Annotated in this window: 53 protein-coding genes (1 of these 53 running past the window's edge); 29 read left to right on the forward strand and 24 right to left on the reverse strand. The window is 69.0% G+C overall.

From position 1 onward, the window contains the following. Positions 1–314 precede the first annotated feature (314 nt). Both ACLJRL_RS25035 and ACLJRL_RS25040 read left to right on the forward strand, forming a co-directional pair. On the forward strand, positions 315–1,118 hold the full coding sequence (locus ACLJRL_RS25035; protein WP_410658711.1) for an alpha/beta fold hydrolase: 804 nt from the start codon (positions 315–317) through the stop codon (positions 1,116–1,118). Between the two features lie 8 nt (positions 1,119–1,126). After that, on the forward strand, positions 1,127–1,885 hold the full coding sequence (locus tag ACLJRL_RS25040) for an SDR family oxidoreductase (RefSeq protein WP_410658712.1): 759 nt from the start codon (positions 1,127–1,129) through the stop codon (positions 1,883–1,885). Here ACLJRL_RS25040 and ACLJRL_RS25045 read toward each other — a convergent pair. Beyond that, positions 1,824–3,458, reverse strand: a complete 1,635-nt coding sequence (locus tag ACLJRL_RS25045; RefSeq protein WP_410658713.1) for a transposase — start codon at positions 3,456–3,458, stop codon at positions 1,824–1,826. The genes ACLJRL_RS25040 and ACLJRL_RS25045 overlap by 62 nt on opposite strands. A 185-nt stretch (positions 3,459–3,643) precedes the next feature. On the opposite strand from ACLJRL_RS25045, the gene ACLJRL_RS25050 reads away from it, so the two are divergent. The 5 genes from ACLJRL_RS25050 to ACLJRL_RS25070 all read left to right on the forward strand — a co-directional run bounded on the left by ACLJRL_RS25050 (position 3,644) and on the right by ACLJRL_RS25070 (position 10,413). Further along, complete coding sequence (locus ACLJRL_RS25050; RefSeq protein WP_410659045.1) at positions 3,644–6,199, forward strand: bifunctional FO biosynthesis protein CofGH; 2,556 nt, start codon at positions 3,644–3,646, stop codon at positions 6,197–6,199. Between the two features lie 160 nt (positions 6,200–6,359). Beyond that, positions 6,360–7,211, forward strand: coding sequence for an arpA protein (locus ACLJRL_RS25055; RefSeq protein WP_410658714.1), 852 nt, complete (start codon positions 6,360–6,362; stop codon positions 7,209–7,211). A 16-nt stretch (positions 7,212–7,227) separates the two neighbouring features. Beyond that, positions 7,228–8,076, forward strand: a complete 849-nt coding sequence (locus ACLJRL_RS25060) for a class I SAM-dependent methyltransferase (protein ID WP_410658715.1) — start codon at positions 7,228–7,230, stop codon at positions 8,074–8,076. Beyond that, positions 8,073–9,851: a choline/carnitine O-acyltransferase gene (locus ACLJRL_RS25065; protein ID WP_410658716.1), complete on the forward strand. Its 1,779-nt coding sequence runs from the start codon at positions 8,073–8,075 to the stop codon at positions 9,849–9,851. Before ACLJRL_RS25060 ends, ACLJRL_RS25065 begins: the two co-directional genes overlap by 4 nt. A gap of 16 nt (positions 9,852–9,867) precedes the next feature. After that, positions 9,868–10,413 carry a DUF4232 domain-containing protein gene (locus tag ACLJRL_RS25070; RefSeq protein ID WP_410658717.1) on the forward strand — a complete coding sequence of 182 codons (546 nt, stop codon included), beginning with the start codon at positions 9,868–9,870 and terminating at the stop codon, positions 10,411–10,413. Between the two features lie 28 nt (positions 10,414–10,441). On the opposite strand, the gene ACLJRL_RS25075 is transcribed toward ACLJRL_RS25070, so the two are convergent. Then, positions 10,442–10,885 (reverse strand): hypothetical protein, encoded by a 444-nt coding sequence (locus ACLJRL_RS25075; protein WP_410658718.1) that lies wholly within the window; start codon positions 10,883–10,885, stop codon positions 10,442–10,444. 14 nt (positions 10,886–10,899) lie between these two features. Next, positions 10,900–12,237: an LVIVD repeat-containing protein gene (locus ACLJRL_RS25080; protein ID WP_410659046.1), complete on the reverse strand. Its 1,338-nt coding sequence runs from the start codon at positions 12,235–12,237 to the stop codon at positions 10,900–10,902. 101 nt (positions 12,238–12,338) lie between these two features. On the opposite strand from ACLJRL_RS25080, the gene ACLJRL_RS25085 reads away from it, so the two are divergent. Next, a complete protein-coding gene (locus ACLJRL_RS25085) occupies positions 12,339–13,784 on the forward strand; it encodes an ABC transporter substrate-binding protein (protein WP_410658719.1) in 1,446 nt (481 codons plus the stop codon). On the opposite strand, the gene ACLJRL_RS25090 is transcribed toward ACLJRL_RS25085, so the two are convergent. Continuing rightward, positions 13,764–14,663 carry a LysR family transcriptional regulator gene (locus ACLJRL_RS25090; protein ID WP_410658720.1) on the reverse strand — a complete coding sequence of 300 codons (900 nt, stop codon included), beginning with the start codon at positions 14,661–14,663 and terminating at the stop codon, positions 13,764–13,766. The two genes, ACLJRL_RS25085 and ACLJRL_RS25090, sit on opposite strands and share 21 nt — an antisense overlap. Before the next feature lie 71 nt (positions 14,664–14,734). Between ACLJRL_RS25090 and ACLJRL_RS25095 the strand changes: the two genes are divergently transcribed. Continuing rightward, positions 14,735–15,772, forward strand: coding sequence for an SDR family oxidoreductase (locus ACLJRL_RS25095; RefSeq protein ID WP_410658721.1), 1,038 nt, complete (start codon positions 14,735–14,737; stop codon positions 15,770–15,772). 97 nt (positions 15,773–15,869) lie between these two features. Here ACLJRL_RS25095 and ACLJRL_RS25100 read toward each other — a convergent pair whose 3' ends face one another. Then, positions 15,870–16,607, reverse strand: a complete 738-nt coding sequence (locus ACLJRL_RS25100) for an SDR family oxidoreductase (RefSeq protein ID WP_410658722.1) — start codon at positions 16,605–16,607, stop codon at positions 15,870–15,872. A gap of 171 nt (positions 16,608–16,778) precedes the next feature. On the opposite strand from ACLJRL_RS25100, the gene ACLJRL_RS25105 reads away from it, so the two are divergent. Then, on the forward strand, positions 16,779–17,204 hold the full coding sequence (locus ACLJRL_RS25105; RefSeq protein WP_410658723.1) for a DUF1508 domain-containing protein: 426 nt from the start codon (positions 16,779–16,781) through the stop codon (positions 17,202–17,204). A gap of 158 nt (positions 17,205–17,362) precedes the next feature. After that, positions 17,363–18,463, forward strand: a complete 1,101-nt coding sequence (locus ACLJRL_RS25110; RefSeq protein ID WP_410658724.1) for a substrate-binding domain-containing protein — start codon at positions 17,363–17,365, stop codon at positions 18,461–18,463. Between the two features lie 71 nt (positions 18,464–18,534). On the opposite strand, the gene ACLJRL_RS25115 is transcribed toward ACLJRL_RS25110, so the two are convergent. The 3 genes from ACLJRL_RS25115 to ACLJRL_RS25125 all read right to left on the reverse strand — a co-directional run bounded on the left by ACLJRL_RS25115 (position 18,535) and on the right by ACLJRL_RS25125 (position 23,844). Continuing rightward, positions 18,535–20,430 carry a S8 family peptidase gene (locus ACLJRL_RS25115; protein WP_410658725.1) on the reverse strand — a complete coding sequence of 632 codons (1,896 nt, stop codon included), beginning with the start codon at positions 20,428–20,430 and terminating at the stop codon, positions 18,535–18,537. 244 nt (positions 20,431–20,674) lie between these two features. Continuing rightward, on the reverse strand, positions 20,675–21,523 hold the full coding sequence (locus ACLJRL_RS25120; RefSeq protein WP_410658726.1) for a sortase: 849 nt from the start codon (positions 21,521–21,523) through the stop codon (positions 20,675–20,677). Positions 21,524–21,543: 20 nt separating this feature from the next. Further along, positions 21,544–23,844, reverse strand: a complete 2,301-nt coding sequence (locus ACLJRL_RS25125) for a hypothetical protein (protein WP_410658727.1) — start codon at positions 23,842–23,844, stop codon at positions 21,544–21,546. Positions 23,845–24,004: 160 nt separating this feature from the next. Here ACLJRL_RS25125 and pstC point away from each other — a divergent pair, with 160 nt between their 5' ends. The 4 genes from pstC to ACLJRL_RS25145 are packed head-to-tail and all read left to right on the forward strand — an operon-like array spanning position 24,005 to position 28,471. Further along, positions 24,005–24,961 (forward strand): phosphate ABC transporter permease subunit PstC, encoded by a 957-nt coding sequence (gene pstC, locus ACLJRL_RS25130; RefSeq protein WP_410658728.1) that lies wholly within the window; start codon positions 24,005–24,007, stop codon positions 24,959–24,961. Continuing rightward, positions 24,961–26,091, forward strand: coding sequence for a phosphate ABC transporter permease PstA (gene pstA / locus ACLJRL_RS25135; RefSeq protein WP_410658729.1), 1,131 nt, complete (start codon positions 24,961–24,963; stop codon positions 26,089–26,091). Before pstC ends, pstA begins: the two co-directional genes overlap by 1 nt. A gap of 20 nt (positions 26,092–26,111) precedes the next feature. Next, the gene (locus tag ACLJRL_RS25140) at positions 26,112–26,924 is read left to right on the forward strand and encodes a phosphate ABC transporter ATP-binding protein (protein ID WP_410659047.1); all 813 of its coding nucleotides are present in this window, start codon (positions 26,112–26,114) and stop codon (positions 26,922–26,924) included. Next, on the forward strand, positions 26,921–28,471 hold the full coding sequence (locus tag ACLJRL_RS25145) for a substrate-binding domain-containing protein (RefSeq protein WP_410658730.1): 1,551 nt from the start codon (positions 26,921–26,923) through the stop codon (positions 28,469–28,471). Before ACLJRL_RS25140 ends, ACLJRL_RS25145 begins: the two co-directional genes overlap by 4 nt. A 24-nt stretch (positions 28,472–28,495) precedes the next feature. Here ACLJRL_RS25145 and ACLJRL_RS25150 read toward each other — a convergent pair whose 3' ends face one another. Continuing rightward, a complete protein-coding gene (locus ACLJRL_RS25150; protein ID WP_410658731.1) occupies positions 28,496–28,864 on the reverse strand; it encodes a VOC family protein in 369 nt (122 codons plus the stop codon). Between the two features lie 63 nt (positions 28,865–28,927). On the opposite strand from ACLJRL_RS25150, the gene ACLJRL_RS25155 reads away from it, so the two are divergent. Then, a complete protein-coding gene (locus ACLJRL_RS25155) occupies positions 28,928–29,386 on the forward strand; it encodes a MarR family winged helix-turn-helix transcriptional regulator (protein ID WP_410658732.1) in 459 nt (152 codons plus the stop codon). A gap of 73 nt (positions 29,387–29,459) precedes the next feature. Here the strand turns inward: ACLJRL_RS25155 and ACLJRL_RS25160 are convergent, their stop codons facing one another. Together ACLJRL_RS25160 and ACLJRL_RS25165 are read right to left on the reverse strand one after the other, a co-directional pair. After that, positions 29,460–30,710 (reverse strand): DUF222 domain-containing protein, encoded by a 1,251-nt coding sequence (locus ACLJRL_RS25160; RefSeq protein WP_410658733.1) that lies wholly within the window; start codon positions 30,708–30,710, stop codon positions 29,460–29,462. A 242-nt stretch (positions 30,711–30,952) separates the two neighbouring features. Then, positions 30,953–31,864: an NADP-dependent oxidoreductase gene (locus ACLJRL_RS25165; protein WP_410658734.1), complete on the reverse strand. Its 912-nt coding sequence runs from the start codon at positions 31,862–31,864 to the stop codon at positions 30,953–30,955. A 159-nt stretch (positions 31,865–32,023) separates the two neighbouring features. On the opposite strand from ACLJRL_RS25165, the gene ACLJRL_RS25170 reads away from it, so the two are divergent. Continuing rightward, positions 32,024–32,413 (forward strand): GNAT family N-acetyltransferase, encoded by a 390-nt coding sequence (locus tag ACLJRL_RS25170; RefSeq protein ID WP_410659048.1) that lies wholly within the window; start codon positions 32,024–32,026, stop codon positions 32,411–32,413. Here ACLJRL_RS25170 and ACLJRL_RS25175 read toward each other — a convergent pair. Continuing rightward, complete coding sequence (locus tag ACLJRL_RS25175; protein ID WP_410658735.1) at positions 32,403–33,356, reverse strand: helix-turn-helix transcriptional regulator; 954 nt, start codon at positions 33,354–33,356, stop codon at positions 32,403–32,405. The two genes, ACLJRL_RS25170 and ACLJRL_RS25175, sit on opposite strands and share 11 nt — an antisense overlap. Positions 33,357–33,419: 63 nt before the next feature. On the opposite strand from ACLJRL_RS25175, the gene ACLJRL_RS25180 reads away from it, so the two are divergent. Next, the gene (locus ACLJRL_RS25180) at positions 33,420–34,553 is read left to right on the forward strand and encodes an epoxide hydrolase family protein (protein WP_410658736.1); all 1,134 of its coding nucleotides are present in this window, start codon (positions 33,420–33,422) and stop codon (positions 34,551–34,553) included. Between the two features lie 29 nt (positions 34,554–34,582). Next, entirely contained in the window at positions 34,583–34,750 is a 168-nt protein-coding gene (locus ACLJRL_RS25185; RefSeq protein ID WP_410658737.1) for a hypothetical protein, read from the forward strand. An 18-nt stretch (positions 34,751–34,768) separates the two neighbouring features. On the opposite strand, the gene ACLJRL_RS25190 is transcribed toward ACLJRL_RS25185, so the two are convergent. After that, positions 34,769–35,539, reverse strand: coding sequence for an FHA domain-containing protein (locus tag ACLJRL_RS25190; protein ID WP_410658738.1), 771 nt, complete (start codon positions 35,537–35,539; stop codon positions 34,769–34,771). Positions 35,540–35,645: 106 nt separating this feature from the next. On the opposite strand from ACLJRL_RS25190, the gene ACLJRL_RS25195 reads away from it, so the two are divergent. Together ACLJRL_RS25195 and ACLJRL_RS25200 are read left to right on the forward strand one after the other, a co-directional pair. After that, positions 35,646–36,026, forward strand: coding sequence for a VOC family protein (locus ACLJRL_RS25195; protein ID WP_410658739.1), 381 nt, complete (start codon positions 35,646–35,648; stop codon positions 36,024–36,026). A 38-nt stretch (positions 36,027–36,064) separates the two neighbouring features. Then, positions 36,065–36,436 (forward strand): PH domain-containing protein, encoded by a 372-nt coding sequence (locus ACLJRL_RS25200; protein ID WP_410658740.1) that lies wholly within the window; start codon positions 36,065–36,067, stop codon positions 36,434–36,436. A gap of 323 nt (positions 36,437–36,759) precedes the next feature. Here the strand turns inward: ACLJRL_RS25200 and lpdA are convergent, their stop codons facing one another. The 3 genes from lpdA to pip form a co-directional block, all read right to left on the reverse strand. Then, positions 36,760–38,145, reverse strand: coding sequence for a dihydrolipoyl dehydrogenase (gene lpdA, locus ACLJRL_RS25205; protein WP_410658741.1), 1,386 nt, complete (start codon positions 38,143–38,145; stop codon positions 36,760–36,762). Between the two features lie 51 nt (positions 38,146–38,196). Further along, positions 38,197–38,976 carry a lysophospholipid acyltransferase family protein gene (locus ACLJRL_RS25210; RefSeq protein ID WP_410658742.1) on the reverse strand — a complete coding sequence of 260 codons (780 nt, stop codon included), beginning with the start codon at positions 38,974–38,976 and terminating at the stop codon, positions 38,197–38,199. A gap of 63 nt (positions 38,977–39,039) precedes the next feature. Continuing rightward, positions 39,040–40,452, reverse strand: coding sequence for a prolyl aminopeptidase (gene pip, locus ACLJRL_RS25215; protein ID WP_410658743.1), 1,413 nt, complete (start codon positions 40,450–40,452; stop codon positions 39,040–39,042). A 38-nt stretch (positions 40,453–40,490) separates the two neighbouring features. Between pip and ACLJRL_RS25220 the strand changes: the two genes are divergently transcribed. The 5 genes from ACLJRL_RS25220 to ACLJRL_RS25240 all read left to right on the forward strand — a co-directional run bounded on the left by ACLJRL_RS25220 (position 40,491) and on the right by ACLJRL_RS25240 (position 45,912). After that, complete coding sequence (locus ACLJRL_RS25220) at positions 40,491–41,531, forward strand: LacI family DNA-binding transcriptional regulator (protein ID WP_410658744.1); 1,041 nt, start codon at positions 40,491–40,493, stop codon at positions 41,529–41,531. A gap of 79 nt (positions 41,532–41,610) precedes the next feature. Beyond that, positions 41,611–42,762, forward strand: a complete 1,152-nt coding sequence (locus ACLJRL_RS25225) for a dihydrodipicolinate synthase family protein (protein ID WP_410658745.1) — start codon at positions 41,611–41,613, stop codon at positions 42,760–42,762. Further along, positions 42,762–43,568, forward strand: a complete 807-nt coding sequence (locus tag ACLJRL_RS25230) for a sugar phosphate isomerase/epimerase family protein (RefSeq protein ID WP_410658746.1) — start codon at positions 42,762–42,764, stop codon at positions 43,566–43,568. The genes ACLJRL_RS25225 and ACLJRL_RS25230 overlap by 1 nt, the downstream gene beginning before the upstream one ends. A 117-nt stretch (positions 43,569–43,685) precedes the next feature. Continuing rightward, a complete protein-coding gene (locus ACLJRL_RS25235) occupies positions 43,686–45,134 on the forward strand; it encodes an apolipoprotein N-acyltransferase (protein ID WP_410659049.1) in 1,449 nt (482 codons plus the stop codon). A gap of 76 nt (positions 45,135–45,210) precedes the next feature. Continuing rightward, positions 45,211–45,912, forward strand: coding sequence for a response regulator transcription factor (locus ACLJRL_RS25240; protein ID WP_410658747.1), 702 nt, complete (start codon positions 45,211–45,213; stop codon positions 45,910–45,912). Positions 45,913–46,066: 154 nt separating this feature from the next. Here ACLJRL_RS25240 and ACLJRL_RS25245 read toward each other — a convergent pair whose 3' ends face one another. From ACLJRL_RS25245 to ACLJRL_RS25255, 3 genes are read right to left on the reverse strand one after another with little or no spacing between them, the layout of a single operon-like run. After that, positions 46,067–47,182: an FtsX-like permease family protein gene (locus tag ACLJRL_RS25245; RefSeq protein ID WP_410658748.1), complete on the reverse strand. Its 1,116-nt coding sequence runs from the start codon at positions 47,180–47,182 to the stop codon at positions 46,067–46,069. Continuing rightward, the gene (locus ACLJRL_RS25250; protein ID WP_410658749.1) at positions 47,179–47,838 is read right to left on the reverse strand and encodes an ATP-binding cassette domain-containing protein; all 660 of its coding nucleotides are present in this window, start codon (positions 47,836–47,838) and stop codon (positions 47,179–47,181) included. The genes ACLJRL_RS25245 and ACLJRL_RS25250 overlap by 4 nt, the downstream gene beginning before the upstream one ends. Then, a complete protein-coding gene (locus ACLJRL_RS25255; protein WP_410658750.1) occupies positions 47,835–48,350 on the reverse strand; it encodes an ATP-binding cassette domain-containing protein in 516 nt (171 codons plus the stop codon). The genes ACLJRL_RS25250 and ACLJRL_RS25255 overlap by 4 nt, the downstream gene beginning before the upstream one ends. A 77-nt stretch (positions 48,351–48,427) precedes the next feature. On the opposite strand from ACLJRL_RS25255, the gene ACLJRL_RS25260 reads away from it, so the two are divergent. Beyond that, a complete protein-coding gene (locus ACLJRL_RS25260) occupies positions 48,428–49,798 on the forward strand; it encodes a sensor histidine kinase (protein WP_410658751.1) in 1,371 nt (456 codons plus the stop codon). A 171-nt stretch (positions 49,799–49,969) separates the two neighbouring features. Here ACLJRL_RS25260 and ACLJRL_RS25265 read toward each other — a convergent pair whose 3' ends face one another. Both ACLJRL_RS25265 and ACLJRL_RS25270 read right to left on the reverse strand, forming a co-directional pair. Then, positions 49,970–50,146 carry a hypothetical protein gene (locus tag ACLJRL_RS25265; protein ID WP_410658752.1) on the reverse strand — a complete coding sequence of 59 codons (177 nt, stop codon included), beginning with the start codon at positions 50,144–50,146 and terminating at the stop codon, positions 49,970–49,972. A 78-nt stretch (positions 50,147–50,224) separates the two neighbouring features. After that, the gene (locus ACLJRL_RS25270) at positions 50,225–50,389 is read right to left on the reverse strand and encodes a hypothetical protein (RefSeq protein ID WP_410658753.1); all 165 of its coding nucleotides are present in this window, start codon (positions 50,387–50,389) and stop codon (positions 50,225–50,227) included. 147 nt (positions 50,390–50,536) lie between these two features. Between ACLJRL_RS25270 and ACLJRL_RS25275 the strand changes: the two genes are divergently transcribed. After that, positions 50,537–51,160 carry a TetR/AcrR family transcriptional regulator gene (locus ACLJRL_RS25275; RefSeq protein WP_410658754.1) on the forward strand — a complete coding sequence of 208 codons (624 nt, stop codon included), beginning with the start codon at positions 50,537–50,539 and terminating at the stop codon, positions 51,158–51,160. A gap of 134 nt (positions 51,161–51,294) precedes the next feature. Here the strand turns inward: ACLJRL_RS25275 and ACLJRL_RS25280 are convergent, their stop codons facing one another. After that, a complete protein-coding gene (locus tag ACLJRL_RS25280; protein ID WP_410658755.1) occupies positions 51,295–52,032 on the reverse strand; it encodes a TetR/AcrR family transcriptional regulator in 738 nt (245 codons plus the stop codon). A 64-nt stretch (positions 52,033–52,096) separates the two neighbouring features. Between ACLJRL_RS25280 and ACLJRL_RS25285 the strand changes: the two genes are divergently transcribed. After that, positions 52,097–52,966 carry an alpha/beta fold hydrolase gene (locus ACLJRL_RS25285; RefSeq protein ID WP_410658756.1) on the forward strand — a complete coding sequence of 290 codons (870 nt, stop codon included), beginning with the start codon at positions 52,097–52,099 and terminating at the stop codon, positions 52,964–52,966. Positions 52,967–52,980: 14 nt separating this feature from the next. Here the strand turns inward: ACLJRL_RS25285 and ACLJRL_RS25290 are convergent, their stop codons facing one another. Both ACLJRL_RS25290 and ACLJRL_RS25295 read right to left on the reverse strand, forming a co-directional pair. Continuing rightward, positions 52,981–54,204, reverse strand: coding sequence for an acetyl-CoA acetyltransferase (locus ACLJRL_RS25290; protein WP_410658757.1), 1,224 nt, complete (start codon positions 54,202–54,204; stop codon positions 52,981–52,983). Between the two features lie 131 nt (positions 54,205–54,335). Continuing rightward, positions 54,336–55,697 carry the 3' portion of a carotenoid oxygenase family protein gene (locus tag ACLJRL_RS25295; RefSeq protein WP_410658758.1) on the reverse strand. Its footprint extends 111 nt past the window's final position, so 1,362 of the gene's 1,473 nt are visible here — the last part of the coding sequence; the start codon falls outside the window, past its right edge — the gene reads right to left on this strand; it ends in the stop codon at positions 54,336–54,338.

Here is a 55,697-nt window from a genome sequence, read left to right on the forward strand (position 1 = left end):
TCCGAAGCAGTCATTCCTAGCAGTTTTTGGTGGGACACCCACTCAATCACCTTGAGGCGAGAGCTTGGTTCGTGTCCCGGTCGGCCACCCGGTTTCCCTGGCGACTTGGAGAACTTTACATGGCCGGAAACCCCCTGAAACAGGGGGGTACCTTAACGACATTTCCGCAGGTCAACGCCCGGAAACGGGCCCGCCCCGGGCGATCACCGGGTGATCGCCTGGGAGACACCTGCGGAAACCCCTGGACAAGAACATTGCTCCGAGTACATTGCACCGTATTGATCTCGCGGATTGCTCCGATTAGCGTCGGCTTCATGAGCACTGCGGAACTCGACGGCATCTCCGTCGCCTACGACGACCTCGGCACCGGTGTGCCCGTCGTCCTCGTCCACGGCCACCCCTTCAACCGATCGATGTGGCGCCCCCAGGCCGAGCGTTTCAGCCTGGAGGGCTACCGGGTCATCACCGCGGACCTCCGCGGGTACGGCGAGACGACCGAACCGGCGCAAAGCCAGAAGACCGGGCTCGACGTCTTCGCCGCCGACATCGCCCGCCTCGCCGATCACCTGGGCATCGAGCGGTTCGTTCTCGGCGGTCTCTCCATGGGCGGGCAGATCGTCATGGAGTTCCACCGCACCTACCCCGAGCGCGTCGCCGGCCTCCTGCTCGCCGACACCTCCCCACAGGAGGAGACAGAGGAGGGCAAGCGGGTCCGCAACGAGACCGCGGACCGAGTCCTCGCCGAGGGCATCGGCTGGTACGCCGACGAGGTGCTGACGAAGATGGTCTCGCCCGAGAACGTCCGTACTCAGCCGGACGTGGCGGCGCACGTTCTACAGATGATGCGCACCACCTCCCCCGAAGGAGCGGCGGCGGCACTCAGAGGACGGGCCGAGCGCCCGGACTACCGGGACAGCCTCACCCGCGTGGGTGTCCCGGCCCTGATCGTCGTCGGGACGGAGGACGAGTTCACGCCCGTCTCGGACGCCGAGCTGATGCACGAACTCATCCCGGGCTCCACCCTGGCGGTGATCGAGGGTGCCGCGCACATGCCTAACCTGGAGCGCGAGGCCGAGTTCGACGCCGTGTTCGCACGGTTCTTGAAAGAAATTGGGTGATCGTCTCCATGTCCCAGAAGACCGTTTTCGTGACCGGCGCCAGTGCCGGGTTCGGCGTCGAGATCGTCCGCCGGTTCGCCGCGGACGGCGCCAAGGTCGTCGCGGCCGCGCGCAGCAAGGACAAGCTCGCGAAGCTGGCCGACGAGCTCGGCGAGAACGTGCTGCCGTTCGAACTCGACGTCCGTGACGCCGACGCGGTGGCGGCCCTTCCCGGCACGCTGCCCGCCGAGTTCTCCGAGGTCGACCTGCTGGTCAACAACGCCGGCCTCGCGAAGGGCCTCGAGCCCGCCCACCGGGCGAAGCTCGACGACTGGGACCAGATGATCGACACGAACATCAAGGGGCTCGCGCACCTCTCCCGCGCGCTGCTGCCCGGCATGGTCGAGCGCGGCCGCGGGCACGTGATCAACATCGGTTCGATCGCGGGCACCTACCCCTACCCCGGCGGCAACGCGTACGGCGCGACCAAGGCGTTCGTGCACCAGTTCAGCCTGAACCTGCGGGCCGACCTGCACGGCACCGGCGTCCGGGTGACCAACGTCGAACCCGGCATGGTCGGCGGGACGGAGTTCTCGGTCGTCCGCTTCGAGGGCGACCAGGGCAAGGCCGACAACGTCTACAAGGGGACGACGCCCTTGACCGCCGCCGACGTCGCCGAGTCCGTCTTCTGGGCGGCTTCGCAGCCGGAGCACGTCAACATCAACGTCATCGAGCTGATGCCGGTGGTGCAGAGCTTCTCCCCGCTGCAGATCCACCGAGAGAGCTGAGCTCGAAGAGGTCGAAGAGCGCCTGCTGTTCCGGGCTCCGCTCGGTCAGCAGGCGTCGCGTCCGGGGGCGGCCGCCGGTGGACGGGTAGCGCAGCACCGTCTCCCCGATCCCGGCCAGGCTGTCCATCAGTTCGCGGACCGAGAGGTTCATCCCGGCGCGGTCGGCCTCGCGCCGCATGAGGTGCGTGACCGTCGAGGCCAGCACCGTGACCAGCGTGTGCACGGCGATCCGGTGCGGCGTCCAGTCCCAGCGTGGAGTGGGCCCTGCGACGGCGGCGCCGGCGAGCCAGCGGAACGTCGAGTCGAGGTGGGTCCGGGCGCGATAGGCGGTGACGACCTCGGACACCGGCCAGTCGTCGTGGTCGGTGACCAGGACCTGTTTGCCGAAGAACTCGTCGTGCAGCCGGGACACGGCGGCGTCGTCGATCTTCCAGGTCAGCCGGATCTCTCCCGGTCTGGTGCCGGCCAACGATGGCGAGAGCACCCTCTCCACCCGGCGTCCGCGCGTGATCCGGGCGATTTCGGCGTTCACCTGGGTCCGGTCGCCTCGGTAGGTGCCCACGGCCAGTGCCGCGTCGAGGCCGGCGAGTTCGCGGGCCGCGGTACCGAGTTCGTCGCCGAACGCCCTGGCCTGCGCGTTGTGCAGGGTCTCCGAATGGGTCAGGATCACCCGCCGCCGCACCCCGGCGACCACCGCCCTGGTGTCCAGCGCGGTCAGCCCGGCGAACCGCTCCGGGTCGACGGGCTTGCGCGCGGACGGCGGTTTGGCCAGCAGGTCCGGGTGGTCCGAGAGCGGGAGCGCGCCGACGAAATGCCGTCCGCCGCCGAGGTCCAGCTGGGGCGCTTGGCCCGCGTTGAACACCAGCGTGACGTCGTGAGCGGTGTGCCGGGTGCGGAGGTCTTCGGCGAGCGCGGCGAACGGCGGCGCCCCTTCCCTCGGATACGCGTGGGACGCCAGCGGGATGGCGCCGTCCTTGGTCACCACCAGGCCGAGCCCGGTGAGTTCGCAGCGGCAGGGATCGGCCGTGGTGAAGACGGCGAACTGCGGGACGTCGACGGCGAGCGCCGCGTTCCCCGTGCCCAGCTGCGCCAAGACGACCTCCGCGATCAACGCCTCGATCCGCGCGATCCGGTCCGGGCCGATCCGTTGCAGTGCCCGCCAGTGATTCGCCAGGTCCGCCTTCAGGAACTCCCGCGCGACCAGGAACTCCCGAGCGACACTGTCGTTCCACCACTCCGCCAGGTCGGTGCCCGGGGCGGTCGCCCGGTGCAGGACGGCGAGCGCGAGATGCGTGCCCAGGGTCGTCGCGGCGCGCTGGGCGCCGACCGCCTCGTCGACCCGCCGGATGAAGTCGAGCCGCTCCAGGGTCGCCCATACCGCCGCGACGTCGCCGAAGGTCCGGTGCCGCGCTTCGCCCGGCGCGGAGACGTCGCCGTCCATCGCGCGCCCGATCTCCTCGGCCGTGCCGAGGTAGCGCTGGGACACGACGCGGGGCTCACCGTCGACCCGCGCGGAGGTGACGAGGTAGTAGTAGGTCCGCCCGCCGACCTTCTTGCCGATCACCGAAGCCACACTTTAGGTAATACACGCGGACCCCCTGATCGGCAACCACGCCCGGCCTCTGACCAGCGCGAACTCCTGCCCGACCCACTCGGGTGACGCGGTGGCCGGATGCGCGCTGGCCGCTGGAGCAAGTCCGGCCATAGCGTGCGGGAATGGCATTTCCTGCTGACGCGAACGCCCCCACCACCTCGGCGATGCGTCGCTCGCTCGCCCGGGCGCGCGACGGGAAGACCCTCGACCTCACCGAGGCCTCGATCCTGCTCCAGGCCCGTGGCGACGACCTCAAGACGCTGTCCGAACATGCCTCCCGCGTCCGCGACGCGGGTCTCGTCGCGGCCGGCCGGCCGGGCGTGGTCACCTACAGCCGTTCGGTGTTCATCCCGCTGACCCGGCTGTGCCGGGACCGGTGTGGTTACTGCACCTTCGCGACCGTTCCGGGTCGTGTCGAAGCGCCGTTCCTCTCCCCTGACGAGGTCCTCGACATCGCCCGCAAGGGTGCCGCGATGGGCGTCAAGGAAGCGCTGTTCACCCTCGGCGACCGTCCCGAAGACCGCTGGAAGGCGGCGAAGGACTGGCTCGACGCGCACGGCTACGACGACACGCTCTCCTATGTCCGCGCGATGGCGATCCGGGTGCTGGAGGAGACCGGCGTCCTGCCGCACCTCAACCCCGGCGTGCTGACCTGGCAGGACTTCCAGCGGCTCAAGCCGGTTTCGGCGTCGATGGGCATGATGCTGGAGACGACCGCGACGCGGCTCTACACCGAGAAGGGCGGCCCGCACTACGGCTCGCCCGACAAGGATCCCGCCGTCCGCCTGCGGGTGCTGGAGGACGCCGGGCGGAGTTCGGTGCCGTTCACCACGGGCATCCTGATCGGTATCGGCGAGAACTTCGAAGAGCGGGCCGACTCGCTGTTCGCCATCCGCAAGGTGGCCAAGACCTACGGGAACGTCCAGGAAGTCATCGTCCAGAACTTCCGCGCGAAACCGGACACGAAGATGCGCGCGACCCCGGACGCCGATCTCGAAGAACTCGCCGCGACGATCGCCGTCGCGCGGCTGGTGCTCGGGCCGAACATGCGCATCCAGGCGCCGCCGAACCTGATCGGCCAGCAGTACGAACTGATGCTGAACGCGGGCACCGACGACTGGGGCGGCGTCTCCCCGCTGACCCCCGACCACGTGAACCCCGAGCGGGCGTGGCCGCAGATCGACGAACTCAAGCGGCGCACCGAGGCGCTCGGGTTCACCCTGCGCGAGCGGCTGCCGGTCTACCCGGAGTACGTCAAGGCGGGCGAGCCGTGGCTGGACCCGCGGATGAACGCGCACCTCGCGCCGCTCACCGAGACAGCGACCGGGCTGGCGATCGAAGAGGCCATCCCGGTGGGCATCCCGTGGCAGGAGCCGGACGGCGGCTGGAAGGAGGCCGGGCGTACCGATCTGCACGTCGAGATCGACACCACCGGCCGGACCGAGGACCGGCGCAGCGACTTCGACTCGGTCTACGGCGACTGGGCCGAGATCAAGGGCAATATCAAGACCGCGCCGCAGCGGTTCGACACCGACATTCGGGATGCCTTGCGCAGCGCGGAAAAGAACCCGGCCGGGCTGTCGGACGACGAGGCTTTGGCGCTGCTGCACGCCGACGGACCGGAACTCGACGCGTTCGCCGGGATCGCCGACGACCTGCGGCGCGAGGTGAACGGCGACGACGTCACCTTCGTCGTCACGCGGAACATCAACTTCACCAACGTCTGTTACACCGGCTGCCGGTTCTGCGCGTTCGCCCAGCGGCGCACCGACGCCGACGCGTACACGCTTTCGCTGGAGCAGGTCGGCGACCGGGTCGACGAGGCGTGGGCCGCCGGCGCGACCGAGATCTGCATGCAGGGCGGTATCCACCCGGATCTGCCGGGCACCGCGTACTTCGACCTCGCGGCCGAGGTGAAACGCCGCCAGCCGGACATCCACCTGCACTCGTACAGCCCGATGGAGGTCGTCAACGGCGCTTCGCGGACGAACCTCTCGATCGAGGACTGGCTGGCCCAGGCGAAGGCGTCCGGTGTCGACTCGCTGCCGGGGACGGCCGCGGAGATCCTCGACGACGACGTGCGCTGGGTGCTGACGAAGGGCAAGCTCCCGACGTCGGAGTGGATCAACGTCGTCACCACCGCGCACAAGCTCGGCATCACGACGACGTCGACGATGATGTACGGCCACGTCGACACCCCGTCGCACTGGGTCGGGCACCTGAAGCTGCTGGCGAAACTGCAGCGGGAAGGCCTGGAGCGCAACGGACGGCGCGGGTTCAGCGAGTTCGTGCTGCTGCCGTTCATCCACCAGAGTTCGCCGATCTACCTCGCCGGGCTCGCCAGGGCCGGGACGACGTTGCGGGAGAACCGCGCGGTGCACGCGCTGTCCAGGCTGCTGCTGCACGGGACGATCGACAACATCCAGAGTTCCTGGGTCAAGCTCGGCGAAGAAGGCAGTCGCGCGGTGCTGCAGGGCGGCGTCAACGACATCGGCGGGACGCTGATGGAGGAGACGATCAGCCGGATGGCGGGCGCGGCCAACGGGTCGTACAAGACGATCAGCGACATGCGCTCGATGGTCGAGCCGCTGGGCCGTCCGCTGCGGCAGCGGACCACCGAATACGGCACCCCGACGGCGGAGCGGATCGCGGCTTCCGAGGCGTCGGACGGTGTCGCCACCGCGGTGCGGCGGCCGCTGCTGCCGCTTGTCACCACCTGACGAAAACCGCGTGAAGGCCCTCTCATCCCCGTTCAGTACGGGGTGAGGGGGCCTTCACTTTGCGTGTGTCACCGCTCACAAGGCGCGGGGACTCCGGGCGTTTTCTGTGCTAAACCCGAGAATCGCTTCAACTTCCGGGGCAGCCGTCGAGAGGACGTCGATGACCGCGAGCGCAGTCCAGGTGGCCGATACCGTCCGCTATCCGTTGTCCGAACCGGGAAGCCAGGCCTGGCGCGAAATCGTTTACCGTACCCGCGCCGAACTGCGGGAAACGGGCTGCAGCGTCCTCACCGACTTCATCCGCCCGGAGTTGCGTGACGTCCTTCGCCGCGAAGGCGCGGAGATCGCCCCGGAGGCGTACGAGAAGGTCGAACGCGTCAACGCCTACAACATCGCCGTCGACACTCCGCTTCCGGAAGGCCATCCCGGCCGCACCATCATGGAACGCGGCAACGCTTTCGTGGCCCGCGACCAGATCCCGGTCACCGCGGTGATCCAGCAGCTGTACTCGAGCCCGGAATTCCTGCGGTTCGTCGCCGGCTGCTTCGAGCTTCCCGCGCTGTACGAACTCGCCGATCCGCTGGCCGGTCTCGTGCTCAACGTGATCGAGCCGGGCCGCTCCCACCCCTGGCATTTCGACACCAACGAGTTCACCGTCAGCATGCTCACGCAGGAGGCCGAGGACGGCGGTGTCTTCGAATATTGTCCGAACATCCGCTCGGAGAAAGCGGAGAATTTCAGTGACGTCCGGGGGGTCCTGGCGGGCCAAGGTGATCACCTGATCCGACGACTCACTCTGCGTCCTGGCGATCTTCAGCTGTTTCGCGGACGCTTCGCGCTGCACCGCGTGGGTAGGGTTCACGGGGAGACAGCCCGCCATTCCGCGATCTTCGCCTACAGCGAGCGTCCCGGGGTCATCGGCAGTCCGGAACGGACGAGACAGCTGTTCGGCCGGGTCCTGCCGGAACACGTCGCCTCGGCGGCCGTCCGGGGCGATCAGCTGCTCGACTAAGTCAGGAGCCTGGCCAGTGCCTTTCGACTCGACCGGCAAAATCTCCTTCGACGACATCTACACCGAGCCCGACCCTCGTGCCTTCTACGGCACGCTCCGCCAGTTGGACTACGACATCCCCCAGCAGGCGAAGGCCTACTTCGCGAAACTGATCGACGAGTACCGCGCCGAACGGGACGTCAAGATCCCGACGGTGCTGGACCTCGGCTGTTCGTACGGCGTCAACGCGGCGCTGCACCGGTGTGACATCTCGATGGAACAGCTCTACGACCACTACACGGACACCGACGCGCTGAGCCGGGACGAGTTGCTCGCGCACGACCGGCGGCTGGTCGACAGGCTTTCCGTCGGTGACGGGGTCCGCTTCATCGGCCTCGACTCCTCGGCGCCCGCGCTGGACTACGCGCTCGCCGCGGGCTTCATCGACGAGGCGATCCACGCGGATCTGGAGAACGAGGAGCCGACCGAGGACCAGCGCGCGCTGCTGGCGGACGTCGACCTCGTCATCTCGACCGGCTGCGTCGGCTACGTCACGGAGAAGACCCTCACCCGGATCGCCCAGGAGAACCGGCCGTGGATGGCGCATTTCGTGCTGCGGATGTTCTCCTACGAGCCGGTGGCCTCGAGCCTCGCCGGACTGGAGTACGAGACCGCCGAGATCGACGGCGTCTTCCGGCAACGGAGATTCGCCTCAGAAGCCGAGCAGGCGCAGATCCTGGACACCCTTTCCGTCGCGGGCGTCGACCCGCGGGGGCTGGAATCGGACGGCCGGCTGTACGCGCGGCTGTTCGTCTCCCGCCCGAACGGCGCGGGCGGCGAACTCGCCTCCGCGCTGAACGCCCTGCCCCTCCTAGATCAAGGATGATCGTGAGCAGTCCGGAACTGTCCACCCGCACCTTCGGCAACGAGGACGTCCTGCCGCGGGTCCCCGTCCCCTCGTTGGAGGACACCTGCCGCCGGTTCCTCGAATGGTGCTCGCCACTGCTCACCCCCGGCGAACTCGCGGAAACCGAAGGCGCGGTCACGGAGTTCCTCGCGGAGAAAAGCCCGGCACACGAACTCCAGAGCGCACTCGAGGCCTACGAGAGCGGCGAAGGCGTCCACAGCTGGCTCGACACCTTCTGGCCGTACCGCTACCTCGGCCGTCGCGACCGGATCGCGCTCAACGCGAACTTCTTCTTCCTGTTCACCGAATCCCCGCTCGGACAGCTGGAGCGGGCGGCCGAACTGGCCGCGTCGGCGGTGGACTACAAGCTGAAGCTCGACGAAGAACTGGTACCGCCGATCGTGCTGCGCGGGCAGCCGCAATCGATGGTGCAGAACAAGTTCCTGTTCTCGGCGACGCGGATCCCGGGCGCCGTGCAGGACACCGCGCGCACGCCGTACCGCGAGGACTGGCCGGGGCCGTCGAGGGCGCGGCACATCGTGGTCTTCCACCGCGATACCCCGTTCCGGATGGACGTCATCGCGCCGGACGGGCGGCCGTACTCCCCCGAACAGCTGTTCGCGGGGCTGCAGGCGATCGTCAAGTCGGAGAACTTCATCGCCGACCCGGCGACCGCCGTCGGGCACTTCACCACCCAGGCCAGGGCGGAGTGGGCGGCGACGCGGGAGGCGTTGCTCGCCGCCGGGAACGCGGCCGCGCTGGACGACATCGAGACGGCGTTGTTCTGCCTGTGCCTGGAGAACTTCACTCCGGCGGACACGCAGGAGGCGTGCGACAAGCTGCTGCACGGCGACAGTGGCAACCGCTGGTTCGACAAGGCGCTCTCGCTGATCGTGTTCGAGGACGGCACGGCCGGGATCAACGTCGAACACTGTGAACTCGACGGGACCACGATCCTCGGGTTCACCGACGCGCTGCTGAGCGGTTCGCGGCTCGAACGGCCGCCGGCCGACGGCGTCCCGGCGTCCGAGGTCGTCGAGTTCGTCCTCGGTGACGCGCTCCGGGAAGACGCGCGGGCCGCGGCCGCGGCGTTCACCGCGTACGCCGACGCGACGGCCACGAAGACGGTGTCCTACACCGACTTCGGCGCGAAGCGGGCGAAGGAACTCGGGATGTCCCCCGACGGCTTCGCACAGATGGCGTACCAGCTGGCGCACAAGCGGGCGAAGGGCATCACCGGCGCGACGTACGAGTCGATCGCGACGCGGCAGTACCGCAACGGGCGCACCGAAGCGATGCGTGTGGTGACGCCCGAGGTGCTGTGGTTCGTCCGGGTGATGGACGACCCGGAGGCCGACCGGCAGACCCGCAATGCGGCCTTCCGCGCGGCGGCCGCGAAGCATGTCACGCGGGCGAAGGAATGCCAGGCGGGCGACGCGCCGGAGCAGCACCTGTGGGAGCTGCAGCTGATCCAGAAGCGGCGCGGTGCCGAAGACGCGCCGTCGCTGTACTCGTCGCCGGGCTGGCTGAAGATGCGCGACGACTACCTGAGCACCAGTTCGGCACCGTCGGTGAACATCCGGTACTTCGGGTTCGGCTCCACCAGCCCGCAGTGCATCGGCATCGCGTACGTGCTGCTGCCGGACTCGCTGAATCTGTACCTGTGCACGCCGAAGCACGTCGAGCACGAGATGACGCTGTTCGCGGCGGAACTCACCACCGCCATCCAGGAACTGCAGGAGTTGCTCACCTAGGGCGTACGGTTCACCCGTGCTGGGGAAAGTGGTTTTCGTAGTAGCCGGAGCGGTGCTGGTGGCGGCGGGGTGCAGTACGCCCCCGCCGCCTCCGCCCGTCCCGCCGACCGTGGACACGCCGGTGCCGGGGACCGTCGAACCGGCGGGTTGCCTCGACACCGGCGTCACGGTGAGTTCGGGACCCGTCGAGGCCGCGCTCGGCCACCGGGCGATCGTGGTCACCCTCACCAACTGCGGGGCGGCGCCGCGCACGCTCACCGGCTATCCCGAAGTCCGTTTGCTGGACAAGGAAAAGCAGCCGATGGCCGTCCAGGTCGAACACGGATCGTCCTATATGGCCATCGATCCCGGCGTGGCTCCGCAGACGGTCCAGCCCGGCGGCACCCTGCTGTCGGTCGTCTCGTGGTCGAACACCGTCACCGTGGGTTCGCCGGAAGCCGGCGCGTACGTGACCGTCTCGGCGGCGAAGGGCGAGCCGGAACAGCGGATCGTGGTCGACACCGATCTCGGCACCACGGGCAAGCTCACGCTGACGGCTTGGAACTCCGAGCTCAAGCACTGAGCCTTGTGTGACGAGACCGCACCGCCTGTCACATCGTCTTGGACGTCAGGAAGGCCCGCTCGGAACCCGGAGACACGAACGCGGTCCGCATCTCGCCGTTCATGGGCAGTTCGCAGGAGAGCCACGCCACGCCGGAGGGCACGAGCGCCTTCAAAGACTCCGGAGGCGTGGGGGAACCGGCCTTGCACTTAGCGCCGCTAATCACCTTCGAGACGGCTTCGATCCGCAGCTTCACCAGCGCGGACAACCTGAGGTCGGTCGGACCGGGCGCCTCGATCCGACCCTCGGAGGTGCCCACTCGCTCTTCGACCCAGGACGCCTCGACGATCTCGCCGACTTCCGGGAACGTCTCGGCGACCGGCGCCGGGTCCGTGTGGACAACCGGTTCTTTTGGCGCCGGAGGCGGTGCCGGAGTGCAGGCCGCGGTCAGGACGACCGCGGCCACGAGCCACATCTTCCCCATGGTGCGCATGAGGACATCTTGACTCAGACGGTGAGCTTCAGGATGTCGATTCCGCGAGTGTTGTCGGCGACGTAGACGTAACCCTTGTGCCAGTAGGGCGCCCACGAGGCGGCGTCCGCCGGGCGGAAGTAGGCGATCTGCTTCGGGTCGGTCGGGTCGCTGACGTCGAGGAACCGCGTGCCCTGGGTGTAGAACGACTGCACGAGGACCTTGCCGCGGACGTCGAAGTAGTGCGCGGAGCAATCGCCCGTCGTCGGGTCGCTGCCTTCCTGACCGGCGACGCTCCAGGTGCCGACGGACTTGAGCCGGAACGGATTCTCCGGCGTCGAGCGCCAGCCTTCGCCACCGTACGAGCCCGCCAGCGAGGAGATCGTCAGCACGCCGTCACCGGCACAGCCGTCGAGGAAGATCTCTTCGGTGGCGTACACCAGGTCGCGGCCGTGCCAGCGGTTCGAGTCCGCGCCGTCGCCCGACCGGCGCCCGGCCGGGTGGAAGCTGTTGTGCATGAACTTCGACGGCGCCGCCGTCTCCTCGATCCCGCCGCCGGCATAGGGGACCGGGTCGAACGCGGTCGCGCGGCGGACCTTGCCCTGCACCGGATCGCGGTGCCGGCCGCTGGTCCAGTAGCCCCGGACGCCACCGCGACCGGACACCCACGCCACGCCCTCGTCGTCCACCTGGACGTCGTGCACGTAGTCGGTCTTGCCGTCGTTGCGGGCGAGTTCGATCGGGTTCGGGAAGGTCTTGGGGTTGCGCGGGTCGCGGATGTCGGTCACCCAGATCGGGCGGCCACCCCACTCGGCGGGCTGGTTCGCGGCCTTCGAGGGGCCACCTGTCCACAGGTACCGGCAGTTGTCCACACAGCTGGTCGTGTGCCCCGCGGGCACCTGGGTGTAGCTCAGAATGGCCGGCTTTTCCGGATTCTTCAGATCGATGATGTAGATACCGGACTCGCCGGTCTGCGTGGTGCCGCCGAAGGCACGCGGGTCCCGCGCGAGGAACACGAGCTTGCGCTCGACGTCGACCTCGGTGTCCTCGGTCTCCCACAGGCCGGGCAGGCTGACCTCGCCGATCAGCTTCGGCGCGGCGGGATTCTTCGTGAGGTCGTAGACCTTCAGGCCGAATTCGCCGGAGACCGCCATGACGTCGCGGTGGCCGTACTGCAGGAATCCCATCGCGATGGCGCCCGCCGCGTCGGGCACGTTGCCGACGGCCTTGACGTTCTTCACCGCGCCGGGAGCACCCGCGACCCGGACCTTCTCACTCGCCGGCTTGTCCTCTTCGCCGCAAGCGGCGGCGGGCAGGCCGGTGGCGATCAGGGTCGCGGTGACCGTCGTGATGGCCAAGCATGAACGGAGCAACCAGTTGCCGCGCACGGAAACCTCCCAGGCTGGTCCCCGCACCCTAGGGCCCCCGCTTTGCCCGGCACAACCGCCGATGGTCGGTGTGGACTGCTATAGACATGACCATGCGCTTGTGTCTTCTGGCTCCGCTCGTGGTCGCCGTCCTGGTCACGGCGGGCTGCACCGAATCCGGCGAATCGCCCGCACCGGACGTACTTCGCGTGGGCATGTCCGCGCCGATGTCGACGAACCCCGCGGACGTCCGTGATCAGGCGGGCAGGCTCGCCACGGGCGCGCTGTGGACTCCGCTGGCCGACTACGACCCCGCGACCGGGAAGCCGACCGCCCGCGCGGCCGAGTCGATCAGCAGTACCGACCGGACGACCTGGACGGTCAAGCTGAAGGAGGGCGGCAAGTTCCACGACGGCACGCCGGTCACCGCCCAGTCCTATGTGGACACCTGGAAGGTCGTCTCCCAGGAGAGCTGGGCTGGCTCGCGGGTGCTCAAGGATCTGGTGCGGGCCAAGGAGATCACCGCGCCGGACCCGCTGACGATCCGGCTCGTCCTCGACCGGCCGTCCGGGCAGATCCCGGCACTGCTCTCGTCTCCCGCGCTCGTCCCATTGCCCGCGTCGGCGCTGACGTCGCGCGACTGGATCCGGTTCTTTTCGTCGCCGATCGGCAACGGACCGTTCCGGATGGACGGCGGATGGCAGCCCACGGGTGCCAAGCTGGTCCGGGTCGCGGACGCACCGGGCAAGGCACGCGTGCTCGAACTGAAGATCGGCGACCCGGCGGCCCTGTACGACGACGTCAAATCCGGGAAGCTCGATCTCTCCACCGTCGTCCCGGGCGACAGGCACGAAGCGATGCACACCGATTTCGCGCAGCGGCACGTGATGTGGGCCCTGCCGAGCGTCTCCTACCTCGGTTTCCCTTTGACGGCCGGCTATTTCTCCGACGCCACCATCCGGCACGGCTTCGCGCTCGGCATCGACCGGGCCGCGTTGGAAGCCGGCGTCCTGGCCAAGCAGGTGGACCCGGCGAAGTCATTGCTGCCGCCCGCCGTCGCCCCCGGGGAACGCAGCAGCACCTGCCGTCCCTGCACCTTCGACGCCGAAGCCGGGAAATCCCTGCTGGCCCAGGCGGAGTTCCCGGCGGGCTCCGCCGTCCCTTTCGGACAGTCCCAGGCGAACTGGCTGCGGCCGCTGGCCGAACAGGCGAGCACCGCGGTCGGCGTCCGGCTCGCCGCGGACCCCGGCAAGGGTCCGTTCGCGCTCGACCTGAACCTCTCGACGCCGAGCCCGCAGGAGGTGCTGGCCAAGATCGTCGAGGCCACCGGCTACCAGAGCGACGGGTTCGCCGACCTGCTGAAGTCGGCCGAAGAGACCGAGTCGACCGACAGCGGCGAGGTATACCGCTTGGTGGAGAACCAGTTGCTGCGCGATCTCCCGGTCGCGCCGCTGTGGTCCGGGCACGGGCACGCCGTCTGGGCGGAACGGGCCGGCGACGTGAAGGCGACGTCGTTCGGGAGTGTGGACCTCTCAGCGGTGTCCGTGCGGTAGCCCGAGCGTGCACTCCCCGGCGACCACGTCGATGAAGGCCGCGGTCAGCGGATCGGGTGTACTCCGGCAGTAGGCTGCGAGCGTGCGCCGGATCGCCGGTTCGGGCCGCAGGACGCGGCCGGGGAATCCCTCGGGCAGCACGTTGGCCGGGACCAGCGCCGGGCCGAGACCGGCCGCCGCGAGCACCGGGGCCGCGGCGGTCTGTTCGGTCCGGACCGCCGCACGGGGCTGGAAACCCGCCGCGGCACAGGCCTGATCGACGAGGTCGGCCAGGCCGTTGCCGGGGGCGTAGTGCACCCACGCGCAGCCGGCGAGCGTCGCGAGGTCGACGGTTCCCGTGCCGTCGTCCTCTCGCGGCCCGTCGATCGGCAGGACGACGACGAACTCCTCGGCGCCGAGTTCGCGCACCGGGCCTTCCCAGCCCGGCGGGACCGGGCCGACCGCGACGTCCGCCTCACCCGCCGCCATCGCGTCCCGCAGTTCGTCCGCGTGCCGGAACTCCACCAGGCGGACGTCGACGTCCGGCCGCTCCCGCCGCCACACGCGCAGCGCGGCGGGCAGGACGCCGAGGCCGACCGAGTAGACCGTGGCGATCTGCAGTTCGCCCGCCTCCAGCCCGGACGCCTGCCTGGCCGCGCACCGCGCGCGTTCGGCGTCGGCGAGCGTGGCCCTGGCGTGCGGCAGCATGGCGCGCCCCATCGGCGTGAGCCGCACGCTGCGCGGCAGGCGCTCCAGCAGCGGGCCGCCGACGCCCTTCTCCAACGCGCGCACCTGATGGGACAGCGCGGGCTGCGTCACGTGCAGCATCTCGGCGGCCCGGGTGAAGGAACCGGTGTCGACGACGGTCACCAGGTACTCGAGCTGGCGCAAGCTGGTCATGACTTCAGTTTATAGGTGTGGTGATATCTATGCCTTGGACTTATCGCCAGCGCGGGTCCAAGCTCGGAGACATGAACGAAGAACGCAAGGTCGCCCTGGTCGCCGGGGCCAACGGGGTCATCGGCAAGAACCTGATCGAGCACCTGGAAAGCCGTCCCGGGTGGCGCGTCATCGGCCTTTCGCGGCGTGGCGGCCCGGGGCAGATCGCCGTCGACCTCCTCGACGCGGACGACACCCGCGCGAAGCTGAGCGGCCTGGACGACGTCACTCACGTCTTCTACGCGGCCTATGTCGACAAACCGACTTGGGCGGAGCTGGTCCCGCCGAACCTGGCGATGCTGACCAACCTCGTCGACGCGATCGAGCCCGCCGCCCCCGGCCTGCGCCACGTCAGCCTCATGCAGGGCTACAAGGTCTACGGCGCTCACCTCGGCCCGTTCAAGACCCCGGCCCGCGAATCCGACGCCGGGCATATGCCGCCGGAGTTCAATGTGGACCAGCAGGACTTCCTGGAACGGCGTCAGGCGGGGAAATCCTGGACGTGGTCGGCGATCCGGCCCTCGGTGGTCGGCGGGACGGCGCTGGGCAACCCGATGAACCTCGCGCTGGCCATCGCCGTCTACGCGTCGATCTCGAAGGAACTCGGCCTGCCGCTGCGGTTCCCGGGGAAGCCCGGCGCGTACGACAGCCTCCTGGAGATGACCGACGCCGGGCTGCTGGCGAAGGCCACGACCTGGGCGGCCACCAGCTCGATGAACGAGGCGTACAACATCGCGAACGGCGACCTGTTCCGGTGGAGCGAACTCTGGCCGCAGATCGCGAAGTACTTCGAGCTGGAGGTGGCGCCGCCGCTGCCGATGTCGCTGGACGTCGTCATGGCGGACAAGGAAGAACTGTGGAACACCCTCGCCGCGAAATACGGCCTGGAAGTGCCCTATAGCGCCGTTTCGTCGTCGTGGGGCTTCGCCGACTTCGTGTTCGGCTGGGACTACGACATGTTCGCGGACGGCTCCAAGGCCCGGCGGGCGGGCTTCCACGAATACGCCGAGACTTCGGCGATGCTGTTCCGCCTGTTCGACGAGTTCCGCAAGGCCAAAGTGATCCCTTGACCGCGCAGGCCCCAGCGTTCCGTGAAGGACTCCTTGAGGGACTCTGATTCCCTCAAGGAGTCCTTCACGGACTTTGCCGCGCCACATCGGGGGTGGGCTAACCCCGGCCGACGTAAGGCATCGTGGTCGCCGTGAGGGTCAGGAACTGGACGTTCGCGTCCAGCGGCAGCCCGGCCATGTAGAGCACGGCGTCCGCGACGTGCCGGGCGTCGAAGGTGGGTTCGGCCTTGATACTGCCGTCGGCCTGGGGGATGCCGTCCGCCATGCGCAGCGTCATCTCGGTGGCGGCGTTGCCGATGTCGATCTGTCCACAAGCGACGTTCCAGGCCCGGCCGTCGAGGGAGATCGACTTCGTCAGCCCGGTGACCGCGTGTTTCGTCGCGGTGTAGGCGATGCTCGCCGGCCGCGGGGCGTACGCGGAGATCGAGCCGTTGTTGACGATCCGGCCGCCCTGGGGATCTTGCGTCTTCATCAGCCGCACCGCCTGCTGCGCGCACAGGAACATCCCGGTGAGATTGGTGTCGACAGCACGTTTCCAGTCCGCGAAGGACAGGTCCGCCACGGTGCCGCCGACAGACACTCCCGCGTTGTTCACCAGCAGGTCCAGCCGTCCCCATTCGGCACTGACGGCGTCGAACAGGGCGGCGACGGAATCGGGATCGGAGACGTCGGTGGGGACGGCGAGGGCGTTCGCGTCGCCGGCGGCGGTTTCGGCCAGCGCGTCCGCGCGGCGCCCGGCCAGCGCGACGCGGTACCCGGCGCCGAGCAACGCGCGGGCGATCTCCCGCCCCAGCCCCGATCCTGCCCCGGTGACGACAGCGGTCTTGCCGCTCATGGAACCTCCTCGCAGACCGTGCCGGGCCGAACCGGCTCGGTGATCTTTTTCCGGATACCGGCGTCCATTCAGGCTAGCGCGCCGCCCCCGGCGGAAAACGTTCACCCATCGGCCGTCGCGCCTTCACGAAAACCGGTAACCCCTTCACCACATCCGCGCGATTCCACACACGTGAGCAGGGGGAATACACAGCAGAAGAATCCACGCTTCCAGCTGGTCCAGACCGGCGAAGTGACCATCCGGTGGCGGCTGCTCGGCGGCAACAACGTGTCGCTCGGCTCCGCCCCCGCCGATTATCCGCGAGCCGAGGACTGCCTCACCGCTATCGCCTGGCTCACCGCGCACATTACCGAACTGACCAGCGATTTCAGTCATCTCAGCGGGGGCCGCTGGCGGTGGCGGCTGAGTACCGGCGAGCGGGTCGTCGCGGTCGCCAGCCATGCCTACGGACGGCGTATCGAAGCGCAACGCGGGCTCGACCGGTTCCGCTCGGCCACCACCGAGGCGGCGATCGGCGAGGGGATCGAGACGATAGCCGATTGGCGCCGGAAATACCGCCGGAATTCCGTCGGTGATTCACCGAATCGTTTTCCGTGACAGTCGCTCACGGAAAGTGCGTTCCCCGGAGATTAACCACCAAGACGTCGGGCGGGAACGCGAAGCACCGTAGCCGGACAGTGTTGCGGAGCAAGGATTGGTGCCAGGTCACGGAATCGGAGTGACCACTTGGGGACTAGAGAAAGAGTGCCAACAAGATGCGTACTCGTACTGCTCGGTTTCTCGGCGCGACCGCGGTCGCCGCGTGTGCCTGCCTCACCCTGACCGGAACCGCCTCGGCCGTCGCCCCGGCCAACGGACTGCAGGAGGTCCTGGCCGCCGCCGGCTCGGACACCACCGTCGACATCACCGGCGCGATCCTCGCCGACGCGAACAGCGCGGCCGCCCAGGGCAGCTGGAACACCGACCCCGACGACCACGTCAACGTGCCGCCGCTGCTGTCGGGCACCCAGACCTTCACCGTCCCCGCCGACCCGTTCGGTGACGAGGTCGTCTACAGCGCGAGCAACCCGGCGCCGAACGGCTCGTCCCAGGGCAAGGCCGCGCTCAAGGCCTCGGCCGAGGCGTTCGACGGCAAGACCGACATCGCCCGGTCGTCCTCGGGCCGCGGCTCGTCCGACCCCGCCACCTTCGAGTACTACGCCTTCGCCACCGACGGTGTCACCTGGTCTTCCTCGGCCACCGGTTCGGGTGCGGGCCTGACCCTGACCCTGGCGCAGCTGCGCGGCATCTACGACGGTTCCATCACCAACTGGAACCAGGTCGGTGGCGCCAACGCCGCCATCGTCGTCTACCTGCCGCAGACCGGTTCCGGCACGCTGAGCTTCTTCACCGGCACCGTCCTCGGCTTCGACCCGACCACCAAACCGGTCACCATCAAGCGCTTCCAGGAGCACGACGGCAACTCCATCGCGGCGGGCGACCGGGCCGGCGCGATCGCGCCGTTCTCCATCGCGCAGTGGATCGCTCAGGGCAACGCGGTGACGCCGGACAAGCGCGCCGGTTTCACCGTCAACCCGCTGACCGGCGCCGGCTTCAACGGTTCCCCGGTCGCCGGCTCCGCCGGTGGCTACACCCCCGCGTTCACGACGGCGTTCCTGGGCTCGCGCAGCGTCTACAACGTGCTCGACACCCGGACCCCGAGCTACGACCAGGCCAAGCGCGCAGTCGGCTTCGACGACGGTGACTCGGCTTCGACCGCCAGTCCGCTTTGCGGTGGCCAGCTCGCGGCCACCATCCAGCAGTACGGCTTCCTCACCGTCTCGGGCCCGGGCGGCCTGTCCTGCGTCCGTTCCTGACCCCTCCTACGCGTGAAGGCCCCCTTCCCTCTGCTGAGTCGAGGGAAGGGGGCCTTCACGCGGAACGAGAGCTAGTTCTTCGGAGCGACTCCCAGCGCGGCGAGCGCGGGGCCGGTCATGATCACGCCGGCACCGGTCACCGGGTCGAAGCCCGGGGCACCGAGGTCGATCGCGGTCGACACCAGCGCCGAGCGGATGTCCGCCTGGGTGGCGTTCGGCTTGCCCTGCAGCAGCAGCGCGGCGATGGCGGCGGCGCTGGGCGCCGCGGCGGAGGTCCCGAAGAACGGCTGGAAACCGCCCACCGAGGTGGCCACACCGTCGGCCGCCGTGATGTCCGGCTTGTTCCGCGTGGCACCACCGGTCGAGGACACGTTGCCGGGGGTGATCACCGAGCCGTCCGGGTTGTAGAACTGGTGACGGCGACCGTCCGAAGTGAACCGCTCCCACTTGGTGGCGGCGGTGAACAGGCCCGGGAACGGTCCGGCCGGGTGGGCCGGGTCGCCGGTCTCCAGCGCGCGCCCGAAGGCACCCGCGGCGGGGGTCGCCGCGACACTGAACGCATTGACGGCCGCCGAGTGACCTGCGGTGACACCGTTGGTGCTGAAGGCTTTCAGCGCACCGGAGGTGACGAAACGGCCGCGGATCACGTTGAGCGCGATGAACCGGTCGGCGCCGCTGTACTTGACCACGGCGACCTTGAAGCCCGAGCCGGTCGCCGGGACCTGCGCGATCTCGTACGGGTTCTGGGTCCCGTTCTGCGAGGCCTCACTGGAGGCGACGACCGAACCGGACGCGTTCAGGATGAACAGGTCGTAGTCGCTGGTGGCCTTGCCGGCCGGGTCGGACCAGAACAGCGTGACGTACCGGCCGAGCGAGCCGGGCGAAAGCGCGTTGTACAGCTGGGTGGTGCCGCTCGGGTCGAAGTCGTGCGGCGTACCGGTGATCCCGGAGATCTTGCTGCTGGAGCCGCGGAAGTCGCCCTCGTAGTAGCCGCTGGTGCCGTCGGTGAGGTTGCCCGAGTTGCCCGCGGAGGAGAAGTAGAGCGCGCCCGCGGCGGTCACGTCGTTGACGGCCTGCGCGACCGGGCCGTCCTGGAACGGCGACTCGTCGAAGTAGGAGACGTCGTCGACGATGATCGTGCACTTGCCGGTGGTGCGCAGGGCGCGGATGTTGTCCGCGAAGCTCTGCTCGCTGGTGAACGCGGTCGCGAAACCGAGCGCCGCGCCGGGCGCCATGTCGTGGATGATCTCCAGCATCGCGGTGCCCTCGTCGCCGCTGCCCGCCTGGCCGGCGAGAACGTCGACGGCCGGCAGCTCACCGGCGGTCTGCGACGCCTGGAGCGACTTGATGCCGTCCGAGAGCACGCAGACCTTCTGGCCGGCGCCGGTGACGCCGTACTTCGTGCGGGCCGTGTCATTGCCGTGCGCCTTGTCGCCCTCGGCGACCTGCAGCGCGGCGACCGCGTTGGCTGCGTTGGCCTGCCTGCGCTCCTGGGGCGCGGGCTCGTTCCAGGTCATCGCCTGGGAAGCGGCCTTGACCTCGGCGACGTCCGCGCGGCCGGCGATCGAGTCGACGGCGCCCAGCGGGAGGTCGGCGCGGATCGCGCCGGCGGGCGAGGCGTAGCGGACGGTGCCGCCCGCGGCCTTGACGGCGTCGACGAGAGAACGGCCGGCGCCCTTGATGTCCACCGCGACGGTGCCGGCGTTGTTCACGCCGAGTCCGGTCCGGTACTCGGGCAGCTTGCCCGCCAGGCCCTTGTCCGCGCGGAGGCGCTTCTCGATCACGAGCTGGCTCGACTGCTTGCGCTCAGCCGGCGTGAGGCTGTTCTTGATGCTCTGCAGTGCGGTGATCCCGGCCTGCGTACGCGCGGTTTCCGACGGTTGCGCACCGGAAACCGCGGTCGACAGCAGCAACGCGCCGACCGCGAGCGGAACCGAGTATGTGACGACCCGGTTGAATCTGCTCATCGATTCTCTCCCCTTATGAGCGCGCCCCGACAACGCGCTGACGGCGTGACACCCTGTTACAGGAATCCCTTCGGCGGCCCGAATGAATTACCCCTGACTGGGTGTAATGGGAAGAATCTAAAGAGCTATCGGTGATCGGTCCACCCACCAAAGTCTGGAACAGGTGAAGATCCACATCCTGAGATATGAACGCGGGTCACGTTCGGTGTACAAAGAGGACTTTCCGGATCTACCGCGCCGAAAACTAAGCCCAGGCGGGAAAAAGCCGCCATAACGCCAGCGCCGAGAGTGCCGCCGTCGCCAGCAGAACCGGTCCGGTGATCACATAAGTCGACACCGGCCGCCAGCGGCGGTAAAGGAAGGTCGCGCCGGCCGCGGCGAGCACGAATCCGCCGAAAGCCAGCACGAGACCCGCCCACGCACCGTCGTCCCCGGTCCGGCCGTCCTGCGCGTCGGCCCGGCCGTTCTGCGGGATCGGTTTGAACGGTCTGCCCTCGAGCACGGCCGTGACCACGGTCGCCTCCTCCGAGGCCAGCGGCCACCACGACGCCGAAGTCACCAGGGTGAGCCGGTCGTCGGCGGTCTTGCCGTAGTCCGCCGCCTCGTCGAGGGCGCGGGTGGCCGTCCCGGTCACCCGGTAGACGGACTTGCCCTGCGGCGTCGCGACGACGATCTCGTCTCCCTGGCCCAGGTCGCCGAGCGAGCCGAACGAAGCGCCGTACCCGGAATTGCGGCCGACCACGGCGGCGTTCCCCGGCTGGCCCAGCCCGGCGGTCCCCGGCACATGCCCAGGGCCAGAGGCGGTTTCGCCGCTCGAGACCCCTTCCAGGACGACCTGCTGCAGTTTCAGCGAAGGGATCTCCAGTACCGCGACCGGGCTCCCGAATTCGACCGGTTTGACCGGCGGCGTCGCGCCGAACAGGCTCTGGCTGGCACCGAGCGCCGTCTGGATGTCGCCGCGGATCTCGACGAGGGCCTTCCGCTGGTCACCGGCCTGCAGCAACGGGCCGAGCGCGTAGACGACCAGCGCGAGCGCCACCAGCGTGGTCACCAGCCAGGCGGACACGACCGCCCCGATCCAACCGGGAGCCACGGACGTTCCGGTCTGCGTGCTCACGCGGCGCCGCCCGGCCGTTTACGCCTGCCCGCGGCGAAGAACGCGGTGGCCGACGGCAGGGTGGCCAGAGCGACCAGCGCCAGCAACGGGATCAGCGCGCCGAGCACCCCGGCACCGGCGAACTTCGGGATGTCGACCCCGTCCGCGACCAGCTTCGCGGCCTGCACGCTCGCCGGGGTCGGAGCCGCCGCGGCGGCCGGGGTCCCGGCGGCCGCCGGCGCACCCGCCGAAGAACCCGTTGTCCCGGAAGGACTGTTCAACGACGGGTTGGCGACCGGGGTGCCGGTCCCGGTCCCGCCGGAGCCGGGCGGCGGCGGGTTCTTCGCCTCTTCCTTCTCCTTGCACGCGCCCTCCGGCGTCCCGGTGCCGATCTTGGCCACCCGCTCGGTGGCCACGGCCTTCAAGTCCTTGCTCAACGGGACCATCCCCGGCGAAAGCAGCCCCTGCCCGTTCCCTGCCGCCAGGTCAGCGAACGCCTTCAGCTGCGCCTGTTTCGCCGTCATCGGCTTGCAGGTCGCGTCGACCAGCGGATTGACCGGAACCGTCAGATATTCGGCGAAAGTGAGCGGGTACGCGCCCGCGGCGGTGACCGTGCCGGTCTGCAGCGTGCCGTCGTCACCGGCCTTCATCGACGCGGCCGCCGCGAGCAGGCTCTGCTCGGTCGGCGCCACGGAGGCGCCCTTCCCGTCCGGCAACGCGACCGGCGTCCAGCCGTAGGCCTTCGCCGTGGCGAGATCGGTGAGCACCCAGCTCAGGCAGCCCCCGGTCGCGCACTCGGCGCCGTTGCCGATCACGACGCCGTCCACCGTCTTGCGGACCGAGAGCTGGCCGATCTTCGCGTCGACGTTGTGCAGCCGGAATTCGCCCGGGTCGAGCTGCCCGAGATCGGTGATCACCCCGGGGGACTTGCCGTTGAGCTCGCCGTAGTACTTGTCGTTCGGCATCTCGCGGAAGACCCACGAGGACGCGGCGTTCTTGACCAGGACCTGGCTCAACGCGAGGGGGATCGTGCCCTTCCCGGATTCGCCGGTCACGCCGAAGAAGCCGGTGGCCGGATCGAGCGCGCCGGAGCGGGCGACAGCGCTCTGCCCGTTCACCCCGGTGACGGCCGCCATCGCCGCGTTGCGGCCGACCAGCGCGCTGCCGTCACGGAAGATCCCGGCCCGGCCGCCCTCGTCCGGGCGTTCACCACCCTTGGTCAGCATGCCCGCGACGTCGTCGTAGCCGAAGGAAAACGTACTGGCGACACGGGAATTGAGCTTGGCGCCGTCATCGCTGGTCTCGGTCGGCGCCCAGCCGACGGCGGCGACGACCACCGCGTTGAGGCCCAGCGGCACATACTGCCGCGACCGGACGGTCTGCGCGGCGAGCGCGCCGCCAGTGCCCGTCACCGCGATGTCGGACTCGCCCTTGTCGAACGCGGTCAGCCCGGTGTCCTCGGTCTCGCTCACGATGTTCGCGGGCTGCTCGCTCTGCGTCGGCGCGCACAGCGCCTGGTTCCACGAAACCATGGTGCGGCCGAACCGTTCCGGCACACTGGAGTTGAGCGAACTCTGCCCGATTCCCTTGCACCCCTTCACCCCGAGCCCCGGCGCGAACGGCGTGAACTTCGTCGATTCGTCGATCCAGGTCACGGTCTTCTTGTCGGGGTTCTGCGCGGTGATCTGGACGGCGATGGTGCACGGCGAGGTGTCGTCGCACTGGTAGGAGAACTGACGTTTCCGCGTCTTGGCCCCGGTCACCGGATCGACCGACACCACCGGGTTGTCCGCCCACGGGACCTTGGGGAACTTGTCTTCGGGCTTTTCGGCCTTGTCGAAGGTCGTGTAGAGCGGGTCCCACGCCACCGGCCGCGGTTGCGAACTCCCGCGCGGAATGGCCGTGTCGAACACGATGTTACCGGTGGTGCTGCTGCGTTTACGGGTCATCAGCTGCATTCCGGCGGGCCGCCCGGTGAGCTCGTCGCCGAAACCGCCCGCGCAGTAGGACGTCACCCGGGTGAGCAGCGTGTGCTCGGCGAGCCAGGGCTCCTTGGTGGCCACCTTGATCAGCCCGTCCGGGACGTCCTTGGGGCAGATCACCAGTTTCGCGCTCGCCCCCTTCGGCAGGCCCGACAGCGTGATGCGCAGCGGGTCGCCGTTCTGGACGGCGGACAGGTCGGCGGGCTCGGTCTTGAGCGTGTACGCCGGGTGGTCAGGCGTCGTCTGCGCTTGCGCCGAGGGAACGGCGATCAGCGAAACGGCCAGCACCCCGCAGAACAGCACGATTCCGATTCGTCTTGCTCGGGCGAAGAACACGGGACCCAACGTCCCCGAATCCCCTGTGGAGGGTCAACAGTCCGCGGCACCGTCCGCGTACTGATTCACATACGTCCCGTCGGGCGTTCCCTCCGCGGACACCTTTCCCGGTCGCGGGCACCACATACTCGGCTCACACCGATACGAAAGAAGGCCGTCCGTGACCATCGCGCCACCCCGGCGGGCGATCACCGAAGTCCTCTCGCGGGCCGACCGCGCGTTCCGCCGGGTCACCACCGGGGCCGGGCTGACCATGCTGGCGATCCTCGTGGTCATCGGCTTCTTCCTGGTCTTCCGCTCCGGGCCGGCGTTCGAGAACAGCGGTTTCGGCTTCTTCACCACGATCCGGTTCGATCCGGCCGCGAGCGTCCTCGGCGTGCTCGGCCTGCTCTACGGGACCATCGTGGTCGCGCTGATCGCGGTCCTGATCGCGGTCCCGCTGAGCATCCTGGCCGCGCTGTTCATCACCGAGTACTCCAGCGGTCGGCTGCGCGGGTTCCTGACCGGTCTGGTCGACCTGCTCGCCGCGATCCCGAGCCTGCTGTACGGCCTGTGGGGTTTCGCCTTCCTCGGTCCGCAGATCGTGCCGGTTTCGGTGTGGCTCACCGAGAATCTCGGTTGGCTCCCGCCGTTCGCGGCCAAAGAGAACGCGCTGTACATCCAGTCCATGTTCATCGCCGGCCTGGTGGTCTCTCTGATGGTCCTCCCGATCACGACGTCGGTGATCCGCGAGGTCTTCGCGCAGACGCCGCCCGGTGAGAAGGAAGCGGCGCTGGCACTGGGCAGCACGCGCTGGGGCATGGTCAAAACGGTCATGCTGCCCTTCGGCCGGGGCGGCATCATCGGTGGCTCGATGCTCGGGCTCGGCCGCGCGCTCGGCGAGACGATCGCCGTTTCCCTTCTGCTGCCCCAGGTTCCGGAGATCGCGACGCATGTCGTCCAGTTCGGTGGCGCGACCATCTCCGGGTTCATCGCCAACAACTCCGGCGCGTCCGGGCTCTCGCTGTCCGGGCTGATGGCGGCGGGTCTGGTGCTGTTCCTGTTCACCCTGGCCACGAACTTCTCCGCCTCGGTGATCATCTCCAAGAGCCGCTCCGGCGCGGGGGTCGACGCCTGATGACCACCACACTCACTCCTCCGGTCACGCCCGCTCCGCGCAAGCTCGTCAAGCGGCGGCCGAGCGCGACCACCACCCAGGACCGGCTGGTCGCGCTCGGCTGCGCGGTGTCGGCGACGCTGTTGACCTGGTTCGTCCTGCATCTGCTGGTGGACTCCCCCGGCTGGCTGGCCGACCTGATCGTCGCGTTCCTGCTGTATCTGTCGATGCTGTACCTGGTCACCCGCGACCGGCTCGGCAGGCTCGCCGCGATGGACCGGATCGTGCACACCATCGTCGTCTCCGGTGCACTGGGTTTGCTGATCCCGCTGCTGTTCCTGTTGTCCTACATCGTTTTCAAGGGTGCGCCGTACCTGCGCTGGGGTTTCTTCACCCACGACATGTCGACGGTCGCGCCGACCGATCCGGCCACCGCGACCGGCGGGCTGCACGCGGTCGTCGGGACGCTCCAGCAGACCGCGCTCACCCTGGTGTTCGTCGTCCCGCTCGGAGTACTGACCGCGGTCTTCCTCAACGAGACGCGCTCGCGGTTCCGCCGCCCGGTGCGCATCATGGTCGACGCGATGAGCGGCCTCCCGTCCATTGTGGCCGGTCTGTTCGTCTACGCGGCGCTGATCATCCCGGGCATCCAGGCCGGTGTCGGGCTGTTCAGCTACAACGGCCTGATGGCGACATTGGCGCTGACGATGGTCATGCTGCCGACGGTCACCCGCACGGTCGACGTCGTCCTGCGGCTGGTCCCGGACGGGCTGCGCGAAGCATCGCTGGCACTCGGTGCGAGCCGGGCGCGGACGGTGTGGTCGGTGGTGCTGCCGACCGCGCGGACCGGCGTGACGACCGCGGTGATCCTCGGGATCGCCCGCGTGGCAGGCGAAACCGCGCCACTGTTGTTCACCTCGTTCGGCGCGCTCGGGATGAACGCGAACCCGTTCTCCGATCCGCAGGAGAGCATCCCGCTGTTCGTGTACCGGTTCATCAAGCAGCCGCTGGAGAACGTCCAGCAACGCGGCTACGTCGGCGCGCTCGTGCTGATCCTGCTCATCTTCACCCTGTTCGCGATCGCCCGGGTGGTGGGCCGCGACCGGTCGAAGCGCAAGGCGAAGAAAGTGAAGAAACGGGAGACCCGGTGACCGAAACAGAACTGTCCGTTATGGACACTCCGCTGGTGAAGCTGACCGGCGGGCCACCGCCCGGCGCGGCGGAACTCGCCTCGCGAGAGGTCGCGGCCTGGTTCGGCGACCGGTTGGTGCTGGAGGGCGTCTCGCTGCATATGCCCGCCCGGGAAGTCACGGCGCTGATCGGGCCGTCGGGCTGCGGCAAGTCGACCTTCCTCCGGATCCTCAACCGGATGCACGAACTGGTCCCGTCGGCGTCGCTCTCGGGCGAGGTCCTGCTCGACGGCAAGGACATCTACGCCGACGGGACGCGGCCGCAGCAGGTCCGGCTGCGGATCGGCATGGTGTTCCAGAAACCGAACCCGTTCCCGGCGATGTCCATTCGCGACAACGTGCTGGCCGGGCTGAAACTCGCCGGCGTCAAATGCGGCGACAAGGACGCGCTGGTCGAGCAGAGCCTCGAACGGGCCGGGCTGTGGCGCGAGGTCCGCGACAGGCTGAGTTCCCCCGGCGGCGCGCTGTCCGGCGGGCAGCAGCAGCGGCTCTGCATCGCGCGATCGCTCGCCGTGCAGCCGAACGTGCTGCTGATGGACGAGCCGTGCTCCGCGCTCGACCCGACGTCGACCCGACGGATCGAGCAAACGATCGCCGAGATCGGGCACGAGGTGACGGTCGTCATCGTCACCCACAACATGCAGCAGGCCCAACGGGTTTCGGATCACTGCGCGTTCTTCCTCGCGGCCGAGAACGAACCCGGCCGCGTGATCGAGCACGGCCCGACGGACACGATCTTCAACGCACCGTCGGACGAACGCACCCACGACTACGTGAACGGGCGATTCGGATGAGCCGCCGGGCCGCGGTTCTCACCGGGGTACTCGCCCTGTTCACGTCGCTGCACCTGGCGACCGCGCCGGGTGCGGCCGCGCTGTCCAGGATCACCGGCTCGGGCTCCAGCTACGTCGGCCCGGCCATGAACGACTGGCAGAACGGCGCGACGTCACGCGGGATCCCGGTCAACTACTCGGCGAACAGTTCCCCCGCGGGCGTGAACCAGTACGGCGACCGGACGGTCGACTTCGCGGCCACCGAGGCGGAGGTGTCTTCGCTGATCGCGGCGGGCGCCGGCGGCGTTTCCACGCAGCAGCGCGGTTTCCAGTACGTGCCGGACGTCGCGGGCGCGGTGGCCGTGATGTACAACGTGCAGGACAAGGCGGGAAAGCGGGTCGATTACCTGCACCTGACCCGCGAGGTCATCGGACGGATCTTCAGCCGCGACATCACCCGCTGGAGCGATCCGGCGATCACCGCGACCAACGGCGGCAAGCCGCTGCCGGACCAGCCGATCACCCTGGTCGGCCGGACCGGGCAATCCGGGACGACCGCGCTGTTCTACGACTTCATCGCGCACGCGGCCCCGAACGCCTACCAGGCCTTCGTGTCCCGCAACGTCGGCAACGGTATGGGGAACCTGCCGTCGGGCGTGCGTCCGATCCAGTTGCCGACCCGGGGGCCGGACGCGGACTGGTACCGGCTGCTGGCGGACTCGGATCAGATCGCCACCGCCGTCGGCTCCGGGAACGTGCCGTTTTCCGTCGCCTACGACGAATTCGCCTACGCCGTACGCCACAACGTGCCGACCGCGTGGGTGCAGAACGGCGCGGGCCAGTACACGAAACCGTTCGCGGAGAACATCGCCTCCGCGCTGAAGCACGCGGAACTGCGGCCGGACCTGAGCCAGAAACTGGACCGCGTGTACTCGAACACCGACCCGAAGTCGTACCCGGTCTCGGCGTACTCGTACGTCATGATGCCGTGCACCAGTGGCCGCGACACCTGCCGCGGCGGCTACGGCGACCAGGGCAAGGCCGACACGATCACCGCGTTCCTCGAACACGTCGCCTGCGACGGCCAGATCAACATGGCCCGGATCGGCTATTCGCCGCTGCCGCCGAATCTGTCGCAGGAGATCATGAACGCGAACTCGCGCCTCACCGGGCAGCCCGCGAAACAGCTGAGCGCGGGCAACTGCGGCAACCCGACCTTTCACGGCAGCCTCGGCGAGGGCGCCACCAGCCCGCCCGACCCGCTGGTGACCGCCGGCATCCTCAACCCGGACGGCAAACCCGCCTCGGGTCCGGGCGCCGGGGGTCCGAGCACTTCCGCCGGGCCCAGCACGGGTCCGTCCACCGGCGACAAGATCACGACCGCGACGGCGGGCCCCGACGAGGAGTCCGCGGGCGGCGGTTCGAAGAACTGGCGGGAGGCGTCGCCGGCGGCTTACGACGACGGCGGGCTTTCCGGGTTCGGAGGGTGGGCGGCGCTGGTGTTGTTCGTGGCGATCGTGGCGCCTTTGGTGATACGCGGGGTGATTCGGAAGGTGCGGGGTTCCTAGCCGACTCCTCTGGTCGCGGACCTGTCAGGTGCGGTCGTGGAGAGTGATCTGGTAGCCGTCGGGGTCGGCGAAGGTGAATGTCCGCCCGAAGGGGCCGTCGATCGGCGCGGAGACGATGGTGCGGCCGTCGGCGACGAGAGCATCGTGAATGGCCTGGACGTCCGTGGCGTGGAGCCAGATCGCGGCACCGATGCCGGGCTGGGCGGCGGATGCGAGATCGGTGCCGGGAACGACGTCGCGGAGTGCGAACGCGATCGGCTTCGTCTCGAAGACGACGGCGTGCGGAGGTCCGGCCGGTGAGCGGACGAGGCCGAGGAACTGCTCGTAGAACGCCTGCGAAGCGTCCAGGTCGCGCGCCTGAAGCGAGATGAAGTCGGGGCCGGTGACGGGCATGATGATGCTCCTTTTCTCCGTGTCAGCTTTCTGACACGGAGCAACCTATGTCAGAATACTGACATGAGTCAAGACGGTGTCGGCGTCGACCTGGAGACGTCACTGGGCTACCTGCTGAAAGAGGCCTCGAGCGCCCTGCGCGCGGCCATGGAGGAGGTGCTGCGGCCTCTCGGGATGAGCGTGACGCACTACTCCTGCCTCGAACTGCTGGCTCAACGGCCGGGCTTGTCGAACTCCGAACTCGCCCGGGGCGCGTTCGTGACACGGCAGACGATGAACGTGCTGCTCCAGGCCCTCGAACGAGAGGGCTACGTGACCAGGCCCGCGGAGGCACCCGTCGGAAAGGTTCTCCCCACCCGGCTCACGCCTCGCGGCCGACGGAGCCTGGAGAAGGCGACCGCGGCGGTCCGGTCCGTCGAGGTCAGAATGCTGGCCGGCATGACCGAGACCGAGCAGTCAGGCGCGTTCCGGATCCTGCAGACCATGATCCATTCCCTGCGCGACGGCAAGGACAGCCACTGAACGCGGGTCGGCTCGTTCTGGTCGTGGGCATGCCGAGGAGCCCGTCGCCGGTGTGGCCGGCGGGCTCCTCGGGTCAGACGAGCGTGTTGCGCCTCGGACTTCGTAGCGGATCCAAGTACTGCGGCGGAATGAACTCCGGTAGCCCATCGACGGCCATCCGTACTTCCCAATCACCGTGGTGGATCAGGCGGTGGTGGAAGCTGCAGAGCAGGCACATGTTGCGGAGGTCTGTCATGCCGCCTTCTGCCCAGTGGTGAATATGGTGAGCGTGACAGCGCTTTGGCCTCCGCTGACACCCAGGGAACGAACAGCCCCGATCCCTCGCGTTCAAGGCCCTCCGCTGGCCCGGCGTGACGAAGCGTTTGATCCGCCCCACATCCAGGGGTTCACCGGCGGCGCTCATCACGATCGGGAGCATGAGGCAGTCGCAGGCGGCCATACGAGCCTCGCGGGCCGTCATCTGACCGACGAAGTCCACACTCGCGGTGCCGAGCCCTGATTTCAGTTCTTCGAAACCGACCAGGACGTGCACCATCGTCCGATACCCGCAGGTGCCGGGCTGGTCCGGACTCGCGATCGCCAGGTCAAGCAGATCCACCCAGGCGTCGCCCTGGCGCTCCCACACTGTCCGCAGGTCCGCCTGGTCGAACTCGTCGACCGGGCGGGGTTTCGCGTAGGCCTCGATCGCCGCTGCGGTGCGAGCACCTGCTTCGTCGTCCAACAGGCCGGTGAGCTTCCAGAACCCATCCTTACGCCGGTGCAACCTCAACTCGCGACGAGGCTGGACGGGCTCGGGATCCTTGGGTTCGTTGCCATCCGGGTCCAGCCAGGCCAACAAGCCTGCCTCAGCACGTGCGATCTGTGAAGGCCCTCCGTCGCGGGCGAGATCAGCGAGGATCTTCTCGGCGGCATCCCGGTTCTCGACCGTGACGTGGGCGGGGATCCTCTTCAGCACTCCGATGATCTGGTCGATGTGCTGCTCCCCAACCGCGCCTTCCGCCGCAGCGGCAGCCGTCGCGGGTGCGAGTGGCGGGACCTCGGTGCCGTCGAGTGCGCGGGTCGGGTTCAGCGCCACCGCACGATCCACGAGTTTCTTCGCATCAGCCGGAGCAATCCGCGCCACATCAGCAAGCCACATCTTCGTGTTCGCATACCCGTACAGATCTTTCGTGCCACGAGACTCGATCTCCGCCAGATAGATGCCCAACACAGCGGACGCAGCACGTGCCAGCGTCAGCGCCTCAGTCACTCCGTGGGCAAGCTCCAACTTCCCGGCACGCCACAACTCCTGCGGCAACAGGGGAGGAACGGAGGTCTCGGACACCCCTCCACAATACCGCACATTTGTCGAACAGGTGTTCGTAATTATCTGCAACAATGAACCGTCGCTAATAACACTGAAGAGTGATCGGAGAAAGTGCACCGGTCACTCGATAATAGAGTTGGTAGTTCTGCTGGCGGTTTCGCGTGACTGCAGGGACGACACGCGTGTCCAGACGGACGACACGGGCGTGTCGTCCGTCCAGTCACGCGAAACCGCCGACGGGCAACAAGCAGGGCCCCGGCTCAAGGGAACGTCAGCACGACCTTCCCCTGCCCATGCCCCGTCTCGATCTCCCGGTGCGCCTCCGCTGCCTCACTGAACGGGTACGTCCGCCGCACCAGGAACCGCAACTCCCCCTTGGCGTACAACGACGCCAGCATCCCCAGCCGCTCGGCCGACCGCGTCCCGGTGACCAGCCGCGCCCCCGCTTCGGGCGCGCGGCCGTGCTCGACGAGGGTGAGCACGCGGTCCGGATCCCCGACCAGTTCCAGCGAGAGGTCGAAGGCGACCCCGCCGGCTCCGTCGAGCGCGGCGTCGACACCGGATGACGCCAGGGCGCGCACACGATCGCCGAGGCCGTCGCCGTAGACGACCGGTTCTGCGCCGAGCGAGCGGACGTAGTCCTGGTTCGCCTCGCTCGCCGTGCCGATGACCTTCGCGCCGCGCAGCACCGCGAGCTGGACGGCGGCGGTGCCCACGGACCCGGCCGCACCGTGGACCAGCAGCGTCTCGCCCCGCGCGATCCGCAGGGCGTCGAGCGCGAGGTACGCCGTCTGCGTCCCGGCCGTGAATCCGCCGGCGACCTCCCACGGCATCTCCGGCGGCTTCGGCGTGACGTTCTCCGCGGGCACCACGATGTACTCGGCGTAGGCCTGCACGGCGGTGAACCCGAGCACCTCGGCCCCCGCGACGAGGCCGGTAACCCCGGAACCGACCTCGTCGACGACCCCGGCGAACTCGTTCCCCGGGACACGCGGCCAACGCAGCTCGAGCCCCGCGGGTTCCCAGCCCGCCCGGACGGCCGCGTCGTACGGCTGCACTCCCGCCGCCTTCACTCGCACCCGGACCTCCCCGGCACCGGCGTGCGGCTCCTCCAGTTCCAGCACACGGAGTACTTCCGGGCCACCGGCTTCCGTGAACGCGGCCGCTTTCATGTTGTTCCTCCAGTTCGTCCCCAGCTGATGGAACCCAGCCTGTTATCTCCACTTAACTGGAGGTCAAGAGTTGTCGGTGTGACGTTCTAAGCTGCCTGGGTGACGAGCTACCGCATCTCCAGGGCAAACGCCTCCGACGCCGGCCGGTTGACCACGCTGATGCACGAGTCGAGCGCGTATCAAGGGGAGTACGCGTCGATTCTCGAGGGCTTCCGGGTCACCGAGGACTACCTCGCCACCCACCCCGCCTTCATCGCGCAGGCACAGCGGGACGTGGTCGGTTTCTACAGCCTCATCGAGTACCCGGCCGAGCTGGACCTGCTGTTCGTCGCCGATTCCGCACAGGGCACCGGTATCGGGGCCTGGCTGGTCGAGCACATGCTCGGGCAGGCCACCGAACTGGGCATGACCGAGATCAAGGTCGTCTCCCACCCACCGGCCACCGGTTTCTACGAGCGGATGGGCGCGCGCCAGGTCCGCGTCGTGCCGCCCAGCCCGCCGAAGATCACCTGGGAGCGCCCGGAACTGGTCTTCGACGTCAACCGCTGACGGCGCGGCTGAACCGGCCGATCAGTTTGCGCAGGTGCTCGGCGAACTCCGGGGAATCGACGACGTCGAAATCGGTGTCGAGCAGGCCCAGGTAGAGCGCCAGGTACTCCAGCGTGTCCGCACCCGCCTTGAGCAGGCAGGTGTGTTCGTCGACGGCTTCGACCACGACGGCGGGCGGCACCTTCGCCGCGGCTTCGGCCGCCGGGGCGTGCAGCCGGATCGTCGCGTGGTGCCGCCACAAGGCAGCGCCGACCCCGCGCTGCAGGTAGGCGACCACTCCCCCTTCCGGTGGTTCCCGCGGCTCGAACCGTCGCCCGTTGGGCGTACGCGGCCGCACCCGGTCCGCCCGGAAGGTCCGCCAGTCCTGCCTGTCGACGTCCCAGCCGACGAGGTACCACCGTCGGCTCATGTGCACGACCCGATGCGGCTCGACCTGCCGCCGCGTCGGAGATCCGTTGTGTCCCACGTAGTCGAAGCGCAGGGTCTCGCGGTCGCGGCAGGCGTTGGCGATGACCGTGAGCACCTCGGCGTCGACCGTGGGGCCACCGCCCTGCACCGCGAGCGTCGCGGAGTTCAGCGCCTCCACCCGGTGCCGCAGCCGCGAGGGCAGCACCTGTTCCAGTTTCGCCAGCGCCCGGACCGACGTCTCCTCGATCCCCGCGATGGTCCCGCCCGCGGCCGTGCGCAGGCCCATCGCCACCGCGACGGCCTCTTCGTCGTCGAGCAGCAGCGGCGGCATGGCCGCACCGGCGCCGAGGGAGTAGCCGCCCGAGACGCCGGGAGTCGCGTCGACCGGGTAGCCCAATCCCCGCAGCCGCTCGACGTCGTTGCGGATGGTCCTGGTCGTGACGACCAGCCGGTTCGCCAGCTCAGGTCCGGTCCAGACGCGCCTGGCCTGCAGCAACGACAGGAGTCGCAGCAGTCTCGCCGAAGTGTCCGCCATGAATTCCACCTTGCCCGCAATCGCGGAACGATTCTTTCCGCAATGGTTCCTAACGTAGCCCTCATGACTGAAATCAAGCCGTTCCGCATCGACATCGACCAGGCCGACCTGGACGACCTCACCGAGCGCCTGGGCCGCACCCGCTGGCCGCGCGAGGTCACCACCGACTGGAGCCGCGGCGTCCCGGTCGCCTACCTCAAGGAACTCGCCGAGTACTGGGCCGACGGCTTCGACTGGCGGGCGCAGGAGGCGGAGCTCAACGAGTTCCCGCAGTTCACCACCGAAATCGACGGCCAGACCATCCACTTCCTGCACGTCCGCTCCGCCGAGCCGGACGCCCTGCCGCTGATCCTCACGCACGGCTGGCCGAGTTCGCCGTTCGAATTCCGGAAGATCATCGGCGCGCTGACCGACGAGTTCCACCTCGTCATCCCCACGCTTCCGGGCTACGGTTTCTCGACGCCGCAGGGTCCCGGCTGGGGCAACCTGTTCCGCGTCGCGCAGGCGTGGACGACGCTGATGGATCGCCTCGGTTACGAGCGTTTCGGCGTCCACGGCACCGATGCCGGCGCCGGGGTCGCGGGCATCCTGTCGATGATCGCCCCGCACCGCACGGCCGGTGTCCATCTCACCGGCACCAGCGCGGCCATGCCGTTCGGCCCCGCGGTCGAACTCGACGGCCTGCCGGAGAAGGACCGCGAACGCGGCGAGCGCTTCAACCGGTTCCAGGCCGACGGCCTCGGCTATCTGCACCTGCAGTCGACCCGGCCGCAGACGCTGGCGTACTCGTTGAACGACTCCCCCACCGGCCAGCTCGCGTGGATCGTGGAGAAGTTCGCCGAATGGACCGACCCCGCCCAGGAACTGCCGGACGACGCCGTCGACCGTGACCATCTGCTGGCCGCCGTCAGCCTGTTCTGGTTCACCGGCGCGGGCGCTTCGTCAGCACATGCGACGTACGAAGGGATGGAGGTCTACCGGCAGATGTCCCAGGGCGGCTGGGATGCCGATGGCGAGGCGCCTGCCGGGCCGCCGCGAGGGATCGCCGTCTTCGCCGGGGACACCACGATCCAGAGCCTCCAGGACGGCCCGCTGGAGCACTGGTCCGAATACGACACCGGCGGCCATTTCCCGGCGATGGAGGTTCCGGATCTGCTCGCCGAAGACCTCCGTGCGTTCTTTCGCAAGCACCGCTGACCTGTATTCGGGCCACGGTGGCGGCCGTCATGCGATACCCGAACCCTTCGGACGTCACGGCGGTGATCACCGCGGCGGGAACGGTGATCGGCACGGTGGTGGGCGCCTTCTTCGGCGTGAACGCGGCATCGGCGGGCCGCGTCAAGGCGGAGGAGAGCCGGGACCAGGCGACGGCCGCTCTCGAAGGCGTTCGCTGATGCTCCTTTGTGGACTAGTCAGCCGAGCGCGTCGAGCAAAGCGAGGTCCGGGGGGACGAGCGTGGTCGAGAGCACCAGTTCCCGCAACAGGTTGTCGTTCAACGCGTTCCCCACCGGTTCGCCGACCTCTTCGCGTCGCAGGCCGTAAACCCCGCCCGAGGAAAGCCGTGTCCGCACGTCGATGACGAGGTGCTCGACGCGGCGGCTGGTCCAGGTCTCGTCAGGGCGGAGTTCGGCGAGCACCTCGGCCGTCTGCTGGCGGGACAGCGGCTGCGGGTTGAGGTCGTGCAGCAGGTACCGCTGCCCGAACACGACCAGGACCATCCGTTCCTCCGCGCTCAGGCGCCAGCGGCGAGGCGGCACGGTGACGTCACCGTGCCGGGTGGCGGGCTGCCCGCCGTCGGGCCCGGCGACGTACAACTCGAGCAGGTGCTCCCGTCTGCCCGAGCCGCGGACGAACAGCGGTGTGTAGCCGTCGGAGAGCGGCATCGGCTCCTCACCGACGGAGAGCCAGCGCGAGTTCGGAAGGCGGATGGGCAGCTGGCCGGTGTTGGCGACCCACCACTGCCCGCCGGTGAAGTTCAGCAGCCCGTGTTTGCGGCTGACCTGCAGATCGTTCTCGCCCACGCAGACGTCGACCTGGGGCCTGTTGCGCCCGAAGGAGATCTCGCTGCCCTCGCCGGGTTCGACGGACACGCCGCCCGCGAGCGTGAGGGCGAACACCGCGCCGGGAGCGGACTTGGGCACACCGAGCGCCAGGCTTTCGTGCGCCGTGGTGAGCCGCTTCATCGTGCCTCCTCGTTCGCCTGCCCCTGCCGTTCGCAGTATGCGCGACGCTGCCGGGGACCCGTCCCCGGCTTAGGCTGGCGGTTTCGATGGTCACGGGAGGGCGATCATGGCGCAACCACGGACCCGCATTTCGGCCACCGTGCTCGGCAGCCCCGAACCGCGCGCGCTCGCGGCGTTTTACGCACGCTTGCTCAGCTGGCCGGTCACCTACGATGAACCCGGTTGGGTGATGCTGAGGCCGCCGGGTGGCGGAACGGGCCTGTCGTTCCAGCACGAGCCCGCCCACGTGCCGCCCGTGTGGCCACCGGAAGCTGGTGCGCAGCAGATGATGCTGCATCTCGACATCGCCGTCGACGACCTGGACACGGCCGTCGACTGGGCCGTCGAAGGCGGTGCGACGCTCGCCGGCCACCAGCCACAGGAAGACGTCCGCGTACTGCTGGATCCGGACGGTCACCCGTTCTGCCTGTTCCCCGCCGACTTCTGAACCGGCGGCCGCCGCGCGAAAATCCGTACCCTGGGATCATGATTGACTTCTCCAAGGACACCGTCTTCAAACTGACGCCGTGCAAACCGAAGGACATCGCGCCGACGGTGCAGCCGATCATCATTCCCGGGGAACAGATCGTCTCGTCGTTCAAAGCGGTGCGCGACTTCGTGGTGTTCACGAACAAGCGGCTCATCGCGGTGAACGTGCAGGGCATGACGGGGAAGAAGAAGGACTTCACTTCGCTGCCGTACAACAAGATCCAGGCGTTCTCCATCGAGACCGCGGGAACCTTCGACCTGGATGCCGAACTGGACCTGTGGTTCAGCGGACTGGGGAACGTGCGGCTGGAGTTCCGGGGTTCGGACATCCGGGCGATCGGACAGTTGATCGCGACCCACACCCTCTAGTCGTGAGTGGTCGGTGCCGTGAGTCGTGAGTGTTTCGGGGCTGGTGGACCGTACGTGTCCCGGCCCCGCAATCGCGGCCGCCTGCTGAGGGTGTGTGGAAATAGGGACATCCAACGTCCCTATTTCCACACAGGTCCTTACCTCGGATCCGGGACAGGGGTACGGCGGGCTCGACCGCGGGCCGGGTAGTCGAGCTTGTGACTGTGTGGATTTTGGGACATCTGACGTCCCAAAATCCACACAGTCCCGCGACATCGGCCCGGTCGGTCAAGTAGGTCGACAAATCGGGGTCCGCTCTCACCCGAATGCCTAATCACGACTCCTTACATGTTGATCATGTGTCCTGCCAGTCCGTGCACAGCTTCCTTCACGGCCTCACCCAGCGTCGGGTGCGCGTGCACGTTGCGCGAGATCTCGTGCACCGTCAGGTCCCACTGCTGCGCCAAGGTCAGCTCAGGCAGCAGTTCGGTCACCTCCGGCCCGATCAGGTGCGCACCGAGAAGCTCGCCATGCGAAGCGTCGCTCAGGATCTTCACGAAGCCCACGGCCTCCCCAAGACCGTGCGCCTTTCCGTTGGCGCTGAAGGGGAACTTCGCCACCTGGACGTCGAAGCCCTTCTCCCTGGCCTGTTCTTCGGTCCAGCCGAAGCTGGCGATCTGCGGCTGGCAGTAGGTCGCGCGCGGGATCATCACGAAGTCGAGTTCCATGGTCTCGGCGCCCGCGATGGTCTCGGCGGCGACGACGCCCATGGATTCCGACGCGTGCGCGAGCATCAGTTTCGCGGTGACGTCGCCGATCGCGAAGATGTGCGGGACGTTGGTGCGGCCGCGGGAGTCGATGGCGATCGCGCCGCGTTCGGTCAGTTCGACGCCGGTCTTGTCCAGGCCGTAGCCCTCGACCCGCGGCTGGAAACCGATGGCCTGCAACACCTTGTCCGCTTCCAGAACGCGTTGCTCGCCGTTCTTCGACACGGTCACGAGCACCTTGTCGCCGGTGTCGTCGATGGCCTCGACCTTGGTGGAGGTCAGCACCTCGATGCCGAGTTTCCGGTACCGGCGCGCGAGTTCGGCGGAGACCTCGGCGTCCTCGAGAGGGACCATCCGGTCGAGGTATTCGACGATGGTCACCTTCACGCCGTAGTTGTGCAGCACGTAGGCGAATTCGACACCGATCGCGCCCGCGCCGGCGATGACGATGCTCTCCGGCAGTTCGCTTTCCATGATCTGCCGTTCGTAGGTGACCACGCGGTCGCTGCGCGTGGTGCCCGGCAGCAGGCGCGCGGTCGCGCCGGTGGCGATCACGCAGTGGTCGAAGGTGACCCGCTCGCCGTTGACCTCGAGGGTGTTGGCGTCGAGGAAGGTGCCGTGCCCGTCGTACTCGGTGATCTTGTTCTTCTTCATCAGGAAGTGCACGCCCTTGACGCGCCCCTCCGCGACCTTGCGGCTGCGCTCGTAGGCGGCCGTGTAATCGAAGGTGACCGTGCCCTCGACCTGGATGCCGAAGGATTTCGCTTCCTTGGTCACGATATGCGCGAGTTCGGCGTTGCGCAGCAGTGCCTTCGACGGGATGCAGCCGACGTTGAGGCACACCCCGCCCCAGTATTTCTCCTCCACGACCGCCGCCGTCAGCCCCAGTTGTGACGCCCGGATCGCCGCCACGTATCCGCCGACTCCGGCGCCCACGACCACGACGTCATAGTGTGCACTCATACTTCGAAACCTACCCCTCACCGGGACGGTCCGAAGGGTGAGACTGACGACTCAGGCGGGCGGGTGCTCGCCCCGGATCTCGACCAGCAGATCGGTCACCGCGGCCATGATCCGCTTCGTCGCCTCTTCCAGCACCTCGCGCGACGGCGAGGGCGATTCGAGGTCCGAAAGGTCCACCGGCGGGCCCGCGACCAGGGTCACCGTCTTGCGCGGGAAACCGCGGGGCAGCATGCCGCCTGCGGGCAGCAGGTGGTGTGTGCCCCAGTTCGCCAGCGGGATCACCGGCGCGCCGGTCTCCAGCGCGATGCGCGCGATGCCGGTCTTGCCGCGCATGGGCCACCCGTCCGGGTGGTCGGTGAAGGTGGCCTCGGGGAAGATCGTGACGCACTCGCCTTCACGCACGGCGCTGACGGCGTCGCGGTACGCGTCCGACGCGGTGGCCGCGCCGCGATAGACCGGGATGTGCTTGCCCGAGCGCATCACCGAACCGATGACAGGCGCGTCCCACAGGCTCGCCTTCGCCAGATAACGCGGCACTCGACCGTGCGCGAGGCAGAACGCCGTCACCGTCGTCGGGTCGGCGAACGAGAGGTGGTTCGACGCCACCAGGACCCCGCCGGACTTCGGCAGGTACTCGCCGCCGCGCACCCGGAACCGGGTGAACAACGCCAGGAACGGCCAGACGACCTCGATCGCGAGGCTGTACCAGAACCCCCGGCCGGCGCGGGCGAAGCGCCGGCCGAAGGCGATCATCTGGCGGAACGTCAACAGAGTGCCGTCACCGGAGACGGGGCTCAAGGCGGTCCAGCGTTCACGGGGTCTCAGCACCATGAGGGTAATTCGTAGCCGAAGCCGCTCCGGTTCGGCTGAAACCACGCGTGAACGCGGCGCGGATCACACGCGTTCGAGTACCACCACGGGGATCTCGCGGTCGGTCTTCTTCGCGTACTCGTTGTAGTCCGGCCAGACCGCGGCCAGCTTCTCCCACAGCTTCGCGCGCTCCTCGCCGTCGACCGTGCGGGCGCGGGCGGTGAACTTGTCCGCCTTGACCTGGGCCTTGACCTCGGGGTTCGCGATCAGGTTCTTGTACCAGCCCGGGTCTTCCGGTGCGCCGCCCTTGGAGGCCACGATCACCGGGTTGTTCGCGTCGTCGAACTGGTAGATGAGGGCGAACTTCCGGTCCTCGCCGGACTTGCGGCCCTTGGTGGTGAGGACGAGACAGGGCGCGCCCTTCTCCCAGTCGTGCCCCACCTCGCCATCGGTCTCTTCGTAGCGACGGACGTGCTCGTCACCGAAAAGCATGTCTGCGGTCCTCTCCTCGTCCTGGCTGCCAGCGATGCCCTGCCAGTCTGACGCGAATCGATCGGTGGCGCTGATCAACTCGTGCAGCGTGCCGGGCTCGTCGAACGCGTGACCCGAGTCGCCGACCATCACCAGTTCCGCGCCGGGCAGCATCTGGCTGAGCTCCCACGCGGTGATGGCCGGGGTGACCACGTCATAGCGTCCTTGGACCAGAACGCACGGGATTCCCTGGAGCTTCCCGGCGTCGCGAAGCAGCTGATCCTCGGCCAGCCAGCCGCCGTGCCGGAAGTAGTGGTTCTCGATCCTGGCGATCGCGAGAGCGAACTCGGGATCGCTGAAAGCGTCGATCACTTCGTCCTGCGGGAGCAGTTTGACCGTTTCCCCCTCCCAGCGGCTCCACGCGATCGCGGCCGGGCCGTGTACCGCGGGATCCGGGTGGTGCAGCAGTTCGTGATAGACCTCGATCAGGTTCTCCTGGCGACGCGAATACGGCACCGGGTCCAGGAATCGCGACCACGCTTCGGGGAAGAGGAAACCCGCTCCTCCGCCGAAGAGCCATTGCAGTTCCTTCACCCGCAGGGTGGCGACACCGCGCAGGACGAGTTCCGTGGTGCGTTCCGGATGCGTTTCCGCGTAGGTCAGCCCGAGCACGCTCCCCCAGGAGCCGCCGAAGACCATCCAGCGTTCGATCCCGAGGTGCTCGCGCAACCGCTCGATATCGGCGACGAGGTGCCAGGTCGTGTTGACCGAGAGATCGACGTCCGGCGTGGCACAGTTCGGGATGCTGCGCCCGCAGCCGCGCTGGTCGAAAAGGACGATCCGGTAGCGCGCGGGATCGAACAGCCTGCGATGTCTGGGACTCGAACCACCACCTGGGCCACCGTGCAGGAAGATCACCGGTTTGCCCTCGGGATCGCCGCTTTCCTCCCAATAGATCTCATTGCCGTCACCGACGGGCAACATCCCTTGGACGTAAGGTTCGATTTCCGGGTAAAGGTCGAACATGTCCGCCACTATGCCCGAAACGCCAGCTTGGAGGATCGATGAAGGCCCGGCCCCACGTGACGCTGGAAGATGTGGCGCGCACCGCGGACGTGTCGCTCGCGACAGCGTCCCGAGTACTCAACGGCACCGCCACCGTTCGCGGAGATCTCCGCGAACGGGTGATCGCCGCGGCAGCCGAACTCTCCTATACCCCGAATGCTCACGCTCAGGCTTTGGCCGGTGGCTCTCAGCCCACCGTCGGAGTGATCTGCCATGACGTCGGCGACCCGTATTTCGCCGCGATCGCGGGCGGTGTCATGCGGGTGGCGAGCGAGAACGATCTTCTGGTGATGCTCGCGAGCACCTTCCGCGACCCCGCCAAAGAGGTCGCCTATGTCTCGACACTGCGCGCCCAGCGAGCGTCGGCCATCCTCCTGATCGGCTCGGCCTTCGAGGACAAGGGGTGGGAGCGGGCCATGGCGGCGGAGCTGGAGCCGTACCGGCGCGGCGGCGGGCATGTCGCCGCGGTCAGCAGGCACCGCGGGCTCAAAGTGGACACCGTCCAGCCGGACAACCGCGGTGGCGGCGCCGCGCTGGCGAAGGAACTGTTGGCGCTCGGCCACCGGCGGTTCGCCGTGCTCGCCGGGCCGCGGAGCCTGACCACGGTCGTCGACCGGCTCGACGGGTTCGCCGCGGAACTGCGGGAAAACGGCGTCGACCTCGCCGAAAACGACATCGCCGAGGCGGCGTTCACCCGCGACGGCGGGTACGAGGCGATGAACGCCATCCTCGCCCGGCCCCGGAAGAAACGGCCGACGTGCGTGTTCGCGGTGACCGACGTGATGGCGATCGGCGCGATGTCGGCACTGCGTGACGCAGGGGTCTCAGTACCCGGCGAGATGTCGATCGCGGGCTTCGACGACATCCCCGTAGTGCGCGATCTCACGCCCGCGCTGAGCACGGTCGCCCTGCCGCTGGAACAGCTGGGCGAACGGGCCATGGACCTGGCACTCAAGGCCTCGCCCGGCACCCGGCCGCGTGTGGTGCGCATGTCCGGCGAGGTCGTCCTGCGCTCCAGCACCGCCGCGCCCGCTCGCTGAAACCCTTGTGTACCGCGCGTCCGGTGACTTAACGTGGGTCGAGAAAGCGCTTTCTCGCACCTCGCGCCCCGGAGACCCGATGACCTTGATCGCCCTGCCCACCGCCGACGGCGGACTGGAGGAGTGGACGCCGCAAGGGGTGGAAACCCCTGCGAAACCGGCATCACCACCGTCCTCCCGGATCGTCTACGCGGCCGCCCACGTGGTCGCCGACCCGCTCGCCGCCGCCGATCCCGAAGAAGGCGCCGTGCTGGACTGGGAGACGACGCTGGCCTTCCGCGAGCACCTGTGGTCCTGCGGTCTCGGCGTGGCCGAGGCGATGGACACCGCGCAGCGCGGGATGGGCCTGGACTGGGCGACCACGAAGGACCTCATCCGGCGCACCGGCGCGCTCGCGGCCGGGCGGCCGTGGGTGGCGGGTGTCGGCACCGACCAGCTTCCCGGCGGGGACGTGACCGCCGAGTCCATTGTGGACGCCTGGCGGGAGCAGCTGGACCTGGTCGGTGAAGCGGGGGCGATCCCGGTCGTGATGGCCAGCCGGGCGTTGGCCGCTTCCGCGTCCGGCCCGGAGGATTACCACGCGGCGTACGGGAAACTGCTCTCCGGCGCGGACCGTCCGGTCCTGCTGCACTGGCTGGGTGAGCAGTTCGACTCGGCACTGGCCGGCTACTGGGGCCACGCCGACGTCCGCGAGGCGGCCCGGGAACTGGGCAGGCTCTGCGCCGACCACGCCGGCACGATCGCGGGCGTGAAGGTCTCGGTACTCGACGCGTCGATCGAGACCGAGTTCCGCCGCGCGCTGCCGGACGGCGTCGCGTGCTACACCGGTGACGACTTCAACTACCCCGAACTGATCGCCGGGGACGAAAAGGGCCACAGCGAAGCACTTCTGGGCATCTTCGACCCGATCGCGCCGGTCGCCGGCGCCGCGCTCGCCCGGCTCGACGAGGGCGACACGGCGGGCTTCCGGGGACTGCTGGACCCGACGGTCGCGCTGTCGCGGGCGATCTTCCGTGCGCCGACCAGGAACTACAAGACCGGCGTCGTCTTCCTCGCCTACCTGAACGGGCACCAGGACCATTTCCGGATGGTCGCCGGCCGCGAATCGGCGCGGTCGATCACACATCTGGCCGAACTCCTGCGCTTGGCCGACCTCGCCGGTGTGCTCACCGATCCCGATCTGGCCGTCGCGCGGATGCGGCCGCTGCTAGCCGCGGCGGGGGTGTCCTGATGGACCGGTTGAGCCTGAACCAGATCACCACCAAGGCCTGGTCGCTGCCCGAAGCGGTGGCGGGCTGCGCCGAGGCCGGCGTCCGCTGGATCGGCCTGTGGCGGGACAAGGTCGCCGAGACCGGTGTCGAGGAGACGGCCCGGCTGCTCAAGGAGTACGACATCGGTGTGTCCTCCTTGTGCCGTGGTGGTTTCTTCACCGGGGTGACCCCGGAAGGGTCCCCTGTGGACGGTGTGGCGCAGACCCGCGAGGCGATCGACGAGGCCGCCGCGCTGGGTGCGGACGTGCTCGTCCTGGTCGTCGGCGGGGTGAACGGCGACCTGGCGACGTCCAGGCAGCGGGTGGCCGACGCGGTCGGCGAACTGGCGCCCTACGCCGGTGAGCGCGGGGTGCGGCTGGGACTGGAACCGCTGCACCCCATGCAGTGCGCCGAACGGTCGGTAATGTCCACAGTGGACCAGGCATTGGCGATCGCGCTGGAACACCCGGCGTATCAGGTCGGGGTGATCGTCGACGAGTTCCACGTGTGGTGGGACCCGCGGATCGAGGAGTCGATCGCCGCGTCGGCAGGCCGGATCGCCGGATTCCATGTCTGCGACCAGAAAGTGCCGCTGACGGACACCCTGCTCGGCCGCGCGCTGCCCGGCGACGGGCCGATCGACCACCGGCATCTGAAGGCGTGCGTGGAAGCCGCCGGGTACACCGGGCCGATCGAGGTCGAAGTGTTCGACGCCGACCTGTGGCGCCGCCCCGGTGGCGAAGTGCTGGCGGAGACCATCGAGGCGTACCGCGACCACGTCGCCTGACCCCTGACGAAAGTAAGGGCCACCGCTGCCGTTGGTGCGCTGTGAGTGAGGCCGTTGCTTCCTACCGTTCACGGTATGAATCAACGGCCTCTCTGATGGCTGGGCACGGCGCTGCTCCTGCTCGCCGTCCACACCGACTGGAACGTCCCCCTGGCCGCCTGGGTCTTCCCGGTCTTCCTACTCCGCTATGCGCGCCAGGCACCCGCCCGGCGCGCCGTCCTGATGGTCGGGCTCTCCCTCCTGATCGGGCAACTGTTCTGGCTGGGTGTCACCAGCCTGCTGTTCGTGCTTTCCGCGCTGTTCGCCTTCACCCTGCTCACGCTCCTGCAGACGGCGGCGTTCGCGGCCGACCGCCTGCTCGCCGAACGCGCCGGACCGCTCAGGACCCTGGTGTTCCCGACGACGCTCGTGGCAGGCGAATACCTGTTCACGCTCATCACCGGATTCGGGGATTTCGGCGCGCTCGGCAGCACCCAGTCCGGGACGCTGCCGCTGCTCCAGGTCGCGTCCGTGACCGGCGTGTACGGCATCACCTTCGTCCTCGCCTGGTTCGCCTCGGTGGTGAACACCGTTTGGGCGGAAGGATTCGCCTGGCCGCGCGTCCGGCGCACGGTGCTCGTCCACGCCTGCGTGCTCGGCCTGGTGTTCGCCGCCGGTGGTGCCCGGTTGCTGTTCGACGCGCCCGAAACCCGCACGGTCCGGGTCGCGGGGATCAGCCCCTCGGCGGACGCCGACCGGGCGAGTTCCGAGGCGCTGGAACGGATCGGCGTCAAGTACTGGCGCGCGCAGGAGGTGAGCGGCGCGGATCCGGGGGCCGTCGGCGCCGCGTTCGCCCCGATCACCGAGGACCTGGTGACGAGGACACGCCAGCAGGCGTCGGCGGGCGCGAAGATCGTGGTCTGGCCGGAAACCCACGCGCGCGTCCTGGAACGCGACCAGGCCTCGCTGCTGGCCCGGGTGGGCGCCGAGGCGAAGCAGGCCGGGATCCACGTCGAACTCGCCTACGCGCTCTACACCGCCCAAGCGCCGTACATCCGGAACGTGGCGGTGCTCGTCGACCCGTCCGGTGCGGTGCGGTGGACCTACGACAAAACGCATCCGACGCCGATGGAGCCGATGACCCCCGGCCCCGGCACGGTGCCGGTCACGGATTCGCCGTACGGACGAATCGCGTCAGTCATCTGCTACGACGCGGATTACCCCGGCCTGATGCGGCAGGCCGCCGACCAGGACGTCGCGCTGATGCTCGTCCCGGCGAACGATTGGCAGGGGTTCGCCGCCCTGCACGCGGAAAAGGCGGTGTTCCGGGCGGTCGAGAACGGATACGCGCTGTTCCGGCAGTCCACCCATGGGAATTCCACAGCCGTGGACAGCCAGGGGCGGGTACTCGGGCACGCCGCCTACTTCCGCACGGAGCAGCAGACCCTCGTCGCGGATCTGCCGGTACAGCCGAGGACGTCGACCGTCTACAGCGCGATCGGCGACGTGTTCGCCTGGCTGTGCCTCGCCGCGGCCGCGCTGTGTCCTTTATGGACATACAGCCGACGCGGGCGCGTGAGCCGTTAGCGCCTTGTTACACAACAAGTGTCGTTCGTAACTCTTTATCCGAAAAGAACAGTGTTCAACGGTTAAGCTCCCCCGCATGCCGAAGCTGCTGGTGGTGGAAGACGACGACGCGATCGGCGGCGTCCTCGAATCGACCCTGCGCCTGCACGGTTACGAGGTCTCTTGGCAGCGCGACGGCCGCACCGCACTCGCGGCCGCCGCGGCCGCGGACATCGATTTCGTCCTGCTCGACCTCGGCCTGCCGGACCTCGACGGCGTCGAGGTCTGCCGGCGGCTGCGCGCCGCGCTTCCCGGCGCCGTCCTGGTCATCCTGACCGCCCGGCAGGAGGAGATGGACGTCGTCGTGGGCCTCGAAGCCGGGGCCGACGACTACCTCACCAAACCCATCCGGCTCGGTGAACTGCTCGCCAGGGTGCGGGCGCACCTGCGGCGTGGCACGGCCCCGCCCGACAGCAGGCCGGCGATCGCCATCGGGCATCTGCAGGTGGACACCGCCGGACGCCGGGTCAGCGTCGGCGGCCGGGAGATCTCGTTGCGGGCCAAGGAGTTCGACCTGCTGGCCCGCCTCGCCGAACAGCCGGGCGTCGCGGTCAGCCGGGACACCCTGATGTCGGAGGTCTGGGACGCGCACTGGTACGGGTCCACGAAGACGCTCGACGTCCACATCGCCGCGCTGCGGCGGAAACTGACCGAGTCGGCACCGTCGCCCGAGCAGGCGCCGCGGATCTCCACCCTGCGAGGCCACGGCTACCGGCTCGAACAACCCTTCGAGGGCTAGACGAGTGATTCCGTGAAGATCCTCCCAGGCGTGATCAGGCACCGCACGCGCGTGATCACGCGCGTATCTCGCGTGACCAGACGCCGCACACGCGAGTGCGGTGTCTGATCACGCGAGTGCGGTGCCCAGTCACGCGAGTTCCGACGCAGGACCCTCAGTAGTCCCGGAGGTCTGAGACCTCGTCCCGGGACGCGAGTTGCGCGATCCGCGCCGACGCCGCCACGCACGACACGATCACCACCGCTCCCAGCATCGCGAAGTGGCCGTGGGGGAACGCTTCCCAGTCCATCGGTGTGAAGAGGATGAACAGCACGCCCAGCAGGTGCCCGGCGACCAGTCCCCCGCCTCCGACGATGAGCGCGTCGCCCGCGATGAACGCGGCCACCTGACGGCGTTTCCCGCCGAGCGTGCTCACGATCAGCAGGTCGCGGCGGCGTTCGTTGAGTGCCAGCCCGAAGGACGGGCCCGCCGCGGCGGCCGCGAGGATGAGCGAGGCCGCCAGATCCACCCTGGCGCCGCTGCAGCCGTCCCGGCTGAAGGCGGCCGAGATCGAGAACGCCACGGCCAGCGCGACCAGCACCACCGATCGCGCCAGCAAGGCGCTGCGCCACGAAATGGACAGCGCGAGCACGCCGGCGAGCCCGGACACGAGTGGCCGGAGTGCCCCGCCGATCACCCGCTTACCCTTGCGCAGCCCCAGCTCCACCAGCCGCCACAGCACCATCGTGCCGCCCGCCCAGCCGAGCACCGGCCAGAAGTACGCGAGCCCGAGCAGGACGAAGTCGACGCCGTAGGGCGACCACCAGGGCGGCCCGCCTTGGTGGGACTCGAAATACCACTCGCGCGCCACGGGAGGAAGGACGGTGACCGCCGCGAGCAGCAGCCCCGCCAGCAGCAAGAGAACGATTTCCCGGGCGACCGGGAGGCCGGGGTCCGCGAGGAAGCCGCCCGCCAAGGACAGCAGGACGCCGAGCACGCCACCGGCCACCCCGGCGACCATGGCCTCGGCCGAGGCCAGCCCGATCACCTGACCGCCGGTCGCGCCGCGGGCGCGCAGCAGGTCCTGGTCCGAGCGCAGCGAACCACCGGACGGCGCGGCCAGCAGCACGACGAGTACCGCCGCCGGTACCCACGGCGGCGCGGGATCCCCGGCCCAGCCGTGCACCGCGAGCAGCGTGACCACGATCGCGACGCCGGCCGCGGGCACGCCGAGCCGGGCGGGGCGCATGCGCACCACACCGCCGACCCACAACGCCATCGCGGCGATCACCGGTCCTGCACCAGCTTCCCGTCCACCATCGCCCAGTGGTCGTCGAACAGCCCGTCCGGGACCGGCTCGGCGGTGGCCAGCAGCAGGCCCGCGGCCAGCCGGTCCGCGGCACGCACCACCCGGTCCAGCAGACGCTCGGCGGCGGGCCGGTCCAGCCAGCCCGCCGGATCGTCGGCGAGGATCAGGCGCGGCGCCGGCGCGATCGCCCTGGCCAGCATGGCGAGCCGGATCTGCTCGGCGCTCAGGTCCCGGGGCGCCTGGCGCGCGAGGCCGGCGATCCCCATCAGATCCAGCGCGTGGTCGACGGCGTCGCGGACCGCGGTGCCGGTCCGGCCCGCGAGGACCAGCGGCAGGGCCACGTTCAGCCGGATGTCGAGGTCACGCAGCAGTCCGCCGTCCTGCAGGACCAGCCCGACCAGGTCGGGCCCCGGCGGCCCGGGGGCGAACACGGGCCATTCGACCGTGCCCGCCGTCGGCTTCTTCATCCCGGCGAGCAGGTGCAGCAGCGTCGTCTTCCCCGCCCCCGCCCGGCCGGTCACCACCGCTCTGGTCCGCGACCCGATCACGCAGCTGACCCCGTGTACCGCGACCACCGCGGTCAGCCCGGAGCCATAGGTGTGCGCCAATTCGTTCGCGCGGACCAGCGCTTCCGTCACGCCACTCTCGCGATCCGGTGCGCGGCGGCGGCGATCGCGGGGTCGCGCGTCGCCACGACGACGGCCGTCCCGCGCCGCGCGACGGCGCACAGCAGGTCCATGAGTTCGAGGGCGGCGAGCCGGTCCAGTTCGCCCGCCGGTTCGTCGGCGACGACGACGTCGGGGGCTCCGGCGAGCGCGACCGCGAGCCCGGCCCGGGCGCACTCCGTGGCCGACAACGCGGCGGGGTACGCACCGCCGCGGCCGGGCAGACCAGCCAGTTCGAGCAGGTCAAGGGCGCTTTCCGGGGCGCGGCGGGCGGCCATCCGGCGGGCCAGCGTCACGTTCTGTTCCACGGTGAGGTGGTCGAAGAGGTTCCCGCGCCTGAGCAGCACTCCGACCCCGGGGCCACCGACGGGGATCGCGTCGCCTCCGGCGGGCAGCACGGCTACACACTCGCCCGGGACGGCGTACCGGACGAGGGGGACGGATCCGGGCCCCGGGCCGGCCAATACGGCGGCTCGTCGGCGCATGGCCCCAAGGTAAGGCGAACGGGGTCAACATCGCCTTGATCTCAGGTCAACGGACGGCAAATTATCGCGTCCGGCGGGTGATCCTGTCCCTGGTTAGGCACACTCTGTCCGTGCGCCGTCGGATCGTGACCCTGACCGTGCTGGCCGCGGTGCTGGCGATCACCCTGTTCGGGGTGCCACTCGCCGTCGCCGTCGCGCGGTTCCACGAAGGCAATTCGACCCACGACCTCGAACGAGCCGCCGACGCGATCGCCGTCCGCGTGACCGGTGATCTCACCAACGGCCGCGTCCCGGAGCTCGGACCGGCGGTCACGGACGAGGACGACGACGAGATCCAGGGCATCCGGGTGTCGGTCTACTCCCCCACCGGCAGGCTGGTGGCAGGCGATGGCCCCGCCACGGAAGACGCGCTGGTGCGCGCGGCGCACCACACCGACATGGCGACCGGCCCGATCGGCGACGAGCGGGTGCTCGCCGTCCCGGTGCTCAGCGGCCAGTCGGTCGTCGGGGTGGTCCGTGCCGCCCATCCGGTGAGCGAGCTGAACGAACGGATCTGGCTGACCTGGCTGAAGATGGCCGGTCTCGGGGCCATCGCGATCGGGACCAGCTGGCTGATCGGGCGCCGGATCGCCAGCAGGCTCGCGCGGCCGCTGGAAGACCTGGCCGACACCGCCGAGCGGCTCGGCGAGGGCGACTTCACCGTGCGTGCCCGCCGGACCGGGGTCCCGGAGATCGACCAGGTCGCCGAGGCGCTCGACGTCACCTCGGAGCGGATCGGCGAAACGCTGGAGCGGGAGCGGACCTTCTCCTCCGATGCCTCCCACCAGCTGCGGACCCCGCTGACCGGGCTGCGCCTGCAACTGGAAGCGGCGCTGGAGAGCCCCGATCGCGACCCGTACGCGACGATCCGGGACGGCATCGCCTCGACCGACAGGCTGGAACGCACCATCGACGACCTGCTGGCGCTGGCCAAGCAGACCAGGGCCCCGCGCGCGCTGCTCGACCTGGATAAACTGTTCGAAGAGGTCCGCCAGACCTGGCACGGCCTGCTCGCCGAACGCGGCCGGGCGCTGCGGATCAGCGGGCGGGAGGCGTTGCCGGCGCGGGCGGCGGCCGCGGCCGTGCGGCAGGTGCTCGCCGTCCTGCTGGACAACGCCGCGACACACGGGCGCGGCACGGTCAGCGTCCTCGCGCGTGACGCCGGGGACGCGCTGGCCATCGACGTGCGCGACGAGGGCTCCATCCCGGACGGGGCCGATCCGTTCGTCAGGACCCAGGAGGGTGGCGAAGAGCGGGAAGGACACGGGATCGGGCTGCGGCTGGCGCGGAGCCTGTCCGAGGCGGAAGGCGGACGGCTGCGGCTGAGCAGCCCGTCACCGACGACGTTCACGCTGCTCTTGGCCGCCGAGCGTCCGCCGCAAGAAGAAGGCCCGGGCCTGGCGAGCTAGGGGGGGTTACTCGCCAGGCCGGGCCGGTAGGAGGCAAACGCGCCCCGACAGCGCGCACGGCATGCCACCTGAGAGAAGACGGTAAAGACCAGCTGGCCAACAGACGGTACACACCGGATTAACTGACACTTTGCCTTTTCGTGTCACAGCTCAGCGCCCCGGTGTGCCCCGTCATTTGCGCTGGATGAGCGCGTAGCAGCCGTACTTCACGACGCACTGTTCGAGGTGGCCCTGCATGTAGGTCCGCGCGTTCACTTTGCCGGGGCGGTACTGGAGGCTGTTCTTGATCTCGCCCTTGTACCGGATGGTCACCTTGTCGTAGTTCGAGATGTAGGCGTCGCGGGTCACGCCCGACACGGTTTTGCCGTTGTAGCACCAATCGACGCGCATATGCCATTCGGCGGTCTTGAAGCCGAGGGTGCTGCGCTACACGATGTAGCGGTCCGCGTGGGTGCAGGACGTCTTGCCCGGGACCGGCGTCGCGCCCGGTGTCTCCTCCAAAACGTCGGTGACTTCGGTCTTCCCCGGGTCGATCACGGTCTGCGCGAGTTCGGGATCGGTCTGGATGATGGCCCGGTCGGCGTCGGTCATCACCCCGGTGGCGGCGACTCTGGCGAGCGCCTCCCAGCCGTCGGAGTGACGATGTCCGAGCCCGCTAAGTGCGCACTAAGTGGTTGCCAAGCGTGGCGTCCAGTGACCATCGAGCCGTGCTGAATCGATCGTGGGAAGATATGACGTATGACCACGGAGCCGGCGCCGAGATGGCGAAGACTGGAACCGGACGAGCGTAAGGAACAGATCTTTGCCTGCGCAGCGCGCCTTTTCGGGGACCGTCCCTACTCGGAAGTGTCCACATCGGACATCGCGGCCGAGGCCGGGGTGGCCCGGGGTCTGATCAACCACTACTTCGGCACCAAACGCGAGCTGTACCTGGAGATCATCCGGCGGGCGCTGACCGTGCCGCGGCTCGCCGTCGACATCCTCCCGGAGGGCCCGCTCGAACTGCGCGCCGACGTCGCCATCGACTGGTTCCTGGACATGGTCACCAGCCAGGAGAAGATGTGGCTGGCCGCGATCGCCCCGGAGGGCATCGGCCGGGACCTCGAAGTCGAGCGGATCCTCGAAGAGGCCGACCGCGAATCAGCCGATCGGGTGCTCGAAGCGGTCGGCCTGTCGCGCGAAAGCGAACACGGTCAGGAGCTGAACGCCCTCGTGCGCGCGTTCGGCGGGATGGTCAAGGCGGCGGGCCGGGAATGGCTCGTCCGCGGCGCGCTCGACCGCCAGCAGGTGCACACGCTGCTCAGCAAATCGCTGGTCACGCTCGTCGGTGACGTGTTCCCGGAGATCCAGCGCCGAGGCTGAGCCGCCGGGAAAGGGGCCGTGTCCATAAGCGAAACCCCCGGCACCTCGAGGGGGAGGTGGGTGCCAGGGGCTCCGCACCGGTGGCGAGCCACCGGTATCCCTCCACACTACGCCGGATCACTGTCACGGCTCTGTCAAACTTCGAAGGCGGTTTCCCTCGCCGGCAGCTCGGCGAGCCGGTGTTCCAGCCCGTCCAAACACCGCTCGACCGCGTAGCCGTAGAGACGCTCGTAGTAGCCGGACGCGAGATCGGGATCGGCCACCAGCGCCGAGATCGCCTCGCCCATCGCCGCCATCCCGGGCAGGTCCTCGCGGGTCCGGAACGCCGCGTAGCCCTCGGATCGGTCGAGCTGGAGCGCCATCGCGCTCTCGCGGTCGTCCTCCATCGCGATGAACTGGCAGGCGGTGGCGAGCAGCAGGTTGTAGGCGACGGCGGCCTCGCCGGCGAACCCGGCCGCGAGCAGCCTCCGGATCCCGGAGTCCATGGTCGGCACCGCGGCCTCGACCGACGGCCCGAACAGCGCCAGCCGTCGCGCAGAGCCGGGGTAGCGCCGCAGCACCGCCCGGACGGTGGACAGGAACTCGCCGAACCACACCCGCCACGGCAACGTCTCGTCGGGCAACGTCAGTTCGCCGACCACGCGGTCCAGGACCGCGCCGACGACGGCGTCCCGATCACCCACGTGGTGATAGACCACCGCCGGATAGGCGTCGACGGCGGCGGCGAGCTGCCGCAACGTCCAGTTCTCGAGACCGGTCTCGGCCGACAGCTCCAGCGCGGCGTCGACGATGCGGTCCCTGGTGAGGGCCGGCCGTCCGGAAGCCGCGCGTGACCGCGGCCGGGAACCCGCGTCTTCGGAGAAAGTCGGCATGCGGGCTACCGTATCCGCAGTGAGGTGGTGGCACGACGGGGCACATCCGGGGAGGATCGGCGGTATGCCCCGCGCGCGTGTGAACGGCCTCGAACTCGAGTACGACACCTTCGGCTCCCCCGCGAACCCGCCGCTCGTCCTGGTCATGGGGCTCGGTGCCCAGATGGTCACCTGGGAGACCGGCTTCTGCGAACTGCTCGCCGAGGGCGGCTTTCACGTCGTCCGGTTCGACAACCGCGACATCGGCCTGTCAACCTACCTCGACGACCTCCCGGTACCGGATCTGAGCGCGCTCGCGGCCGGTGACCTGACGACGGCGCCATATCTGCTTTCCGATCTGGCCTCCGACGTCACCGGCCTGTTCGACGCGCTCGGCTTCGACCGCGCGCACGTCGTCGGCGCGTCCATGGGCGGGATGATCGTGCAGCGGCTCGCGATCGATTCCCCGGAGCGGCTGCTCTCCCTCACTTCGATCATGTCGACCACCGGGGACCCCTCGGTCGGGCATCCGGAGCCGACGGCACTGGCCGGGCTGACGCGCCCGCCCGCCGCCACGCGTGAGCAGGCGATCGAAGACAGCGTCTCGTGGTTCAAGCTGGTGGGTTCGCCCGGCCATCCCTCCGACGACGAGTACCTCCGAGCGAAGGCCACCCGCAACCACGACCGGGCCGATCACCCGGCGGGCGCGCTGCGGCAGGCCGCCGCGGTCGTGGCCTCCGGCGACCGGACGGCGAAACTGCGCGAGGTCCGCGTGCCCTCGCTCGTCGTCCACGGCGAGAGCGACCCGCTGATCGACGTCAGCGGCGGGAAGGCCACCGCGGAAGCGATCCCTGACGCCGAACTGGTGCTGTACCCCGGAATGGGGCACGAACTACCGCGGCAGCTGTGGCCCGCGATCGCCGAAACGATCACCGGGCACGCGCGCAAGGCTTAGCCATTTCAGCTGCTTCAGCGCGCGACGACCATCGCGACAACAGTGGTGAAGGAGCCGCCGACGTTCAGCGTCAGCACGTTCCGGGCGCCCTCGATCTGCAGCGGTCCCGCGGTTCCCGCCACCTGACGCGCGGCGTCGTGCACCATCCGGACCCCGGTCGCGCCGACGGGATGGCCGAGCCCGAGCAGGCCGCCGCCGGGATTCACCGGCAGGACGCCGTCCCGCGCGATCCCGCCGGATTCGACCAGCCGTCCCGCCGCCCCCGGCGGTGCCGCGCCGAGGTGTTCGAGCGCCACCAGCGCGGTGATGGTGAAACAGTCGTGCAGTTCGACGACGTCGATCTCCTCGGCGCCGGAGACCTCCGCCCGCCGGTACGCGTCGAGCACCGCGCCGCGCAGATGCGGGAACAGGTACTCCTGCCCTTCGGCGCGATCCAGCTTGCCGCGTAACGACAAATGCGCCGTCCGGTGGCCGAAGCCCGCCAGCCTCGGGACGTCCGCGAGGTCACGGCCCACGCGTTTCGCCCACGTGGCGGCGAATTCCGGCGACGCGAGCACGACGGTGGCCGCGCCGTCGGAGATCCGGCCGCAGTCGTTCTTGCGCAGCACGCCTTCCACGACGGGGTTCAGCGTGTCGTCCTGGCCGAACGAGCCGTCGGGGAAAGTCCAGTCGCGCGCCTGCGCCATCGGGTTGAGCGCGGCGTTGGTGAAGGCGTTGCGCGCGAACAGGCCGAGATGCGCGGGATCGAGTCCGTACCGCCAGTCGTAGACATCGGCGACGTCGGCGAACAAGGCGGGCCAGGGGAATTGCGCGGACAGCGCCTCGGCGCCGACCCAGGCGGCCGAGCCCAGATGGCCCGCCGCGGTCTTCGCGTCGGTGTTGCGCATGAGTTCCAGCCCCGTCACCAAGGCGACGTCGTACCGGCCGGACTCGATGTCCGCGCTCGCGGCGAGCACCGCCGTCCCCCCGGAGGCGCACGCGGCTTCGTGCCGGACACTCGGCACGCCGTCCAGGTCCGGGACGGCCGCCACCAGCAGTCCACCGAGGTGGGCCTGGCCGGTGAACAACTCGGCGGCCAGGTTGGCCACGTGGGCGACGCCGATCTCGTTCGCCTCGACCTGCGCGTCCACCAGAGCGTCCGGAACCACCTCGGCGAACATCTCGAAGAGCCCGCCGCCCTCTTTCGCGAAGTTCCGCGCGAAATCGGTCTGTGCCCCGCCCAATACGAAGACCGTCATCGGTCCGGTTCACCCTCCGCCGCCGTGCCCGATTCGCCCCTCCCCCGGGAAGGGGCGAATCGGACGGCGACTTTCCGGCCCCTCTCGGTCCGCCCGCACCCCTCTGGCGCGCGGACGAAAAGGGGGATTCCTCAACTACGGGAAGGTTCCAGCTGGTCCGCCCGGACCCAGGTCGCGTGAAAACCGAGCGGGACACGCTGGGGCAGCAGGACCCTGGCCACGGGTCCGGCAGCGAGATCGGCGGCGTCGAAGATGTCCAGCTCCGAGCGCCCCTCGCGCTCGTCCTGGACGAAGGTCACCAGATAGCCGTCGTCTGAATCGGCGGCCGCGCCGTCGCGGGGTGCGAACGGAGCCTCACTGCCCCACCGGCCCTCACCGAACCGATGTTCGGTCTTGGTGCCGGCACGATTGTCGTAACACACCAGGCCGTCGAACTTGAGCGTCGAATCCGGCGAGATGTGCACCGCGTAGGAGAAGCGGTTCCGGCCGCCGACAACCCTCGAGTCGACGGTCGGAAATTCGGTGTTGGCGTCGTCGAGCTGCTCTTCCGCGCACTGACCGGTCCGCAGGTTGAACCGGTAGCGGTGCAGCGAGGCGTCCAGCCGCAGGTACGACAGCATCTTGGCGAGCGGGGTGTGCGCGTCTGCTGCCGGCTGCGGACGCTGGACGCGGCAGACGTCGAGAATGATCTCTTCGCCCTGCTCCCACGAGTTGACGACGTGGTAGATGTAGCAAGGGCTGGCTTCGAACCAGCGGATCTGGCTACCGCTACCGTAGCGAGGCATCACCCCGAACCGGCTCGGCAGCGAACGGTCGAACAGCAGCTTGTGCCGTCCGTTGCGCGCGGCTTCCATGTCCTGGACCAGCGGTAAGTCCATCAGGATGGCGTAGTTCTCGGTGATCGCCATGTCGTGCGGCAGGCGCGGGCCGGGGAGTTCGATCTCGGTCGTGGCGACGACCCGGCCGTCCGCGCTGATCACGCCGTAGCGCAGGTATGGCGGCTTCGGCCCGTAGTCGAACCAGAACATCTCACCGGTGCGCTCGTCGACCTTCGGATGCGCCATCATGTCGCCGACCAGCGTGCCCAGGAAGTCCTCGGCACCCAGCGTCTCCAGGGAAAGCGGGTCGACCGCGTACGGCGTGCCGCACAGGTACCAGGTGGAGAGCACCTGGCCGCGATGGAAGATCAGGTCGGTGTTGGCGCTGTCCTTGACGTTCAGGCCGTGGGAGTTGCCGAACGGGTTGCCCTTCGGCGACTCCATGACGCCCTTCCAGAGCGCCTTGCCCGCTTCGGACTCGGCCTCGAAGGCCAAGGTGTGAATCCAGCGGTTGCGGTAGCGGGCCTTGCCGTTCTCCAGGTGGACGGCGTGGATCATGCCGTCGCCGTCGAACCAGTGGTAGCGGCCTTCGGGCTCGAATCGCGGGTTGGGCCCGTTGCGCAGGTACACGCCGTTGAGATCGGCGGGGATCTTGCCGATGACCTCGAGATCGCT

The organism is Amycolatopsis sp. lyj-112, from assembly GCF_046549055.1.
Lineage (GTDB): Bacteria > Actinomycetota > Actinomycetes > Mycobacteriales > Pseudonocardiaceae > Amycolatopsis.

Coding starts and splice junctions, on each gene's coding strand:
- ACLJRL_RS25065 (WP_410658716.1), top strand. CDS start 8,073: ATGATCGTGAGCAGTCCGGAACTGTCCACCCGCACCTTCGGCAACGAG.
- ACLJRL_RS25085 (WP_410658719.1), top strand. CDS start 12,339: ATGACCATGCGCTTGTGTCTTCTGGCTCCGCTCGTGGTCGCCGTCCTG.
- ACLJRL_RS25040 (WP_410658712.1), top strand. CDS start 1,127: ATGTCCCAGAAGACCGTTTTCGTGACCGGCGCCAGTGCCGGGTTCGGC.
- ACLJRL_RS25275 (WP_410658754.1), top strand. CDS start 50,537: ATGACCACGGAGCCGGCGCCGAGATGGCGAAGACTGGAACCGGACGAG.
- ACLJRL_RS25145 (WP_410658730.1), top strand. CDS start 26,921: ATGAGCCGCCGGGCCGCGGTTCTCACCGGGGTACTCGCCCTGTTCACG.
- ACLJRL_RS25170 (WP_410659048.1), top strand. CDS start 32,024: ATGCACGAGTCGAGCGCGTATCAAGGGGAGTACGCGTCGATTCTCGAG.
- ACLJRL_RS25100 (WP_410658722.1), bottom strand. CDS start 16,607: ATGAGCGGCAAGACCGCTGTCGTCACCGGGGCAGGATCGGGGCTGGGG.
- pstA (WP_410658729.1), top strand. CDS start 24,961: ATGACCACCACACTCACTCCTCCGGTCACGCCCGCTCCGCGCAAGCTC.
- ACLJRL_RS25095 (WP_410658721.1), top strand. CDS start 14,735: ATGAACGAAGAACGCAAGGTCGCCCTGGTCGCCGGGGCCAACGGGGTC.
- ACLJRL_RS25155 (WP_410658732.1), top strand. CDS start 28,928: ATGAGTCAAGACGGTGTCGGCGTCGACCTGGAGACGTCACTGGGCTAC.
- ACLJRL_RS25225 (WP_410658745.1), top strand. CDS start 41,611: ATGACCTTGATCGCCCTGCCCACCGCCGACGGCGGACTGGAGGAGTGG.
- ACLJRL_RS25190 (WP_410658738.1), bottom strand. CDS start 35,539: ATGAAGCGGCTCACCACGGCGCACGAAAGCCTGGCGCTCGGTGTGCCC.
- ACLJRL_RS25200 (WP_410658740.1), top strand. CDS start 36,065: ATGATTGACTTCTCCAAGGACACCGTCTTCAAACTGACGCCGTGCAAA.
- lpdA (WP_410658741.1), bottom strand. CDS start 38,145: ATGAGTGCACACTATGACGTCGTGGTCGTGGGCGCCGGAGTCGGCGGA.
- ACLJRL_RS25110 (WP_410658724.1), top strand. CDS start 17,363: ATGCGTACTCGTACTGCTCGGTTTCTCGGCGCGACCGCGGTCGCCGCG.
- ACLJRL_RS25240 (WP_410658747.1), top strand. CDS start 45,211: ATGCCGAAGCTGCTGGTGGTGGAAGACGACGACGCGATCGGCGGCGTC.
- ACLJRL_RS25290 (WP_410658757.1), bottom strand. CDS start 54,204: ATGACGGTCTTCGTATTGGGCGGGGCACAGACCGATTTCGCGCGGAAC.
- ACLJRL_RS25050 (WP_410659045.1), top strand. CDS start 3,644: ATGCGTCGCTCGCTCGCCCGGGCGCGCGACGGGAAGACCCTCGACCTC.
- ACLJRL_RS25180 (WP_410658736.1), top strand. CDS start 33,420: ATGACTGAAATCAAGCCGTTCCGCATCGACATCGACCAGGCCGACCTG.
- ACLJRL_RS25210 (WP_410658742.1), bottom strand. CDS start 38,976: ATGGTGCTGAGACCCCGTGAACGCTGGACCGCCTTGAGCCCCGTCTCC.
- ACLJRL_RS25280 (WP_410658755.1), bottom strand. CDS start 52,032: ATGCCGACTTTCTCCGAAGACGCGGGTTCCCGGCCGCGGTCACGCGCG.
- ACLJRL_RS25075 (WP_410658718.1), bottom strand. CDS start 10,885: ATGCGCACCATGGGGAAGATGTGGCTCGTGGCCGCGGTCGTCCTGACC.
- ACLJRL_RS25285 (WP_410658756.1), top strand. CDS start 52,097: ATGCCCCGCGCGCGTGTGAACGGCCTCGAACTCGAGTACGACACCTTC.
- ACLJRL_RS25270 (WP_410658753.1), bottom strand. CDS start 50,389: ATGACCGACGCCGACCGGGCCATCATCCAGACCGATCCCGAACTCGCG.
- ACLJRL_RS25035 (WP_410658711.1), top strand. CDS start 315: ATGAGCACTGCGGAACTCGACGGCATCTCCGTCGCCTACGACGACCTC.
- ACLJRL_RS25140 (WP_410659047.1), top strand. CDS start 26,112: ATGGACACTCCGCTGGTGAAGCTGACCGGCGGGCCACCGCCCGGCGCG.
- ACLJRL_RS25115 (WP_410658725.1), bottom strand. CDS start 20,430: ATGAGCAGATTCAACCGGGTCGTCACATACTCGGTTCCGCTCGCGGTC.
- ACLJRL_RS25175 (WP_410658735.1), bottom strand. CDS start 33,356: ATGGCGGACACTTCGGCGAGACTGCTGCGACTCCTGTCGTTGCTGCAG.
- ACLJRL_RS25185 (WP_410658737.1), top strand. CDS start 34,583: ATGCGATACCCGAACCCTTCGGACGTCACGGCGGTGATCACCGCGGCG.
- ACLJRL_RS25255 (WP_410658750.1), bottom strand. CDS start 48,350: ATGCGCCGACGAGCCGCCGTATTGGCCGGCCCGGGGCCCGGATCCGTC.
- ACLJRL_RS25150 (WP_410658731.1), bottom strand. CDS start 28,864: ATGCCCGTCACCGGCCCCGACTTCATCTCGCTTCAGGCGCGCGACCTG.
- ACLJRL_RS25195 (WP_410658739.1), top strand. CDS start 35,646: ATGGCGCAACCACGGACCCGCATTTCGGCCACCGTGCTCGGCAGCCCC.
- pip (WP_410658743.1), bottom strand. CDS start 40,452: ATGTTCGACCTTTACCCGGAAATCGAACCTTACGTCCAAGGGATGTTG.
- ACLJRL_RS25165 (WP_410658734.1), bottom strand. CDS start 31,864: ATGAAAGCGGCCGCGTTCACGGAAGCCGGTGGCCCGGAAGTACTCCGT.
- ACLJRL_RS25055 (WP_410658714.1), top strand. CDS start 6,360: ATGACCGCGAGCGCAGTCCAGGTGGCCGATACCGTCCGCTATCCGTTG.
- ACLJRL_RS25220 (WP_410658744.1), top strand. CDS start 40,491: ATGAAGGCCCGGCCCCACGTGACGCTGGAAGATGTGGCGCGCACCGCG.
- ACLJRL_RS25230 (WP_410658746.1), top strand. CDS start 42,762: ATGGACCGGTTGAGCCTGAACCAGATCACCACCAAGGCCTGGTCGCTG.
- ACLJRL_RS25090 (WP_410658720.1), bottom strand. CDS start 14,663: ATGACCAGCTTGCGCCAGCTCGAGTACCTGGTGACCGTCGTCGACACC.